The 57,671-nt window shown below is 72.4% G+C and carries 45 protein-coding genes (2 of these 45 only partly in view); 25 read left to right on the forward strand and 20 right to left on the reverse strand.

Annotated features, from left to right (window positions below; all coding sequences use genetic code 11):
- Both FXF52_RS07895 and FXF52_RS07900 read right to left on the reverse strand, forming a co-directional pair.
- Positions 1 to 384, reverse strand: the beginning of a protein-coding gene (locus FXF52_RS07895; protein WP_148794918.1) for an NAD(P)/FAD-dependent oxidoreductase. It extends 1,215 nt beyond the left edge of the window; only the first 384 of its 1,599 coding nucleotides appear in the window; it begins with the start codon at positions 382 to 384; its stop codon lies beyond the left edge, outside the window.
- A 91-nt stretch (positions 385 to 475) separates the two neighbouring features.
- Positions 476 to 1,213: a TetR/AcrR family transcriptional regulator gene (locus FXF52_RS07900; RefSeq protein WP_148794920.1), complete on the reverse strand. Its 738-nt coding sequence runs from the start codon at positions 1,211 to 1,213 to the stop codon at positions 476 to 478.
- A 110-nt stretch (positions 1,214 to 1,323) separates the two neighbouring features.
- Here FXF52_RS07900 and FXF52_RS07905 point away from each other — a divergent pair, with 110 nt between their 5' ends.
- Genes FXF52_RS07905 through ispG form a run of 6 tightly spaced genes read left to right on the forward strand, consistent with a single transcriptional unit; the run spans position 1,324 to position 8,548 of the window.
- Positions 1,324 to 3,504 carry an efflux RND transporter permease subunit gene (locus tag FXF52_RS07905; protein ID WP_148794922.1) on the forward strand — a complete coding sequence of 727 codons (2,181 nt, stop codon included), beginning with the start codon at positions 1,324 to 1,326 and terminating at the stop codon, positions 3,502 to 3,504.
- Positions 3,501 to 4,199, forward strand: coding sequence for a GNAT family N-acetyltransferase (locus FXF52_RS07910; RefSeq protein WP_148794924.1), 699 nt, complete (start codon positions 3,501 to 3,503; stop codon positions 4,197 to 4,199). Before FXF52_RS07905 ends, FXF52_RS07910 begins: the two co-directional genes overlap by 4 nt.
- Before the next feature lie 5 nt (positions 4,200 to 4,204).
- A complete protein-coding gene (locus tag FXF52_RS07915; protein WP_187413379.1) occupies positions 4,205 to 4,870 on the forward strand; it encodes a Uma2 family endonuclease in 666 nt (221 codons plus the stop codon).
- Positions 4,871 to 4,913: 43 nt separating this feature from the next.
- Complete coding sequence (gene dxr, locus FXF52_RS07920; protein ID WP_148794928.1) at positions 4,914 to 6,125, forward strand: 1-deoxy-D-xylulose-5-phosphate reductoisomerase; 1,212 nt, start codon at positions 4,914 to 4,916, stop codon at positions 6,123 to 6,125.
- A complete protein-coding gene (locus tag FXF52_RS07925; RefSeq protein ID WP_148794930.1) occupies positions 6,125 to 7,366 on the forward strand; it encodes an RIP metalloprotease in 1,242 nt (413 codons plus the stop codon). Before dxr ends, FXF52_RS07925 begins: the two co-directional genes overlap by 1 nt.
- Before the next feature lie 9 nt (positions 7,367 to 7,375).
- The gene (gene ispG / locus FXF52_RS07930; RefSeq protein WP_148794932.1) at positions 7,376 to 8,548 is read left to right on the forward strand and encodes a flavodoxin-dependent (E)-4-hydroxy-3-methylbut-2-enyl-diphosphate synthase; all 1,173 of its coding nucleotides are present in this window, start codon (positions 7,376 to 7,378) and stop codon (positions 8,546 to 8,548) included.
- 57 nt (positions 8,549 to 8,605) lie between these two features.
- Here ispG and FXF52_RS07935 read toward each other — a convergent pair whose 3' ends face one another.
- A complete protein-coding gene (locus FXF52_RS07935) occupies positions 8,606 to 9,292 on the reverse strand; it encodes a helix-turn-helix domain-containing protein (protein ID WP_148794934.1) in 687 nt (228 codons plus the stop codon).
- A gap of 129 nt (positions 9,293 to 9,421) precedes the next feature.
- On the opposite strand from FXF52_RS07935, the gene FXF52_RS07940 reads away from it, so the two are divergent.
- On the forward strand, positions 9,422 to 10,243 hold the full coding sequence (locus FXF52_RS07940) for a class I SAM-dependent methyltransferase (RefSeq protein ID WP_148794936.1): 822 nt from the start codon (positions 9,422 to 9,424) through the stop codon (positions 10,241 to 10,243).
- A gap of 60 nt (positions 10,244 to 10,303) precedes the next feature.
- On the opposite strand, the gene FXF52_RS07945 is transcribed toward FXF52_RS07940, so the two are convergent.
- A complete protein-coding gene (locus FXF52_RS07945; protein WP_148794938.1) occupies positions 10,304 to 10,894 on the reverse strand; it encodes a PadR family transcriptional regulator in 591 nt (196 codons plus the stop codon).
- Positions 10,895 to 11,015: 121 nt separating this feature from the next.
- On the opposite strand from FXF52_RS07945, the gene FXF52_RS07950 reads away from it, so the two are divergent.
- From FXF52_RS07950 to FXF52_RS07975, 6 genes are all read left to right on the forward strand, one after another.
- On the forward strand, positions 11,016 to 12,242 hold the full coding sequence (locus tag FXF52_RS07950; RefSeq protein ID WP_148794940.1) for an MFS transporter: 1,227 nt from the start codon (positions 11,016 to 11,018) through the stop codon (positions 12,240 to 12,242).
- A 90-nt stretch (positions 12,243 to 12,332) separates the two neighbouring features.
- Positions 12,333 to 13,172, forward strand: coding sequence for a DUF4081 domain-containing GNAT family N-acetyltransferase (locus FXF52_RS07955; RefSeq protein WP_148794942.1), 840 nt, complete (start codon positions 12,333 to 12,335; stop codon positions 13,170 to 13,172).
- 152 nt (positions 13,173 to 13,324) lie between these two features.
- Positions 13,325 to 14,050: an ATP-binding cassette domain-containing protein gene (locus FXF52_RS07960; protein ID WP_148794943.1), complete on the forward strand. Its 726-nt coding sequence runs from the start codon at positions 13,325 to 13,327 to the stop codon at positions 14,048 to 14,050.
- A complete protein-coding gene (locus tag FXF52_RS07965; RefSeq protein WP_148794945.1) occupies positions 14,047 to 16,197 on the forward strand; it encodes a YhgE/Pip family protein in 2,151 nt (716 codons plus the stop codon). The genes FXF52_RS07960 and FXF52_RS07965 overlap by 4 nt, the downstream gene beginning before the upstream one ends.
- 83 nt (positions 16,198 to 16,280) lie before the next feature.
- Positions 16,281 to 16,874: a TetR/AcrR family transcriptional regulator gene (locus FXF52_RS07970; RefSeq protein WP_148794947.1), complete on the forward strand. Its 594-nt coding sequence runs from the start codon at positions 16,281 to 16,283 to the stop codon at positions 16,872 to 16,874.
- Between the two features lie 89 nt (positions 16,875 to 16,963).
- A complete protein-coding gene (locus tag FXF52_RS07975) occupies positions 16,964 to 20,452 on the forward strand; it encodes an ABC transporter ATP-binding protein/permease (RefSeq protein WP_148794949.1) in 3,489 nt (1,162 codons plus the stop codon).
- Positions 20,453 to 20,524: 72 nt separating this feature from the next.
- Here FXF52_RS07975 and FXF52_RS07980 read toward each other — a convergent pair whose 3' ends face one another.
- From FXF52_RS07980 to FXF52_RS08025, 10 genes are all read right to left on the reverse strand, one after another.
- Complete coding sequence (locus FXF52_RS07980; protein ID WP_148794951.1) at positions 20,525 to 21,592, reverse strand: NADH:flavin oxidoreductase/NADH oxidase; 1,068 nt, start codon at positions 21,590 to 21,592, stop codon at positions 20,525 to 20,527.
- A 62-nt stretch (positions 21,593 to 21,654) separates the two neighbouring features.
- Positions 21,655 to 22,947, reverse strand: coding sequence for a dicarboxylate/amino acid:cation symporter (locus FXF52_RS07985; RefSeq protein WP_187413389.1), 1,293 nt, complete (start codon positions 22,945 to 22,947; stop codon positions 21,655 to 21,657).
- 215 nt (positions 22,948 to 23,162) lie between these two features.
- A complete protein-coding gene (locus FXF52_RS07990; RefSeq protein WP_148794955.1) occupies positions 23,163 to 24,578 on the reverse strand; it encodes an FAD-binding oxidoreductase in 1,416 nt (471 codons plus the stop codon).
- Positions 24,575 to 26,092 carry a malate dehydrogenase (quinone) gene (mqo, locus tag FXF52_RS07995; protein ID WP_148794957.1) on the reverse strand — a complete coding sequence of 506 codons (1,518 nt, stop codon included), beginning with the start codon at positions 26,090 to 26,092 and terminating at the stop codon, positions 24,575 to 24,577. The genes FXF52_RS07990 and mqo overlap by 4 nt, the downstream gene beginning before the upstream one ends.
- 98 nt (positions 26,093 to 26,190) lie before the next feature.
- Complete coding sequence (locus tag FXF52_RS08000) at positions 26,191 to 27,123, reverse strand: AEC family transporter (protein WP_148794959.1); 933 nt, start codon at positions 27,121 to 27,123, stop codon at positions 26,191 to 26,193.
- A 96-nt stretch (positions 27,124 to 27,219) separates the two neighbouring features.
- Positions 27,220 to 28,734: an aldehyde dehydrogenase (NADP(+)) gene (locus tag FXF52_RS08005; RefSeq protein WP_148794961.1), complete on the reverse strand. Its 1,515-nt coding sequence runs from the start codon at positions 28,732 to 28,734 to the stop codon at positions 27,220 to 27,222.
- A gap of 23 nt (positions 28,735 to 28,757) precedes the next feature.
- Positions 28,758 to 29,909, reverse strand: a complete 1,152-nt coding sequence (locus FXF52_RS08010) for a mandelate racemase/muconate lactonizing enzyme family protein (RefSeq protein WP_148794963.1) — start codon at positions 29,907 to 29,909, stop codon at positions 28,758 to 28,760.
- Between the two features lie 31 nt (positions 29,910 to 29,940).
- Positions 29,941 to 31,272 (reverse strand): enolase C-terminal domain-like protein, encoded by a 1,332-nt coding sequence (locus tag FXF52_RS08015; RefSeq protein ID WP_148794965.1) that lies wholly within the window; start codon positions 31,270 to 31,272, stop codon positions 29,941 to 29,943.
- Between the two features lie 28 nt (positions 31,273 to 31,300).
- Entirely contained in the window at positions 31,301 to 32,287 is a 987-nt protein-coding gene (gene kdgD, locus FXF52_RS08020; RefSeq protein WP_222870446.1) for a 5-dehydro-4-deoxyglucarate dehydratase, read from the reverse strand.
- A 63-nt stretch (positions 32,288 to 32,350) separates the two neighbouring features.
- Positions 32,351 to 33,244, reverse strand: a complete 894-nt coding sequence (locus FXF52_RS08025) for a LysR family transcriptional regulator (protein WP_148794967.1) — start codon at positions 33,242 to 33,244, stop codon at positions 32,351 to 32,353.
- A gap of 139 nt (positions 33,245 to 33,383) precedes the next feature.
- On the opposite strand from FXF52_RS08025, the gene FXF52_RS08030 reads away from it, so the two are divergent.
- The 4 genes from FXF52_RS08030 to FXF52_RS08045 are packed head-to-tail and all read left to right on the forward strand — an operon-like array spanning position 33,384 to position 36,902.
- A complete protein-coding gene (locus FXF52_RS08030) occupies positions 33,384 to 34,391 on the forward strand; it encodes a tripartite tricarboxylate transporter substrate binding protein (protein WP_148794969.1) in 1,008 nt (335 codons plus the stop codon).
- Positions 34,388 to 34,978 carry a tripartite tricarboxylate transporter TctB family protein gene (locus FXF52_RS08035; protein ID WP_148794970.1) on the forward strand — a complete coding sequence of 197 codons (591 nt, stop codon included), beginning with the start codon at positions 34,388 to 34,390 and terminating at the stop codon, positions 34,976 to 34,978. The genes FXF52_RS08030 and FXF52_RS08035 overlap by 4 nt, the downstream gene beginning before the upstream one ends.
- Positions 34,979 to 34,986: 8 nt before the next feature.
- Positions 34,987 to 36,516 (forward strand): tripartite tricarboxylate transporter permease, encoded by a 1,530-nt coding sequence (locus tag FXF52_RS08040; protein ID WP_148794972.1) that lies wholly within the window; start codon positions 34,987 to 34,989, stop codon positions 36,514 to 36,516.
- Complete coding sequence (locus FXF52_RS08045; RefSeq protein ID WP_148794975.1) at positions 36,513 to 36,902, forward strand: universal stress protein; 390 nt, start codon at positions 36,513 to 36,515, stop codon at positions 36,900 to 36,902. Before FXF52_RS08040 ends, FXF52_RS08045 begins: the two co-directional genes overlap by 4 nt.
- A gap of 26 nt (positions 36,903 to 36,928) precedes the next feature.
- Here the strand turns inward: FXF52_RS08045 and FXF52_RS08050 are convergent, their stop codons facing one another.
- Together FXF52_RS08050 and FXF52_RS08055 are read right to left on the reverse strand one after the other, a co-directional pair.
- Entirely contained in the window at positions 36,929 to 37,573 is a 645-nt protein-coding gene (locus FXF52_RS08050) for a DUF998 domain-containing protein (protein ID WP_255471805.1), read from the reverse strand.
- The gene (locus FXF52_RS08055; RefSeq protein WP_148794977.1) at positions 37,566 to 38,531 is read right to left on the reverse strand and encodes a glutathione S-transferase family protein; all 966 of its coding nucleotides are present in this window, start codon (positions 38,529 to 38,531) and stop codon (positions 37,566 to 37,568) included. Before FXF52_RS08055 ends, FXF52_RS08050 begins: the two co-directional genes overlap by 8 nt.
- A 106-nt stretch (positions 38,532 to 38,637) precedes the next feature.
- On the opposite strand from FXF52_RS08055, the gene pcaF reads away from it, so the two are divergent.
- The 5 genes from pcaF (at position 38,638) to FXF52_RS08080 (ending at position 45,500) form a co-directional block, all read left to right on the forward strand.
- On the forward strand, positions 38,638 to 39,843 hold the full coding sequence (gene pcaF / locus FXF52_RS08060) for a 3-oxoadipyl-CoA thiolase (RefSeq protein WP_148794979.1): 1,206 nt from the start codon (positions 38,638 to 38,640) through the stop codon (positions 39,841 to 39,843).
- Between the two features lie 177 nt (positions 39,844 to 40,020).
- Positions 40,021 to 40,839 (forward strand): SAM-dependent methyltransferase, encoded by an 819-nt coding sequence (locus tag FXF52_RS08065; protein WP_148794981.1) that lies wholly within the window; start codon positions 40,021 to 40,023, stop codon positions 40,837 to 40,839.
- A 6-nt stretch (positions 40,840 to 40,845) separates the two neighbouring features.
- Positions 40,846 to 43,005 carry a bifunctional diguanylate cyclase/phosphodiesterase gene (locus tag FXF52_RS08070; RefSeq protein ID WP_148794983.1) on the forward strand — a complete coding sequence of 720 codons (2,160 nt, stop codon included), beginning with the start codon at positions 40,846 to 40,848 and terminating at the stop codon, positions 43,003 to 43,005.
- Between the two features lie 46 nt (positions 43,006 to 43,051).
- Positions 43,052 to 43,552: a DUF456 domain-containing protein gene (locus FXF52_RS08075; RefSeq protein WP_148794985.1), complete on the forward strand. Its 501-nt coding sequence runs from the start codon at positions 43,052 to 43,054 to the stop codon at positions 43,550 to 43,552.
- A 382-nt stretch (positions 43,553 to 43,934) separates the two neighbouring features.
- Positions 43,935 to 45,500, forward strand: coding sequence for an amino acid permease (locus FXF52_RS08080; protein ID WP_148794987.1), 1,566 nt, complete (start codon positions 43,935 to 43,937; stop codon positions 45,498 to 45,500).
- 52 nt (positions 45,501 to 45,552) lie between these two features.
- Here FXF52_RS08080 and FXF52_RS08085 read toward each other — a convergent pair whose 3' ends face one another.
- Together FXF52_RS08085 and FXF52_RS08090 are read right to left on the reverse strand one after the other, a co-directional pair.
- Complete coding sequence (locus FXF52_RS08085; protein ID WP_148794989.1) at positions 45,553 to 46,101, reverse strand: winged helix-turn-helix domain-containing protein; 549 nt, start codon at positions 46,099 to 46,101, stop codon at positions 45,553 to 45,555.
- A gap of 336 nt (positions 46,102 to 46,437) precedes the next feature.
- Positions 46,438 to 50,151, reverse strand: a complete 3,714-nt coding sequence (locus FXF52_RS08090; RefSeq protein ID WP_187413380.1) for a S8 family serine peptidase — start codon at positions 50,149 to 50,151, stop codon at positions 46,438 to 46,440.
- Positions 50,152 to 50,393: 242 nt separating this feature from the next.
- Here FXF52_RS08090 and FXF52_RS08095 point away from each other — a divergent pair, with 242 nt between their 5' ends.
- From FXF52_RS08095 to FXF52_RS08105, 3 genes are all read left to right on the forward strand, one after another.
- Positions 50,394 to 51,461 carry a helix-turn-helix transcriptional regulator gene (locus FXF52_RS08095; RefSeq protein WP_148794993.1) on the forward strand — a complete coding sequence of 356 codons (1,068 nt, stop codon included), beginning with the start codon at positions 50,394 to 50,396 and terminating at the stop codon, positions 51,459 to 51,461.
- Between the two features lie 16 nt (positions 51,462 to 51,477).
- A complete protein-coding gene (locus FXF52_RS08100; protein WP_187413381.1) occupies positions 51,478 to 52,488 on the forward strand; it encodes a helix-turn-helix transcriptional regulator in 1,011 nt (336 codons plus the stop codon).
- Between the two features lie 314 nt (positions 52,489 to 52,802).
- Positions 52,803 to 56,780 carry a carboxypeptidase regulatory-like domain-containing protein gene (locus FXF52_RS08105; protein ID WP_148794997.1) on the forward strand — a complete coding sequence of 1,326 codons (3,978 nt, stop codon included), beginning with the start codon at positions 52,803 to 52,805 and terminating at the stop codon, positions 56,778 to 56,780.
- Positions 56,781 to 57,075: 295 nt separating this feature from the next.
- On the opposite strand, the gene FXF52_RS08110 is transcribed toward FXF52_RS08105, so the two are convergent.
- Entirely contained in the window at positions 57,076 to 57,270 is a 195-nt protein-coding gene (locus FXF52_RS08110; protein WP_148794999.1) for a DUF397 domain-containing protein, read from the reverse strand.
- A protein-coding gene (locus FXF52_RS08115) for a DUF5753 domain-containing protein (RefSeq protein ID WP_148795001.1) crosses the window boundary here: on the reverse strand, positions 57,267 to 57,671 show its 3' portion. The gene runs 363 nt beyond the window's last position; only the last 405 of its 768 coding nucleotides appear in the window; the start codon falls outside the window, past its right edge — the gene reads right to left on this strand; its stop codon occupies positions 57,267 to 57,269. Before FXF52_RS08115 ends, FXF52_RS08110 begins: the two co-directional genes overlap by 4 nt.

Consider the following 57,671-nt stretch of genomic DNA (forward strand, 5'->3'; position numbering starts at 1 on the left):
CGCGTCGGCGGGGGAGAACATCTCCGCGAGCTGCCGCCGGCTCGCCGCGGCGTCGCTGCCGAAGAGGAGGTACGGCGCGCCGAGCCCGCCCGGGGTGGGCAGGAAGTAGTGCGGGTCGCGGCGCAGCACCGGGATGCTGACGTCGAGCGTGGCGAGCAGCTCCGGCGGCATCAACCCGAGCAGGTACGAGCCGGTGGAGTGGCGCAGGCCGGGCACCTTGGGGAACGGGCTCTCCGTCCGGGTGGCCCCGCCGATCACCTCGGCCGCCTCCAGGACCAGCACGTCGAGGCCGGCGCGGGCCAGCAGGATGGCCGAGACCAGACCGTTGTGGCCGGAGCCGACCACGACGACGTCGGCGCGGGACGGCAGCTCACTCTCGCTCATGCGGCCGCCTCGCTCCGCTCGGTGGCCGCATGAGGCTCCACGGCACTGCGCCAGATGATTCGCTCGATGCGCTCGCTCATGCTCGGGCAGCCTAGTGGCGCGCGCCTCCCTCGGGGAGGGCGTCGCCGGGTTCGGCCGGGCGGAACTGGCGGAGCTGGCTGATCAACTCGGTCTCGAAGAGCGCCTCCGGCTCGTCGACCGCCCAGCCGAGGTGGCCGAAGACCTCCATGGCGACCAGGCCGTAGAGCCGGGTCCAGGCGGACAGGAAGGCGTACGCGACGTCGATCGGCAGCGGGCCGTGGTTGGCCGCCAGCGGGGCGAGGTGCCCGCCGAGCCGTTCCTGGAGCAGCTCCGCCGGTGGGGTGGGCAGCGGCCGGCCCCGGGTGAGTTCCACGAACGGGGTGAGGAAGACCGCGCCGAGGCGCGCCCCGGGGTGGTCCGGGTCGCCGCACCCGTCGGCGAACTCGATCATCCCGGGGACCGGGTTGCCGAAGATCAGGGTGAACTCGGCGGGGTGCCCCACGGCCCAGCGCCGCAGGGCTCGGCACATCTCGAGGAGCTGCCCGGCCGGGTCGGGACCGGACCTGTCCCGGGCCGCCTCGACCTCCTGGCGCAGCTCGTCGTACAGGTCACCGGCGAGCCCGACGACCAGCGCTTCGAGGCTGGGGAAGTACCGGTAGATCGCCGGGGCGGTCATGCCCATGTCCCGGGCGATCGCCCGCAGCGAGACCGCCTCGATCCCGCCGGTCACCAGCAGTCGCCGTGCCCCGTCCTTGATCTCGGACAGGGTCGCCGTACGCAGGCGTTCCCGCCGGGTGGGTGCGGTCATCCGTCAGCCCCCTTGACCGGAGCGAACGCCGTTGACATAGTAAACGGCGTTCACTCAAATGATGCGTGCTTACCGGATACGACCTTAACGGTTTGGTGAGGGGGAAGGCGATGTTCGCCTGGTGGGGGCGGGTGGTCGTACGCGCTCGGTGGGCGGTGCTGACCGCCGCCGCGGCGCTCGTGGTGGTCGGCGCCACCTGGGGCGCCGGGGTTTTCGGCGAGCTGACCGGGGGCGGTTTCGAGGACCCGGCCAGCGAGACCAGCCGGACCGCCGCGCGGATCACCAGCGAACTGGGCCGGCAGGGCGCCGACGTGATCGTGCTCTGGTCCAGCGACACGGCCACGGTCGACCAGCCGGCCTTCCGCGACCCGGTCAACGCCACGGTGGCCGGGTTGCGCGGGCGGCCCGAGGTGACCAGCGTGACCACCTGGTACGACAGCCCCGCCCCGGCGCTGGTCGCCACCGACCGGCGGGCCACCTACGCCCTCATCCGGCTCACCGGGGCGGACGACGACGCGCGGGCCGGGCAGTTCGAGGCGCTGCGCTCCGCACTGGACGCACCCGGGCTGCGTACCGAGGTCGGCGGCGCGGTCGCCTTCCAGCACTACGCCAACACGCAGACCACCGAGGACATCACCCGCGCCGAGACGCTCTCCATGCCGGTGCTGCTGGTGCTCCTCGTGCTGATCTTCGGCGGACTGGTCGCCGCCACCACCCCGCTGCTCATCGGCGGGCTGGCCATCCTGGGCGCCTTCGTCGCGGTACGCCTGGTCAACCTGTTCACCGACGTGTCGATCTTCGCCATCAACATCATCACGCTGATCGGTCTCGGCATGGCCGTCGACTACGCCCTCTTCGTGGTCAGCCGGTTCCGCGAGGAACTCGCCGCCGGGCACGACACCGGCGAGGCGATCCGCCGCACCATGGCCACCGCCGGCCGGACGGTGCTGGTCTCCGGGCTCACCGTCGCCCTGGCCCTGGCCAGCCTGCTGATCTTCCCGCAGGCCTTCCTCCGCTCGATGGGGCTCGGTGGCGTGGCCGCCGTCCTGGTCGCCATGCTGGCCGCGTTGACCGTGCTGCCGGCCCTGCTCGCGGTGCTCGGGCGCCGGATCGACGCGGTGCGCGTACCCCGGCCGAGGTGGCGTGGGGCGCGGCGCGCCGGGCCGGCGGAGGCCGGCGCGGGCGGCGCCTGGGCCCGGATCGCGCGGAGCGTGATGCGCCGCCCGGTGCGCTACCTGGTCGGGGTCGCGGTGGTGCTCGCCGTGCTGGCCACGCCGTTCCTGCGGATCACCTTCGGCGGCTTCGACGAGCGGGTGCTGCCGGCGGACGCCGCGCCCCGGGTGGTCTCCGAACGGATCGCCGCCGAGTTCCCCGGCGGCCAGGTCGCGCCGATCGACGTGCTGGTCTCCGGGGCGCCGGCCCAGGCGGCGCGCGGCTTCGCCGACCGGATCGCGGCGGTGCCCGGGGTGACCGGGGTGCAGGTCGCCGCCCAGCGGGGGCAGAGCACGCTGCTCTCGGTGAGCTACCCCGGTGAGCCGACCGGCGACACCGCCCAGCGGGTAGTCCGCGACCTGCGCGACCTGCCCGGCCCGGCCGGGGCCGAGGTGCTGGTCGGCGGGCGGCCCGGCGCCGACCGGGACCTGCTGGACAGCCTCGGCGACCGGCTGCCCTGGATGGCGCTGCTGATGGCCGCCGCCACGCTGGTGCTGCTCTTCCTCGCCTTCGGCTCGGTGGTGCTGCCGGTCAAGGCGGTGCTGATGAACCTGCTCTCGATCGGCGCGTCGTTCGGCGTGGTGGTCTGGATCTTCCAGGACGGCCACCTGGCCGACCTGCTCGGCTTCACCCCGACCGGCTTCATCGAGCCGAGCAACCCGATCCTCATGCTCGCGGTGCTCTTCGGGCTGGCCACCGACTACGAGGTGTTCCTGCTCTCCCGCGTGCGGGAGGAGTGGGACCGCACGGGCGACAACACGACCGCGGTGGCCGGCGGCCTCCAGCGCACCGGGCGGATCATCACCGCCGCCGCGCTGCTGCTGATCATCGTGGTGGCCGGCTTCACCACCGGCGGCATGTCGTACATCAAGCTGATCGGGGTCGGCATGATCGTCGCGATCGTGGTCGACGCGACCCTGGTCCGGGCCCTGCTGGTGCCGGCCACCATGCGTCTGCTCGGCCGCTGGAACTGGTGGGCGCCCGGCCCGCTGGCCCGGATCCACCGCCGCTACGGCATCCACGAGGCGGCGGAGCCCGTCCCGGTCCTCGCCGGCGCGCATTACGATGCCTCGGCATGATGATCGCCTCGACCGACCGGCTGGTGGTCCGCGACTGGACCGACGCGCCCGACGACCTGGCCCGGATCTACGACATCTACTCGCGGGACGAGGTGATGCGCTGGCTGGGCGGGGGCAAGGGGCGGATGACCGACCCGGCCGAGGCGGCGGAGCGGGTACGCGGCTGGCGGGAGCGCTACGACGAGTACGCGGGCCGGTGGGGGATTTGGGCGATCGAGCCGCGCGAGGCCGGCCGGGCGGCCGGTAGCGTCCTGTTGAAACCGCTGCCCGGGCGGGACGGGGTCACGCCGACCGACGACATCGAGGTGGGCTGGCACCTGCACCCCGACTCGCAGGGCTACGGCTACGCCACCGAGGCGGCCCGGGTCGTGCTGGACCGGGAGTTCGCCACCGGCACCCGGCAGGTCTACGCGGTGGTGATGGCGGGCAACGAACCGTCGATGGCGGTGGCCCGCCGGCTCGGCATGACCTACCTCGGCGTCCGCACCGACTGGTACGGCGGCGTCGACCTGGAGACCTTCGTCCTCGCCGGCCGGACTGAGCGGCTTCTCGCGCAGGCTGCGTCACATGTCGCGCCAACTTCAGTACGCCCGCCGGTGCCCTGGGAACTGCTGGCGCACAGGCTGTGCGATCCGGCCGGGTGCGGGGCGGCGCGACTAGGGTGGTGGGTAGCACGATGTCCGCTGAGGGGGTGAGTCCGATGGCCCAGGCCGCTTTCGCGTCGGAGCCGGCGCCGCAGCACGGGGAGCCGTCGTTCGACGTGCTGCGCTGGCACGACGAGCCGTGGACCGCCCAACTCGCTCTTGAGCTGTTGCCGGAGACCAACGGCCCCAAGGTCGAGGTCCTGAGCGGAAGCGTGATCGTGACACCACATGCGGGAATCGACCACCAGTCGGTCGAGCGTGAACTGCCCTACCTGCTGCACCGGGCCGCCCGCAGGGCCGGGCTGTGGGTCTATCCGGAGATCAACCTGGTCTCGGGCAAGGACCTCTTCATCCCGGACATCGCGGTGCTCCGGTCCTCCGGCGGTGGCCGGTCCGCCGTCGACATCCGGCAGGCGGTGCTGCTCGGTGAGATCGTGTCGCCGGGCAACCGGTGCAAGGACGTGATCGACCGGCCCCGCGAGTACGCCGCCGCCGGCGTCCCCTTCTTCCTCCGGGTCGACCTGCGTAACCGGGTCCCCGCGATGGCGCTTTATGAGCTGGCGGAGGGGGAGTACCGCCCGCTCGCCGCCGCCGCGGCCGGTAGCACCTTCGTCATGAAGCAGCCGTTCGAGTTCTCGGTCGATCCGGCCGATCTCCTCGACGAGGAGTCCCCGATCGAGGACGAGGAGTCCCCGGTCGAGGGACCGGACGACGCAAACTGAGGCTCCCAGCCGACGCTCAGCGGCGCTGGGGAAGAATGGGCGGGTGAGTTCTCCCCGCGACCTTGTTCTGCTCGGCTCGACCGGCTCGATCGGTACCCAGGCCATCGACATCGTCCGGCGCAACCCGGACCGGTTCCGGGTGGTCGCACTCGGCGCCGGTGGCGGCAACGTGGATCTGCTCGCCGCGCAGGCTCTGGAGTTGGGCGTCGAGGTGGTCGGCGTGGCGAAGGCGTCCGCCGCCCAGGATCTCCAGCTCGCCTTCTACACCGAGGCCAGCCGGCGCGGCTGGGCCACCGGCGACTTCAAGCTGCCCAAGATCGTGGCCGGCCCGGACGCGATGACCGAGCTGGCCGGGTGGCCCTGCGACGTGGTGCTCAACGGGGTGGTCGGCTCGCTCGGGCTCGCGCCGACCCTGGCCGCGCTGCGCGCCGGGCGTACCCTCGCGCTGGCCAACAAGGAGTCGCTGGTGGCCGGCGGCCCGCTGGTGAAGGCCGCGGTGCGACGGCCGGGGCAGATCGTCCCGGTGGACTCGGAGCACTCGGCCCTGGCGCAGTGCCTGCGCGGCGGCACCCGAGGGGAGGTACGCCGGCTCGTGGTGACCGCCAGCGGCGGGCCGTTCCGGGGCCGGCGGCGGGACGAGCTGACCGAGGTCACGCCGGAGCAGGCCCTGGCCCACCCGACCTGGAACATGGGCCCGGTCGTCACGATCAACTCCGCCACCATGGTCAACAAGGCCCTGGAGGTGATCGAGGCGCACGAGCTGTTCGACGTGCCGTACGCCGACATCGAGGTGATGGTGCACCCGCAGTCGGTGATCCACTCGATGGTCGAGTTCACCGACGGTTCCACCCTCGCCCAGGCCAGCCCGCCGGACATGCGGCTGCCCATCGCGCTCGGCCTGGGCTGGCCGGACCGGGTGCCGGGCGCCGCCGCCGCGGTCGACTGGACCAGGGCGCACAGCTGGGAGTTCTTCCCGCTCGACGACGCCGCCTTCCCGGCGGTCGCCCTGGCCAAGGCGGCCGGGCAGGCCGGGCGCTGCCGGCCGGCGATCTACAACGCGGCGAACGAGGAGTGTGTGGCGGCGTTCGTCGCCGGGCGGCTGCCGTTTCTCGGCATCGTCGACACCCTCCAGCGTGTGCTGGAGGACGCTCCCGATTTCGCCGAACCAGGTACCGTCGAGGACGTGCTCGCCGCCGAGTCGTGGGCACGGGGGTACGCCCAGGAGATCATCTTCGGGTCGGTGGAAGGAGCTTGATGGCATACCTGCTCGGGATGGTGCTCTTCGCTCTCGCGATCCTCATCTCGGTGAGCCTGCACGAGGCGGGGCACATGCTCACCGCCAAGGCTTTCGGGATGAAGGTCACCCGATACTTCGTGGGCTTCGGCCCGACGCTGTGGTCGTTCAAGCGGGGCGAGACCGAGTACGGCATCAAGGGCATTCCGCTCGGCGGCTTCTGCAAGATCGTCGGGATGACCCCGCAGGACGACGACGTCGAGCCGGCCGACCAGCCGCGCGCCATGTGGCGGTACCCGGTGTGGAAGCGGACGATCGTCATGTCTGCGGGCTCCATCACCCATTTCGCGCTGGCGCTGGTCGCGATCTGGCTCGCGGCGATCTTCATGGGCCTGCCGAACCCGGCGTTGCAGGGCAAGCCGCTCGCCGCGTATGTCAAGGTCACCGACTGTGTGGTCACCGCGAACGAGCAGCGCGAGTGCAAGCCCGGTGACCCGGCCAGCCCGGCCCGGCAGGCCGGCCTGCGGGACAACGACCGGATCGTCGCGGTGAACGGGACGGCCGTGCCGACCTACGCCGACCTGGTCAAGAAGATCCGTGAGCTGCCGGTCGGCCCGGCCACCATCACGTACGAGCGGGACGGGGTGACCGGCGAGACCAAGGCCGACCTGGCCGCCGTGCAGCGCACCCCGATCGACAAGCCGGACGCCGCCCCGGTGACCGTCTCCGCGCTCGGCGTCGCCGGTCCGGTGCCGCCGCCGGGCGTCCCGCTCATGGTCAAGTACGGCCCGGTCGACGCGATCGGGGAGACCGCCCACTACACGGGCGACCTCGCCGTCGGCACGTTCGAGTCGATGAAGCGGATCCCGGAGAAGGTGCCGGCCCTGTGGACCGCGGTCACCGGCGGCGAGCGGGACGTCGACACCCCGATCAGCGTCGTCGGCGCCACCCGGCTCGGTGGTGAGGCGGTGCAGCACGACGCCTGGGAGCTGTTCGTCAGCCTCTTCATCGGCCTGAACTTCTTCATCGGCGTGTTCAACCTGCTGCCGTTGCTGCCGCTGGACGGCGGCCACATCATCATCGCCTGGTTCGAGCGGGTCCGGTCGTGGATCTTCGCCGGGCTGGGCCGCCCCGACCCGGGTCGCGTCGACTACCTCAAACTCATGCCCATCACGTACGCGGTGATCCTCATCGGTGGCGCGTTCACGCTGCTGACCGTCACCGCGGACATCTTCAACCCGATCACGCTTTTCTCAAGGTGAGTGCCTGAAGTGACCGCTGTCAGTCTCGGTATGCCGCCCGTACCGCCGCCGCCGCTCGCCCCGCGTCGGGCCAGCCGCCAGATCATGGTCGGCCCGGTGCCGGTGGGTGGGGGCGCGCCGGTCTCCGTGCAGTCGATGACCACCACCCTGACCGCCGACGTCAACGCGACGCTGCAGCAGATCGCCGAGCTCACCGCGGCCGGCTGCCAGATCGTCCGGGTCGCCGTGCCGTCCCAGGACGACGTCGAGGCGCTGCCGGCGATCGCGAAGAAGTCGCAGATCCCGGTGATCGCCGACATCCACTTCCAGCCGAAGTACGTCTTCGCCGCAATCGACGCCGGCTGCGCGGCGGTGCGGGTGAACCCGGGCAACATCCGGCAGTTCGACGACAAGGTCAAGGAGATCGCCAAGGCCGCCGGCGACGCGGGCGTGCCGATCCGGATCGGCGTGAACGCCGGCTCGCTGGACAAGCGGCTTCTCGCCAAGTACGGCAAGGCCACCGCCGAGGCGCTGGTCGAGTCGGCGCTCTGGGAGTGCTCGCTCTTCGAGGAGCACGGCTTCCGGGACATCAAGATCTCGGTCAAGCACAACGACCCGGTGGTGATGATCCGGGCCTACCGGCAGCTCGCCGAGAAGTGCGACTACCCGCTGCACCTGGGCGTCACCGAGGCCGGCCCGGCGTTCCAGGGCACCATCAAGTCGGCGGTCGCGTTCGGTGCGCTGCTGGCCGAGGGCATCGGCGACACGATCCGGGTCTCGCTCTCCGCCCCGCCGGTGGAGGAGATCAAGGTCGGCGCCGCGATCCTAGAGTCGCTGGGCCTGCGCGAGCGGGGCCTGGAGATCGTCTCCTGCCCGTCCTGCGGCCGGGCCCAGGTCGACGTCTACAAGCTGGCCGAGGAGGTCACCGCCGGCCTGGAGGGTCTGCCGGTGCCGCTGCGCGTCGCGGTCATGGGCTGCGTGGTGAACGGCCCGGGCGAGGCCCGCGAGGCCGACCTCGGCGTCGCCTCCGGCAACGGCAAGGGCCAGATCTTCGTCAAGGGCCAGGTCATCAAGACCGTCCCCGAGGCGCAGATCGTGGAGACGCTGATCGAGGAGGCGCTGCGGCTCGCCGACGAGATGGGCGCCGAGATCCCCGAGGAGCTGCGGGACCTGGTGCCCGGCGCCACGGTCACCGTGCACTGACCACCGCATCGCCGACGACGTGCGGCCGTCCCCGCCGGGGCGGCCGCACGCGTCGTCTCAGGCCCGCGCCACCGGCCGGGGGACGGCGGCGAACTCGGAGAGGGTGAACCACCGGGGCAGGGCCCGGCGGAGCGCCACCGGCCCGGCCACCTGCACCGCGCCGGTGCGTAGCGCCTCGGGCCAGCCCAGGTCGCCCAGCCAGACCTGCACCAGGGCGCGCAGGCTCGCGGTCACCGTCACGGACACCTCGTGCCCGGGGTCCACGTCGCAGACGTCGGCCTCCCCGGCGGCGATGACCAGCCACCAGGCCCGTAGGTCCGTGGGCATGTCCCGGAAGCGGAAGTGCACGACCGTCCGCCCCGCCGGCACGGCGGCGTGGTCGACGTGCCGGTGCATGTCCCACAGCAGCAGCTTCGGGTCCAGGTCCGCGTCGCCCAGCTCACCGATCCAGCGCACGCCCCAGGCGCCGAGGGCCTCGAGCACCGGCCGCAGTTCGCGTCCGGCCTGGGTCGGGACGTAGCGCACGTCGCCGCCGTCGACGTGCCGCTCCACGACGCCGGCCCGGACGAGCTGGTGCAGCCGCCGGGAGAGCAGGGTGGGCGACATCCGCGGCAGGCCCCGGCGCAGCTCGTTGAAGCGCTCGGACCCGCTCACCAGTTCCCGGATCACGAGCAGCGTCCACCGCTCGTCGAGCAGCTCCATGGCCTTCGCGACGGGGCAGAACTGGTGGTAGGAGGCCCCCATGGCGGGGACGGTACGCCGGGCCCGGCGGCCGGACCAGGAACCTGTCGGGACCGGTACACATCTCGTACTAGGGCACCGGTCTCCCGCTGCCTACCGTCCAGCTCAGAGGGACGAGGCAGAGGAGCAGCCATGATCGAATCGAGGGAGCGGGACCGGGCCGTGAAGGCCGGGCACCGGCAGATGTGGGCGCTCGGCAGCTACGCCACGGTCGCCGCCGAGGTCATCCCCGAGCTGGGGGAGAACCTGGTCCGGGCGGCCGGCGTCGGCCCCGGCGACCGGGTGCTGGACGTGGCGGCCGGGACCGGCAACGCGGCCATTCCGGCGGCCCTGGCCGGGGCCAGCGTGGTGGCCAGTGACCTGACCCCGGAGCTGCTGGAGCTCGGGCGGGCGCTCGCCGCGCGGCGCGGCGTGACGCTGGAATGGCAGCAGGCCGACGCCGAGGCGCTGCCGTACGCCGACGGCGAGTTCGACCGGGTGCTGTCCTGTGTGGGCGTGATGTTCGCGCCCCGGCACCAGGCCGGCGCCGACGAGCTGGTCCGCGTCTGCCGGGCGGGCGGCACGATCGGCCTGGTCAACTGGACACCCGAGGGCTTCATCGGGCAGCTGTTCGCCACCATGAAGCCGTACGCGCCCCCGCCGCCGCCCGGCGCGCAGCCGCCGCCGCTGTGGGGCGACGAGGACCACGTCCGCGGCCTGCTCGGCGACCGGGTCACCGACCTGGTGCTGCGGCGCCAGGCGGTCACCGTGGACCGGTTCGCCGCCCCCGAGGAGTTTCGCGACTACTTCAAGGCCCACTACGGGCCGACGATCGCGGTGTACCGGGCGATCGCCGGGGACCCGGAGCGGGTCGCCGCCCTGGACCACGACCTCGCCGAACTCGCCCGGCGGCACACCGCGGGCGGGGTGATGCGGTGGGAGTACCTGCTGGTCACCGCCCGCCGGGCGGGCTGACGGCGCGCCGGCCGGGGTGGCGGTCCCGCGGCCACCCCGGCCGGCGGGCGCGCATCGGGCTCACTCGGACTCGGCGAGGATGGCGTACAGCTTGCGGCGGGTCTCGTCGAGCACCTGCGCGGCGCGTTCCCGCTGGTCGTCGGTGCCGGTCATCATCACCTGGCGCAGCGCGTGCATGGCCTGCTGGCCGGCGTCGCGGATGTCGTGCCAGCTGTTGACGGTCGTCTCGGCGAACTGTGCCCAGGGCGGGGTCTGGGCCGCCCCGGCCGCCTCCTCCCGCCCCTGCTCGGTGAGGGTGAACCGCTTCCGGCCGCCGTCGGAGTCGGCGGCGGCGGTGATCACGCCCTCGTCCTCGAGCAGTTGCAGGGTGGGGTAGATCGAACCGGGGCTGGGCCGCCACGCGCCGCCGGTCCGGGAGTCGATCTCCTGGATCATCTCGTAGCCGTGCATCGGCCGCTCGGTGAGCAGGGCGAGCACGGCGCCGCGCACGTTCGGCCGGCGCCCGCGCCCGCGGCCCCGTCCGCCCCGGCCGTGCCCGTGGCCGTGCGGCCCGGGCGGGAACGGCGGCGGGCCGGGCGGGACCGGCGGGAAGCCGAAGCCGCGTCGGCGCATCTCGTCGTGCATGGCGTGCATTCGTCGGTGGAAACCCATCGGGCTCTCCTTCTGTCGTCGTATCACCGATGCATCAACGATATATCGGCAACGCATCGGCGACAAGACGTTTCCGAGGGCGAACCGCAAACCGTACGTACGTCTTGTTAAGCTCGTCGGCGTGCCTCTGCTTCCCGAACCGGGCCCGTCCCGGATCCTCGCCCTCTCCACGCTGGTCAACACCGTCGGCCGCGGCACCTGGCTGACCGCCAGCGCTCTCTTCCTGACCCGCTCGGTCGGGCTCACGGTGGCCCAGGTCGGCCTCGGCCTCACCGTCACCGCGCTGGTGAGCCTGGTGGCCAGCACGCCGATGGGCTACCTGGCCGACCGGCTCGGCCCGCGCGGCCTCCAGATCGGCGCGCTGCTCGCCTCCGCCGGATTCACCGCCGCGCTGGTGGCCGTCCGCTCCTTCGCCGGATTCCTGCTGGTCGGGGTGCTGATGGCGGTCGCCGACTCGGCCACCCGGGGCGCCCGAGGCGCGCTGATCGCCGGCGCGGTGCCCCCGGACCAGCGGGTGCGCACCCGGGCCTACCTGCGCGCGGTCACCAACGTCGGGATCTCGGTCGGCACGGTGCTGGCCGGCGTCGCCCTGGCCGCCGACACCCGGACCGCGTACGTGTCGCTGATCCTGCTCGACTGCGCCACGTACCTGGTGGCGGCCGCGGTGCTGCTCCGGCTGCCACCCGTGCCGCCGGTGCCGGCGCCGGCGCACGGGCCGCGGCTGATCGCCCTGCGGGACCGCCCGTTCCTCGCCTTCACCGTGCTCGACGGGTTGATGTCGATGCACTTCGGGCTGATCAACATCGCCCTGCCGCTCTGGATCGCCGGGCACACCACCGCCCCGCGCTGGCTCATCTCGGCGTGCCTGCTGGTCAACACGGTCGTCGTGGTGCTCTTCCAGGTCCGCGCCTCGCGCGGCACCGAGGACCTGACCGGCGCCGGCCGGGCCGCCCGGCGGGCCGGCGCGGTCATCGCGGTCGCCTGCGCGCTCTTCGCGGCCAGTGGCGGCGTACCCACCGCGGTCGCCGTGCCGCTGCTGCTCGGCGGGGCACTGGTGCACGTGGTGGGCGAACTGTGGCACGCCGCGGCCGGCTGGGGCATCTCGTTCGGCCTCGCCCCGGCACACGCGCAGGGCCAGTACCAGGGTGCCTACGGGATGGGCATGCAGCTCGGCTCGATGGTGGCACCGGTGGTGGTGACCACCCTGGCGGTCGGCTGGGGCGCACCCGGGTGGTTGCTGCTCGGTGGGCTGTTCCTGCTGCTCGGGGTGCTGGTGCCGCCGGTGGTGGCCTGGGCCGGGCGGACCCGCCCGGCCGAGCCGGCCCCCGTGCCGGTCCCGGTCGGCTGAGTCGCCGCTCGGCGATCCAGGTCCGGACATCCCGCCACGGTCCGCAGGTCAGCCCGCGCGTGTCGGGGTGCATCTGGCAGGCTGGTACCTGTGCTGACGGTGCCGGTACGCCAACTGGGGGAGTCGGAGCGCCGCGCGGTCGAGCGGTTGCTGGACCTCGATCCGTACGCCGGCGCGCAGGTCGCCGAGCGGGTGGCCGCCCGCGGGCTGGCCTGGTGGCGGGCCGAGGGACGGATCCTGGGCTATGGCAGCCGCCGCAACCTGGAGTCGATCTGTTGGCTGGGCGGCAACCTCACGCCGGTGCTCGCCACGCCGCCGGCGGTGGCGGCCTTCGCCGACCAGTTGAGCACCGAGGAGCGGCTCTGCTCCTCGATCGTCGGGCGGGCCGACGCGGTGCTCGGACTCTGGGATCGCCTCTCCGCCTACTGGGGGCCGGCCCGTGACGTACGCCCCAACCAGCCGCTGCTGGCCGCGGACGCCCTGCCCACCGTGGCGGCCGACCCGGAGGTACGCCGGGTGCGCAGCGGCGAGGTCGACCGGCTCTTCCCGGCGGCCGTGGCGATGTACACCGAGGAGGTCGGCGTCTCGCCGCTGGCCGAGGACGGCGGGCGCGGCTACCGGCGGCGGGTGGCCGACCTGGTCCGCGCGGGCCGCGCCTACGCCCGGTTCGCGGACGGCAAGGTGATCTTCAAGGCCGAGTTGGCCGTGGTCACCCGGCGGACCGCCCAGGTGCAGGGGGTCTGGGTCGCGCCGGAGTGGCGGGGCCGGGGGATCGCCACGGCGGCCATGGCGGCGGTGGTCCGGGACGCGCTGATCCGGGTCGCCCCCACGGTCAGCCTCTACGTCAACGACTTCAACCTGCCCGCCCGGCGAGTCTACGAGCGCTGCGGATTCCGCCCGGTGGGCACGCTCGCCACCGTGCTCTTCTGAGGTGTAACGAAGGGGCCCTTCCATAGCAAGTGGCCCTGCCAACCCGGCATGGCCGGGATCACGCCGCTCCGAATTGCGCCGAACCGGACAGCCAGCGCTATGCTGGGCATGTTTTTGCACTGACCAGTCAGTTTATATTTCGGGACGGGGCGATGAAGATCGTCGAGGCCAGCGGGCTCGGGCTGCGGACCCGCCGCGGCTGGGTGTACCGGGACGTCGACCTCACCGCCGAGGCGGGAGAGCTGCACGCGGTGACCGGTCCGCCGGGCAGCGGGCGTACCTCGCTGCTGCTCACCCTGGCCGGGCGCTTCCCGTACAGCGAGGGGGAGCTGCGCCGCCAAGGGCCTGCCGCGCTCGGGCAGGTCGCCGGGGTGCACGAGCCCGACCCGACGCTGACCGTGGCCGAACACATCCAGGAGCGGCTGCTGCTGCTCGGGCCGGTGCCGCGCCGCCGCCGGCAACTCGTTCCGGTCGCCGCGGTGCGGGCCCGGCGCGCGTACCGCCGGGACGCCTTCGCCGCCGCGATCGCCGGCGCCGGCCTCACCGACGCCCCCCTCGACCCCGACCGGTACGGCCGGGACCTCACCCCCGTCGAGCGGCAGGTGCTCGGCCTGGTGCTGGCCAGCCTGAGCGGCCCGAACCTGATCGTCGCCGACGACGTGGACGCCGGCTCCGACGCCCCCGAGCGGGAGTGGCTCTGGGCCGCGCTGGCCCGGCTCGCCGATCAGGGGTACGCGGTGATCGCCAGCGCCCGGGCCGTCGAGCCGGTCGCCACCGCGATCGTGCACCGGATCGGCGACCCGTCCCTCCCCACCCCCGCCCTGGTCGCGCCGCGCGCCGCCGTCGACCGGGACCAGACCCCCGAGGTGAACGCATGAGCGTCGTTCGACTCGCGCTCTTCGAGCTGCGCCGGATGACCCGGGGCCGGCTGCCGCGCGCCGCGCTCGCCGTCCTCACCGTCATCCCGCTGCTCTACGGCGCCCTCTACCTCTACGCCTTCTGGGACCCGTACGGGAACCTCGACCGGATCCCGGTCGCCCTGGTCAACGCCGACCAGCCGGCCAAGGCCAGCGACGGCAGCGAGGTGCACGCCGGCCGGGACCTCACCGACGAACTGCTGGACCGAAAGGTCTTCGGCTGGACGGTGACCGACCAGGCCGACGCGACCGAAGGGCTGCGCGACGGGCGGTACCACCTGGTCTTCTCGATCCCCGCCGACTTCTCCGCCACCCTCGTCGCCACCCCCGAGCCCGACCGACCCGCCCGGCGAGGCGAACTGAAGGTGGTCAACGACGACGCCACCAACTACCTGTCCGGGCTGCTCGCCCGCTCCGCCTTCAGCGAGATCCGGGCCGCCGCCGCGGAGAGCACCGCCGCGTCGTACTTCGACAAGATGCTGATCGGTTTCACCGACGCGAAGGCCGAGACCGGCCGGGCCGCCGACGGGGCCGGGAAGCTCCACGACGGGCTCGGCACCTCGCAGCAGGGGGCCGGGCAACTCGCCGACGGACTGGGCACCGCCGAGGACGGCGCCGGGCAGCTCGCGGGCGGCCTCAACCGGTCCGTGCAGGGCGCCGACCAGCTCGCGAGCGGCCTCGACCAGCTCTACACCGGCGCGGCGCAGATCGCCGACGGCACCAGCCGGGCGGCCACCGAGACCCGCGCCGCCGCGGCGAAGGTGGACGCCGCCGCCGACCGGTACGAGCCGCTGCTGCGTAAGAACGCCGCCGACATCCAGCGGGCCGCCACCCTGGTCGCGGAGGGCGCGCAGGCGCTCGCCGACGGCCTGGACGCGCTGCCGGCCAGGGCCGACGAGGTGGTGACCCAGGCGGAGCAGGTCCGCGACCGCCTCGACGCGGTGGTCAAGGCACACCCTGAGCTGGCCGACGACCCGAACCTGGTCGCCGCCCGGCAGGCCGCCGGGCGGGCGGTCACCGCGGCCCGCGCCATGACGGCCGCGCTCGACCAGACCGACCTGGCCGCGCTCAAGAAGCAGATGACCGAGGTGGCGCAGACCGCCCAGGAGGTCGCCGCCGCCGCGCCGCACCTGGCCGACGACGTCGCCAGCGCCCGCGCCCAGGTCGACCAGCTCGCCAGCGGGCTCAACACGCTGGCTCAGGGCAGCGCCAAGCTCCGCGACGGGCTGGGCAGCGCCGCGGACGGGGCCGACCAGCTCCGCGGCGGGCTCTACCGGCTCGCCACCGGCGCCCGGCAGCTCGACGGCGGCCTGGCCCAGCTCAGCAGCGGCAGCAACCGGCTCGCCGACGGGTTGACCAAGCTGGAAGGCGGCGCCGGCGAGCTCGCCGACGGGCTGGCGGCCGGCGAGCGGAAGCTGCCCGGATACCACGACGCGGACACCCGCTCCGGCATCCTCGGCGACCCGGTCGGCCTGATCCGCAGCTCGCACCACCCGGCCGGCTCGTACGGGGTGGGCTTCGCCCCCTACTTCCTCGCCCTGGCGCTCTGGGTCGGCGCGATGATCACGTACATGCTGCTGCGGCCGGTCAACCGGCGGCACGTGATGTCCGGCGCGCCCGGCTGGCGGGTCGCCCTCGCCGGCTGGCTGCCCGCCGCGGCGATCGGCCTGGCCCAGTCCGCGGTGCTGTTCACCGTGGTCACCCTGGTGCTCGGCCTCGACCCGCAGCACGGGCCGGCGACGCTGGGCCTGCTCGCGCTGGCCTCGCTGGCGTTCACCGCGATCATGCAGCTGCTCGGCGTGGCGCTCGGCCCGGCCGGCCGGCTCGCCGCGCTCGCACTGCTGATGCTGCAGCTCACCTCCTCCGGCGGCACCTACCCGGTGCAGACCTCGCCCGGCTTCTTCCAGGCGATCCACCCCTGGCTGCCGATGACGTACGTGGTGGCCGGGCTGCGGCACACCATCAACGGCGGCCCGGCCGGGCCGGTGGTAACCGGGGCGCTGGCGCTGGTCGCCTTCGGGGCGGGCGCGCTGGCGCTCACCGTCGGCGCGGCCCGCCGGTCCCGCCGGCTCACCCCGGCCAAGCTGCACCCCGAACTTGCCATGTGAGGATGCTCGTGGGCCGCACGGCAGCCGCGCCCGGCCCCGGCGCGGGTCGCTGCGGCGTACGGACGGGTCGACGGGGAGGGCGAGTGACGGACGGACGGTCGCGCCGGCGGGGGGACACCCGCCAGCGCCTCTTCGTGGCGGCGGTGGAGCTCATCGCCGAGCAGGGCTTCTCCGCCACCACCGTGGACGACATCGCCGCCCGGGCCGGGGTGGCGAAGGGGACCGTCTACTACAACTTCGAGTCCAAGACGGTCCTCTTCGAGGAGTTGCTGCGGCACGGCATCGGCCTGCTCACCGCCGACTTCCGCGCCGCGGTCGACGGGCTGCCGCCCCGCGAGGCGCTCGCCGCGCTGGTCCGCGCCGAGCTGGAGTACATCCGCCGTTACCGGGCCTTCGCCCAGCTCCTGCTCTCCGAGATGTGGCGCACCAACCGGGAGTGGCAGCAGACCCTGCGGCTGCTGCGCGGCGAGGCGATCGAGGTGATCGCGGAGACCGTACGGGCCGGCGTGGCCAGCGGTGACCTGCCCGCCGACCTGGACGTGCGGACGGCCAGCTCGGCGCTGTTCGGGGTGGGTCTGGTGGTGGCCGTGGACTGGCTGGTCTTCCAGCCCGACCGCCCGATCGAGGACGTGCAGGAGGCCCTGCTGGGCATCGTCCGCCGGGTCGCCCAGACGTGACCGGCCGCCCGTAAATGGTTTGAGCCGGCCGGGCCGGACAGGAAGGCTGGAGTCACCGCCCCCACCGACCCGAGTCCGGAGGACTGTCCATGCGCCTGCTCCGTGACCTCTGGGCCACCGCACCACGTCGGATGGCGGTCGTCCTCCTGCTCATCGTGCTCGGCGCCGGCGGTCAGGCGGCCGCGTCCGCCCTGGCCGGGCCGGTGCTGGTGCACCGGTCGGTCGGCTGGTTCACCGCCCTGGCCGTGGCGCTGGTCGCCGTCGTGGTCAGCGACCTGCTCATCGGGCTGCTGATGGCCGGGCTCACCGCGGACTGGTCCGCCGACGTGCGGCGGCGGCTGTGCCGGGTGGCGCTCGGGCAGGACCTGCCCACCCTGGAGACCACCCCCGTCGGCGAGCTGCTCGACCGCATCGACAACGACGTCTACCAGGTGGCCTCCGAGATGCGGAACACCGGCGTACGCCTGGCGCAGGGGCTCGGCGTCTGCCTGCTCGCCACGGTCAGCGCGCTGGTCGTCTGGTGGCCGGCCGGCGTCGGGATGATCGTGCTGACCGTGCTGCTCGGCGTGGTGCTGCGCCGCCCCACCAGCCGGATCGCCCCGGCCCGGATGGCCGAGGAGGAGGCCTGGTCCGACCTCGCCGCCGTGATGGAGGAGGCGGTGCACGGCCAGGACGACGTGCGGACCAGCCTCGCCCGGCCGTACGTGCTGCGCCTCTACGCCCGCCGGGCCGCCGAGGTGATCGCCCGGGGCGGCCGGGTGTTCCGGATGTCCGCCCAGGTCACCGCGCTCGCCGCCGGCGGCATCCGGGCCGGCATCGCCGCCGTGGTGCTCGCCGGGGCGTGGGCGCTCGCCACCGACCGGGTCGACGGCGCCCGGCTCACCGCGATCTGGCTGCTCGCCCTCGCCTTCGGCGCGACCGTCGAGCACATCGCCCGCTGGGTGCCGCACCTGCAGTACGCGCTCGGCGCCTGGGCCCGGGTGCAGCTGCTCTCCACCGCCGCGCAGGAGCCCGCCGGCGGTCTCGCCCCGGTCGACGGGGACCTGACCGTCCGCGGGCTCACCTTCCGTTACCCCGCCGTCGGGGACGAGCGGGGGCCGGCGCTGCGCGACATCCGGCTCACCTTCGCCCGCGGCCGGTCGTACGCCCTGGTCGGGCGGACCGGGTCGGGCAAGTCGACGTTGGCAAAGGTGCTCACCCGGGCCGTGGACGTGCCGCGCGGCAGCGTGTTCCTCGGCGACACCGACCTGGTCGACCTGGACGTCGAGGCGCTGCGCCGGTGGATCGCGGTGGTGCCGCAGCGCACCGAGATCCTGGCCGGCACCCTCGCCGAGAATGTGGCCCTGTTCGACCCGGCCCTGCTCGACGACGCCACCCGGGCACTGGAGGAGCTGGGCCTGGCCGGCTGGATCGCCGAACTCCCCGACGGGGTGCACACCCGGCTGGGTGAGGGTGGGCAGGCGCTCTCCGCCGGGCAGGAGCAGCTCGTGGCGTTCGCCCGGATCCTGGTCCGGGACCCGCAGGTGGTGATCCTCGACGAGGCCACCGCCCGGCTCGACCCGGTCACCGAGACCCGGGTACGCCAGGCCACCGAACGGCTGCTCGCCGGCCGGATCGGCATCGTCATCGCGCACCGGCTCTCCTCGGTGCGCCGCTGCGACGAGGTCGTGGTGATGGGCGACGGTGCCGTGCTGGAGGCCGGCCCGCTGCGCGAGTCCGCCCGCTTCGCCGAGCTGCTCGCCACCAGCCACGCCAGCGCGTACGCGGGGACCGGTGGTCGCCGCGGCGGGGTGGAGCTGCTCGACGGACCGGATGACGGGTGGGTCGCCGAGCCGGCCGACCAGGTCGCCGTGCCGCGGCAGGTCGCCGCGCCGCGTACCGAACCGCCGCCGCTGCCCGCCCCGCCGCCCGCGCGGACGCTGCGGGAGATCCTGCGGCTGGGCACCAACGACCCCCGGTACGGCCTGGTCTCCATCGGACTGTTCGTCGTGCTGACCCTGCTCGGGCTGGACGGCTCGGTGCTGCCCTGGCTCTGGGCCGAGGTGATCGCCGGGGGAGACCCCTGGCTGCCGGCGTTGGGCATCGTGGCCGCGCTGCTGCTCGTCCTGCCGCTGCCGTACCTGACCAACCTCTGGTTCCCGCAGTGGTGGATCCGGCAGATGCTGCGGATCAGCCTGCGCCTGGTGCACGGGCAGACCGGTGCCCGCCGGGTCAGCAAGCACACCCCCGCCGAGGTGGTCGCCCAGGGCGGCGACACCGAGCGGGTGGTGCAGCTCGCCGACAACCTGATGGACCAGTTCATCTCGCTGGCCATCGTGATCACCATGACCCTGGTGACGGGCAGCTTCGTGCCGGGGCTGTTTTTCCTCGGGACGATGGTGGTCTCCGGGCTGGCGGCGACGCTGTTCGCGCCCCGGCTGGAACGCACGGCCGGCGGCACCGTCAAGGCCCGGGCCGCGTTCGCCACCGCGCTGGTCTCCTCGCTCTCCGCCGCCCGTACGGTGAAGCTCGCCGGCGCCACCGGGCCGGTGCTGGACCATCTCGCGGCGCTGGACACCGTCCGCAGCGACCGGCAACGCCGGGAGATCGCCATGCAGGTGTGGGCCCGGTCCACCCCGTCGATGGCCAGCGGGCTGCTGCCGATCGGGGCGTGGGCGCTCTACCTGGCCGGTGGGCTCTCCGCCGGAGCGACCCTGGTGGCGGTCTCCACCCTGGGGGCGGCCCGCTGGTTCGCCTGGACCACCGCGTCGCTGGTCTCGCACTACCCGTCGGCGCGGGTGTGGACCCGGCGGACCGTGGCGATGACCGGGGTCGGCACGTACTCCGCGGCGGTGCCGGGGGTGGACCTGGCCGCCGGGACCGCCCCGGCGCCGGAGCCGCCGCCCCGGCATCCGTTGCGCCGGCTGGAGCTCGCCGGGTTCGGCGCGCTGCACTCCGACGGCGCCCTCGCCGTCCGGGACGTCGACCTCACCGTCGACCGGGGGCAGCTGGTGCTGGTGGTCGGGCCGGTCGGCTCTGGCAAGTCGTCGCTGCTGCGGGCCCTGGCCGGGATCGTCCACCACACCGGCACGCTGCGCTGGAACGGCGAGCCGGTGACCGAGCCGGAGCTGTTCCTCCGTCCCAACCAGGTCGGGTACGTCGGGCAGCTGCCCCGGGTGCTCTCCGGCACCGTGGCCGACAACATCGCGCTCGGGCACCAGGTGGACGCCGCCGAGGCGGTGTCGACCGCCCAGCTCGACCACGACCTGGCCGCCGCCGGGGGCGGGCTCGGGCTGCTCATCGGGCACAAGGGCACCCGGCTCTCCGGCGGGCAGCTCCAGCGGCTGGCGCTGGCCCGGGCGCTGGCGCCGCGTACCGAGCTGCTGGTCGCCGACGACGTGTCGTCCGCCCTGGACGTCACCACCGAGCTGGCGCTCTGGGCGGCGCTGCGGGAGCACGGGGTGACCGTGGTCGGCTCGACCGCCAAACGCGCCGCGCTGGTCCGGGCCGACCACGTCGTGGTGCTGGTCGACGGGGCGGTGGTGGCGCAGGGGTCGTGGCGCGACCTGGAGAACGACTGGGGGCACCTGGCCGGCTGACCGGCACCCGATGCCCGATGTGGCGGTATCCCGGCGCCGGGATACCGCCACATCGGCGAAATAGGAGTGGGGTCAGAAGGCGCGGGTGTACTGGTTCGGCCAGTCGGGGGTGGCGCCGAGCTTGGCGGCGGCGCGGCGCGTCCAGTACGGGTCACGCAGCAGCTCCCGGCCGAGCAGCACCAGGTCGGCCTCGCCGCCGGCGACGATCTGCTCGGCCTGCTCCGGCTCGACGATCAGGCCGACCGCGCCGGTCGGCACGCCCGCGTCGCGGCGGATCCGGGCGGCCAGGGGCACCTGGTAGCCCGGGCCGACCGGGATGCTCGCCCCGGCCGAGGCGCCCCCGGAGGAGGCGTCCACCAGGTCCACGCCGGCGGCGGCCAGCTCGCCGGCGAGCACCACGCTGTCCTCGACGGTCCACCCGCCGTCCACCCAGTCCGTGGCGGAGATCCGGGTGAGCACCGGCACCGCCTCGCCGACGGTGGCGCGGACCGCCCGGGCCACCTCCAGGGTGAGCCGCATCCGGCCCGCCCGGTCGCCGCCGTACGCGTCGTTCCGGTGGTTGGTCAGCGGGGAGAGGAACTCGTGCAGCAGGTAGCCGTGCGCGGCGTGGATCTCCACGGCGCGGAAGCCGGCGTCCAGCGCCCGCCCGGCGGCGACGGCGAACGCCTCGACCACCCGGGCGATGCCGGCCCGGTCGAGCGCGGTCGGCCGCCGGTAGTCGGGCAGGAACGGCTCGTCGCCGGGGCCGACCGGCGTCCAGCCGCCCTCGGCGTCCGGCACGCCGCCCCGGTGGCCGGCCCACGGCCGGTACGTCGACGCCTTGAACCCGGCGTGCGCCAGCTGCACGGCCGGCACCGCCCCCTGCGCGGTGAGGAACGCGGTGACCGGCCGCCACGCGTCGACGTGCGCGCCGGACCAGAGCCCGGTGTCCTGGGGGCTGATCCGACCCTCGGGCACCACGGCGGTGGCCTCGGTGATGATCAGCCCGGCCCCGCCGACGGCGCGGGAACCGAGGTGGACGCGGTGCCAGTCGGTGGGCAGGCCGTCCGGGCCGGCGCTGTACTGGCACATCGGGGCCATGGCGACCCGGTTGGGCAGGGTGACGCCGCGCAGGGCGAGCGGGGTGAACAGGGCACTCATGCGGGTGATCCTCCTCGGATACGACGAAGGAGGGCCCGGGGGCCCTCCTTCGTGCGACGTGCTCAGGCGGGGACGGGGGCGAGCCGTTCGGCGGGCCGGTCCGTCTCGTCCGCGTCCACGAGGTCCCGCTTGCCGGCCGAGTCGTACGCCGTCCGGTCGAGGGTGCCCTCGCGGGCGGCCACGATGGTCGGCACGAGCGCCTGGCCGGCCACGTTGGTGGCGGTGCGGATCATGTCCAGGATCGGGTCGATGGCCAGCAGCAGGCCGGCGCCGGCCAGCGGCAGGCCCAGCGTGCTCAGGGTCAGGGTGAGCATGACGATCGCACCGGTCAGACCCGCCGTGGCGGCCGAGCCGACCACCGAGACGAAGGCGATCAGCAGGTAGTCGGTGACGCCCAGGTGCACCCCGAACACCTGCGCCACGAAGATCGCGGCCAGGGCCGGGTAGATGGCCGCGCAGCCGTCCATCTTCGTGGTGGCGCCGAACGGCACCGCGAAGGAGGCGTACTCGCGGGGGACGCCGAGCCGCTCGACCGAGCGCTGGGTCACCGGCATGGTGCCCACCGAGGAGCGGGAGACGAAGGCCAGCTCGATGGCGGGCCAGGCGCCGGCGAAGAAGCGCAGCGGGTTGAGCCGGCCGGCGGCCACCAGCAGCAGCGGGTAGACCACGAAGAGCACGATCGCGCAGCCGACGTAGACGGCGGTGGTGAACTTGGCGAGCGGGGCCAGCAGGTCCCAGCCGTACGAGGCGACGGCGTTGCCGATCAGGCCGAGCGTGCCGATCGGGGCGAGCCGGATGACCCACCAGAGCGCCTTCTGCACGATGGCGAGCACCGAGCGGTTGAGCGCCACGAACGGCTCGGCGGCCTCACCGATCAGCAGGGCGGCGGCGCCGACCACCAGGGCGAGGAAGACGATCTGGAGGACGTTGCCCTCGACGAACGCGCCGACCGGGTTGGTCGGGACGATGCCGGTGAGGAAGTCGGTCCAGGAGCCGGTCTTCTTCGGCGCGGCGGCGCCGGCCAGGTCGAGGGTGACCCCCTTGCCCGGGTCGGTGAGCAGGCCGAGGCCGATGCCGAGGCTCACCGCGATCAGTGCGGTGATGCCGAACCAGAGCAGGGTCTTCAGCGCCAGCCGGGCGGCGTTGGCCACGCCGCGCAGGCTGACCACGCTGACCACGATGGCGGTGAAGACCAGCGGGGGCACGGCCAGCTTGAGGAGCTGGACGAAGAGGTGGCCGACGGTGTCGAGGGTGCTGGTCAGCCAGGCGAGGTCGTTGGCGCGGGCGAGGAAGCCGAGCGCCACGCCGAGCACGAGGCCGAGCAGGATCTGCACGGAGAAAGGGAACTTGCGCAGGGCGGAGGCCATGAGGATGCGTCCAAGGTCTGGGAGAGGGCGGTCGGGGGCAGCGTCAGGAACGAGGCTGCGCCGGACAGATGCCGCTGGCCTGCCGTCGGAGGTCGACGTACAGGCGCACGGTCAGGTGCCAGACGTTGGTCATCGCCCGCCGACGCTACTCCCCGCCCAGCCAACGGCGGAAGGATCGACGAGAGTGATGCTCCTTACAGCCGTCAGCCCGGCAGCACCTTCCCGGGATTCATCAGCCCGCGCGGGTCGAACAGCCGCTTGAGCCCCCGCATCAGCTCCAGCTCGTGGCCGTCCTTGTAGTCGGCGATGATCTCCCGCTTCGCCTGCCCGAGCCCGTGCTCGGCGCTGATGCTCCCGTCGAACGCGCCGGCCGAGTCGTAGATGACGCGGGCGAGGGTCGCGGCGCGCGCCCGGAACTCGGCGTCGTCGCTGCCCTCGGGTTTGCTGAGGTTGTAGTGCAGGTTGCCGTCGCCGATGTGGCCGTACGTCACGATCCGGATGCCCGGGACGGCCTCCTCGAGTGCCCGGTCGGTGCGGGCCACGAACGCCGGGATGCGGCTGACCGGCACGCTGACGTCGTGCTTGAGGCTGGGGCCCTCGTGGTTCTGCGCCTCCGAGATGCCCTCGCGCAGCGCCCACAGGGCGGCGGCCTGCGCCGGGCCGGCGGCGACGACGCCGTCCACCACCACACCCTTCTCGAACGCCTCGCCCAGCGCCGACTCGATCACCTCGTCGAGGCCGGCGGCGGGCAGCGTGTCGCTGAGCTCCACCAGCGCGTACCAGGGCTGGCGGTCGCCGAGCGGGTCACGCGCGCCCGTCACGTGGCGCAGCACGAACTCCACACTCTGCCGGGACATGATCTCAAAGCCGGTCAGCCGGTCGCCGGCCAATTCCCGGAGCACCCCGATCAGCTCGACCGCCGCCTGCGGGTTCGGCAGGGCCACCCAGGCCGTCGCGCGGCTGCGGACCGCGGGAAAGAGCTTCAGCACGGCTGCGGTGATCACGCCGAGCGTGCCCTCCGAGCCGATGAACAGCTGCTTGAGGTCGTAGCCGGTGTTGTCCTTCCGCAGTCCGCGCAGCCCGTTCCAGATCCGCCCGTCCGGGAGCACGACCTCCAGCCCGAGGGTCAGGTCGCGCATCGTCCCGTAGCGGAGCACGCCGGTCCCGCCGGCGTTGGTCGCGAGGTTGCCGCCGATCGTGCAGCTTCCCTCCGCGCCCAGCGAGAGCGGGAAGAGTTGGCCGGCGGCGGCAGCGGCCTCCTGCACCGACCGCAGGACCGCGCCGGCCTCCACCGTGATGGTCTGGTTGGCAACGTCGAGGTCGCGGACGCGCCGCATCCGGGTCAGGGAGAGCACCACCTGACGGCCGGAGCGGTCCGGGACCGCCCCGCCGCACAGCCCCGTGTTGCCGCCCTGCGGGACCACCGCGACGCCCGCCTCGGCGCACCGCGCGACGACCGCGGCCACCTCCTCCGTCCGGCCCGGCCGCACGACCGCCGCGGCGGTGCCCGCGTACGCGGCCCGCCAGTCGCTGACGTAGCCGGCCAGGTCGGCCGGGTCGGTGAGCACGGCGGCGGGCCCGACCACCTGCCGCAGCCGGCCGATGAGGTCCGCGGTCACGAGTGCTTCGCCCCCGTCGTGGTCACCGGCACCGGGCCGAGCACCCGGCGGGCGCGGGCCAGGGTGTCGCCGAGCCGGTCGGGGTCGAGCTGCCGCACCGTCTCGGTGGACGGGGCGAGCCGCTCCAGCCGTGGTCCCCACTCCGGCATCCGTTCGGGAAAGCTCGCGGCGAGCACGTCGAGCATGGTCGACGCGGCGGTCGAGGCGCCGGGCGAGGCGCCGAGCAGGGCTGCCAGGGAGCCACCTGCCGAGGTGACGATCTCGGTGCCGAAGCCCACCATCGTGCCGCGACCGCCGGTCTTCTTGAGAATCTGCACCCGCTGACCGGCGGTCAGCAGCGTCCAGTCGTCGGCCCGCGCGGACGGCACGAACTGGCGTAGCGCGGCGGTCCGGGCGGCCGCCGACTGGGTGACCTGGCGGACGAGGTAGGCCACCAGCGAGCGGTTGTCCCGGGCGGCGGCCAGCAGCACCGCGAGGTTGCCAGGCCGGACCGAGCGCGGCAGGTCGGTCCACCGGCCGCGGGTGAGGAAGCGGGGGGAGAAGGCCGCGAACGGTCCGAAGAGCAGGCTCTCCCGCCCGTCCACGACGCGCAGGTCCAGGTGCGGCACCGAGATCGGCGGGGCGCCCGGCGCGGCGTGCCCGTACGCCTTGCCCCGGTGGGCGGCCACGAGCTCGGGCCGGTCGGTACGCAGGAACCGGCCACTGATCGGGAAGGCGCCGTACCGCCGGATCTCCGGGATCCGGGCCGACTGCAGCAGCGGCAGGGTCCCGCCCCCGGCCCCGACGAAGACGTACGGCGTCCGCAGCCGCCGGCGGTGCCCCGTCCGGCGGTCGCGGACCTGCACCAGCCAGGTGTTCCCGTGCCCGCGTAGGGACCTGACCTCCTGGCCGGTGCGTACGGTGCCGCCGCGTTCCCGCAGGGCCGACAGGAGTTGCCGGGTGAGGACGCCGAAGTCGACATCCGTGCCCTGTGTCGAGCGGGTGGCCGCCACGGGTTCGTCCCCGGTCCGGCCCCGGCATATCAGCGGCAGCCAGGCGGCGAGAGCGTCGGGGTCCTCGGTGAACTCGAGGTCGGCGAAGAGCGGATGGTCCCGCAGGGCCTCCCACCGGGCCCGCAGGTACGCCACGCCGGCCGCGCCGCGGCCGAAGCCCAGGTGCGGGACCGAGCGGACGAACGCCGCGGGCGGTCCGAGCACCCCCCGCTCCACCAGACGCGACCAGAACACCAGGGAGGAGACGAACTGCTCGCCGATCCGTACCGCGCTCGACGCGTCCACCGTGCCGTCGGGACGGCGGGGCGTGTAGTTGAACTCGCAGAGCCCTGCGTGGCCCGTGCCGGCGTTGTGCCAGGCGCTCGAACTCTCGAGGCCGGCCTCGTCGAGCCGCTCGACGACCGCGATCCGCCAGTCCGGCTGCACCTCGCTCAGCAGCACGCCCAGGGTGGCGCTCATGATCCCGCCGCCAACGAGGACGGCGTCCCAGTCCTCGTCCGAGCCGCTCCTCGACACGATCATGCCGCCACGCTAGAAGCCCGCGACGATGCCTGTCCAAGTCCACCCGGGCATGGGTGAATACCTTCGCGGAATCGCGCTCCGAACCCGCGGGATGGCGATCAGGTGCCGCCCAGCAGCACGGCGAGCCCGACGAGCACGGGCACGGACAGGACGGTGGTGAGCAGCACGGTGTCCCGGGCCAGCAGGGTGTCCCGGTCGTAGGACGAGGCGTAGACGAAGACGTTCTGCGCGGTCGGCAGGGCCGAGGTGACCGTGACCGCCAGCAACGCCACCCCCGAGAGGCCGGCGGCCCACCGACCGAGGGCGTAGGCCAGCGCCGGCTGGGCGAGGGTCTTCAGCGCCACGGCCAGCCACACCCGCGATGCCCCGTCGCCGGACGCGGGACGTGGTGCCCCGTGCAGGCTCATCCCGTACGCCAGCAACGCGGCGGGCACTGCGAGGGCGGCGGTGAGCTCGATCGGCTGGAGCACCAGCGGCGGCAGCTTCAGGCCGGTGGCCGCGACGAGCACACCCAGGCCGCAACCCACCACGACCGGCGTACGGAGCGGCTGGGTGAGCAGCCGCCAGCGGGCTGGGGCGTCGCCTGCCGGCTGGGAGCCGGCCAGGACGGCCAGCCCGATGGGTGCCATGACCAGCACCTGGAACAGCAGCACCGGGGCCACGAACGACGCGTCCCCGAGGACGTAGGCCGCGATGGGTACGCCCAGGTTGCCCGCGTTGACGTAGCCCGAGGCGAGGCCGCCGACCGCCAGCGCGGCCGGCGCCGACCGCCAGCGCCACCGGGCCAGCGCCGCGTACAGCAGCGCGCTGAGCAGCGCGCTGCCGGCGGTGGCGACGAGGGCGGCCGACACGAGCTCCGCCGGATCGGCCTTCGCCAGCGTGAGCAGCAGCAGTGCGGGCGTCGCCACGAAGTAGGACAACCGCGACAGCACGCCGCCGGCGCCGGGGCCCAGGATGCCGGCTCGGCCGACGATCCAGCCGACGGCGATCACCGCGACCAGGGCGGCGAAGCCGCCGATGACGGCGTTCACCCGGCGGTGTGCGCGGCCGTGCCGCTCATGCCGCGGCGGATCCGGCGTCCGCCGGCCGCCCCGCGGCGGCCGGCGGTGCGACGGCGGTCCGGATGGTCATCGGGGCAGCTCGAGAACGCCGTCGACCCGCCGCGGGATGGCGCGGTAGTCGTCGGCGAGCTCGGGCGGGAGCAGGTCGGCGGGGGCCCCCTGCCAGGTGACCGGGCGCAGGAACCGCCGGATCGCCGTGGTGCCCACGGAGGTGTGCTGGGTGTTGGTCGACGGCCACGGCCCACCGTGGTGCTGGGCCCAGGAAACGGCCACGCCGGTCGGGTAGGCGTCGTAGATCAGCCGACCGGCCCGCGGGCGCACCTGCTCGGAGACCGCCAGGGGCAGCTCCGTCTCGCCCTGGCCGCGCAGCACGGTCGCGGTCAGCGACGAGGGCATCCCGTCCAGCGCGGCGAACAGCTCGGCCGGACCGTCGTAGCGGGCCACCACCGACACCGGCCCGAAGCACTCCTCGGTGACCTGCGGCGGCAGCCCCCGCGCCGACGTCGCCAGCAGCAGGGGCGCCGCCTCGAAGCCGGCACCCTCCGGCTCCGCACCGCGGGCCAGCACCGTGACGCCGGGCGCCGCGGCGAGGCCGCCGGCGATCCGGTCGTACGCGGCGGCGATGCCCTCGTTGAGCAACACCGGAGCGCCGCTCGCCCGGACCGCCTCCGCCATGGCGTCGACCACCGCGTCGCCGTCCGGGCCGGCCGGCACGAACACCAGGCCGGGCTTGGTGCAGAACTGGCCGCCGCCGAGGGTGAAGGAGCCGACGAGTTCGCCGCCGATCGCCGACCCCCGCTCCGCGGCCGCCTGCGGCGTCACGACGACGGGGTTGAGGCTGCTGAGCTCACCGAAGAACGGCACCGGGTCGGGCCGCCGCTCGATGATCTGCAGCAGCGCCCGCCCGCCGGTGACCGAACCGGTGAAGCCCACGGCCCGGATCGCCGGGTGCGCGACGAGGTCCGCACCGGCCTGCACGCCGTGGACCAGGCCCAGCGTGCCGTCGGGTGCGCCGGCCTTGCCGGCGGCGGTCGCCAGGATGTCGAACACCAGCTGCGACGTGGCGGGGTGGGAACCATGCGCCTTGACGACCACCGGGCAGCCGGCCGCGAGCGCCGAGGCGGTGTCGCCGCCGGGCACGGAGAAGGCCAGCGGGAAGTTGCTGGCGCCGAAGACCGCGACCGGGCCGATCGGGACGAGCATCCGGCGCAGGTCGGGGCGGGGACCCATCGGGGTGTCGCCGGCGTGGTCGATCGTCGCCTCGAGGTAGCTGCCCTCGTCCAGCACCTCGGCGAACAGGCGCAGCTGGTAGCAGGTGCGGGTGAGCTCGCCGGTCAGCCGGGTCGGGCCGAGCGCCGTCTCCCGGTCGGCGACGGCGACGACGTCCTCGCGCCGGGCCTCGAGCGCGTCGGCGAGGGTACGCAGCAGCGCCGCCCGCCCGCTGCGGCCGAGCGCCTCCAGGCCGGGGGCGGCGGCGAGGGCGGCCGCGCAGAGCCGGTCCACCTCGGCGGTGGTCGTCTCCTGGGCGACGACCTCGACCGCCTGGCCGGTCCGGGGGTCGATGCTGACGACGTCGGACATGCGGATTACCTCCAAGGTGTGGTTCAGCGGGCGGCGGTGACGTGGACCCGGTCCACGGTCCAGGCGCGGGCCTGCTCGCTCAGCGTGACGCCCAGGCCCGGCCGGTCGGAAAGGTACATGCGCCCGCCGCGCGTCTCCAGGCGCTCGTTGAACAGCGGGTACAGCCAGTCGAAGTGCTCCACCCACGGCTCGTGCGGGTAGGCGGCCGCCAGGTGCACGTGGATCTCCATGGCGAAGTGCGGCGCCAGTTGCAGGTTGCTGTGGTCGGCCAGCGTGGCGAGCTTGAGGAACTGGGTGATGCCGCCGATGCGGGGGGCGTCGGGCTGGAGGATGTCCACCGCGCCGGCGCGGATCAGCTCGTAGTGCTCCGCGACGCTGGTCAGCATCTCGCCGGTGGCCACCGCGGTGTCCAGCGACCGGGCGAGCTGGGCGTGCCCCTCGGCGTCGTACGCGTCCAGCGGCTCCTCGATCCACACCAGCCCGAACTCCTCCAGCGCCCGGCCGACCCGCATGGCGGTTGGCCGGTCCCACTGCTGGTTGGCGTCGACCATGAACGGCACGGCCTCGCCGAGGTGTTCCCGGACGGCGCGGACCCGGCGCAGGTCCTCCGCCGAGTCGGGCTGGCCCACCTTGATCTTGATGCCGCCGACGCCCGACTCCAGGGTCCGCGTCGCATTCTCCAGCACCTGCTCGATCGGCTCGTGCAGGAAGCCCCCGGAGGTGTTGTAGCAGCGGACCGAGTCGCGGTGGGCGCCCAGCAGCTTGGCCAGCGGCAGCCCGGCCCGCTTCGCCTTGAGGTCCCAGAGCGCGACGTCGATCGCGGCCAGCGCCTGGGTGGCCGCGCCGCTGCGCCCGACCGAGGCGCCGGCCCAGACGAGCTTGGTCCAGAGCCGGCCGATGTCGCTGGGGTCCTCACCGATCAGGTCGGGGGCGACCTCCCGGGCGTGCGCGAACTGGGCCGGCCCGCCGGCCCGCTTGGAGTAGCTGAAGCCGACGCCCTCGAAGCCGGCCTCGGTGCGGATCTCGGCGAAGAGGAACGCCACCTCCGTCATCGGCCGCTGCCGGCCGGTGAGCACCTTCGCGTCGCTGATTCCGGTGGGCAGCGGCAGGGTGACCGACGAGAGGGTCACCGACTCGATCCGGTCGAGCACGGCGGAAGGGTTGGCGCTGGTCATGTCTCTCCTTGCTCGGGCGTCAGGGCGGTCGTCAGCGGACCAGGCAGGGGCGCTTGGGGTCGAACGCCCAGCCGGGGACGAGGTACTTCATCGCGACCGCGTCGTCGCGGGCGCCGAGGCCGTGCGCCAGGTACAGCTCGTGCGCGGCCGCCAGGGCGTCGCGGTCCAGCTCGATCCCCAGTCCGGGCGCGGTGGGCACGGCGATCCGCCCGTCCCGGATGCGCAGCGGCGCCCGGGTGAGCGACTGCCCGTCCTGCCAGATCCAGTGCGTGTCGAGGGCGGTGATGTCGCCGGGGGCGGCCGCGCCCACGTGGGTGAACATCGCCAGCGAGATGTCGAAGTGGTTGTTGGAGTGCGAGCCCCAGGTGAGGCCGAACTCGTGGCACAGCTGGGCGACCCGGACCGAGCCGCGCATCGTCCAGAAGTGCGGATCGGCCAGGGGAATGTCGACCGCGTTCGACCGGACCGCGTGGGCCAGCTGGCGCCAGTCGGTGGCGATCATGTTGGTGGCCGTCGGCAGGCCGGTGCGCCGCCGGAACTCCGCCATCACCTCGCGACCGGAGAATCCGCCCTCGGCGCCGACCGGATCCTCCGCGTACGCCAGCACACCGTGCAGGTCGCGGCAGAGCTCGACGGCCTCGGCCAGCAGCCAGCCGCCGTTCGGATCGAGCGTGATGCGGGCGTCCGGGAACCGCGCGGCGAGGGCGCGGACCGCGGCGACTTCCTGCTCGCCGGCCAGCACGCCGCCCTTGAGCTTGAAGTCGGTGAACCCGTAGCGGGCGCGCGCCGCCTCGGCCAGCGCCACGATCGCGTCGGGGGTCAGCGCCGGTTCCCGGCGTAGCCGTTCCCAGTCGTCGGCGGGGTCGGGTTCGGCGAGGTAGGGCAGGTCGGTGCAGCGGCGGTCACCGACGTAGAAGAGGTAGCCGAGCATCGGCACGGCGTCGCGTTGCTGCCCGTCGCCGAGCAGCTCCGCGACGGGCACGCCGAGGTGCTGGCCGAGCAGGTCCAGCAGCGCGGACTCCAGCGCGGTCACCGCGTGGACCGTGGTCCGCAGGTCGAAGGTCTGCAGCCCGCGCCCGCCGGCGTCGCGGTCGGCGAACGCGTCGCCGACCGCGCGCAGCAGCCGGGCGTACCGGGAGATCGGCTGCCCGACCAGCAACGGGCCGGCCTCCTCGATGGTGCGGCGGATCGCCTCGCCGCCGGGCACCTCGCCGACACCGATCCGGCCCTCGCTGTCCGTGACGATGGCGATGTTGCGGGTGAAGAAGGGCCCGTGCGCGCCGCTGAGGTTGAGCAGCATGCTGTCGTGCCCCGCGACGGGCACCGCCTCGACACGGGCCACGGTCGGGGTGCGGCCGGTCATCGCCATCCTCTCGGTGTCGGTGAGCTGGTCAGGAGATCTTCTCGATCAGGGTGGTCAGCTCGGCGAGCTCGGTCTCGGTCAGGTCGGCCAGCGGGGGCCGGACCGGGCCGCCGTCGCGGCCGACCGCGGTCAGGCCGGCCTTGATGATGGAGACGGCGTACCCCTTGGCCCGGTCCCGGATGTCCAGATAGGGGATCACGAAGTCGGTGAGCATCCGGTAGACCGCCGGCCGGTCCTGGGCGCGGACGGCCGCGTAGAACCGGAGCGCGAACTCGGGCAGGAAGTTGTACAGCGCCGAGGAGTAGGTGCTCACCCCGAGTTGCAGCAGCGGCAGGGCGAACGTCTCGGCCGTCGGCAGCCCGCCGATGTAGATGAGCCGGTCGCCGACCCGGGCGTACGTGCGGGTCATCCGCTCGATGTCGCCGATGCCGTCCTTGAGCCCGATCAGGTTCGGGTTGCGGTCGGCGATCTCGGCGACGGTGGCGTCGGTGAGCACCGCGTTCGCCCGGCTGTAGACGATGACGCCCAGGTCGGTCGCGCGGCACACGGCGCTGATGTGCTCGACCAAGCCGTGCTGGCTGGCCTCGGTGAGGTACGGCGGGAACAGCAGCACGCCGTCGGCGCCGGCGGCCTGGGCGGCCTGTGCCTGGGCGACGGAGAGGGCGGTGCCGCCGGTCGCTGGCGCGATGACCGGGACCTTGCCCGCCACCTCGTCGACGGCGGCCCGGACGACCCGGTCCAGCTCGGCGGAGGTGAGCGAGAAGCCCTCGCCGGTGCCGCCCGCGGCGAACAGGCCGGCGACGTCGAAGCTCGCCTGCCAGGCCAGGTGCTCGCGGTACCGGGCCTCGTCGAACTGCAGGTCGGCGTCGAAGTGGGTGACGGGGAAGGAGAGCAGGCCCGACTTCAGGCGGTCAGCGAGAGCGTCCGGGGATAGCAGCGTCACGGTGATCGTGTCCTTGGGTCCAGCGGGTCCGCGCCGCAGCCGATCAAGGGCGCGGACGGTGGTCGGGGTCACCGTAGGAACCGTTGACGATGCATGTCCAAGAGTACTTCCGCATCGAGCGATGCCCGGGAGGTATCAAGAGTCGCCGGCCCGCCGCTCCAGCACCTCGAGCGCCCGCCACAGGGCGGGGTTCTTCGATTCCCTGGCCCACAGCAGGTGGAGCTCCGCCGGCTTGGGCGTGGGTGTCTCCAGCCGGACGAACGCCACCCCGTCGATGGGCAGCCGCGCGGCGGACTCGGGGACGAAGGCGACGCCACGACCGGCCGCCACGAGCCAGAGCATGGTCAGCACCTGACTCACCGTGTGCACGGTGTTCTCCGCGGCGATGGGTACCACGCCTGCGACCAGGTCGTAGAAGTACTTCGCCCTGGTCGGCGAATGCATGACCACCGGCTCGCCCGCCAGGTCCGCGGCCGTCGCCGGCCGGCCCAGCTCCAGCAGCCGATGGCCCACCGGAGCGGCGACGAGCAGCGCCTCCCGGTGCAGCAGCCGCGAGCCGAAGGCCTCCTCGTCGAAGGGTGGGCGGGCCAGTCCGAGGTCGACCTCCTCCTTGAGCAGGCCGGCGACCTGCTCGCGGGTCACCATCTCGGCCAGCTCGACGGCGACGTCGGGCAGCTCGCGGCTCAGCTCGTTGAGCAGTTCGCCGAGGACCCCGTACGCCGAGGCGGCGGTGAACCCGATCCGGATCATCCCGCTGGCCCCGGACGACACCCGTCTGGCCAGCTCGGGAGCGGTGTCGGCGAGAATGAGCAGTCGGCGGGCCTCGACCAGGAACGCCGCGCCGGCCGCGGTGAGGGTGACCCGCCGGTTGTCCCGCTCCAGCAGCTGGGCGCCCACGATCCGCTCCAGCTTCTGGATCTGCCGACTCAAGGGGGGCTGCGTCATCTGCAGCCGGGCGGCCGCGCGACCGAAGTGCAGCTCCTCGGCCACCGTTACGAAGCCGCGAAGTTGCTCCAACGTAAAGGCCATGTCAAGAAGGTATCAATTGATGCTCCATTGGATTTGGACAGGCATGAGCCCACGTTCCTAGGCTCCGGTCATTCAGGCGTCCGTGACCCCACTCACAGCGCCCACCGATGAAACATGGCTGTGCTAAGAGGAGAACCACATGACGATCAAGCGCGTGCGCCGGTGGGCGACGGCGGGTGCCGGGTTCGCCCTGGCCCTCTCGCTCGCCGCCTGCGGCGGCAATGTCGGCGGCGGCGGCTCCGACGACGCAAAGTTCCCGGGGAAGTCCCCGATCACCATCCTGGTCGGGCAGGACCCGGGCGGCAGCACCGACCTCATCGCGCGGGCGCTCGCCGACAAGGTCTCCAACGACCTCGGCGTCCCGGTGACCGTCGAGAACAAGCCCGGCGCCAACGGCGGCCTGGCCGCCAAGGAGTTGGCCGGCAAGAAGGCCGACGGGCACACCCTGATGGTCTACAACGGCAGCCTCGCCTACATCACGCCGCTGGCCGTCGCCGCGGGCCAGGCACCCGACATGGCCGACTACGACATCGTCACCGGCATCAGCCAGGACGACTACGTGATGGTCACGGCCGCCAAGTCCGGCTTCAAGACCGTCGACGACCTGGCCAAGGCCGGCCGCCCGATCACCTTCGGCACCACCGGCGTCGGCACCGGCAGCCAGCTGTCGCAGGAGCTGCTGTTCCGCCAGGCGAACATTCCGGCCAAGGCCGTTCCCTTCAAGGGCGGGTCGCCCACCCTCACCGCGGTGCTCGGCGGCCAGGTGGACGTCGGCTCGGTCCAGCTGGGCGAGGCCATCGAGCAGGTCAAGGCCGGCAAGCTCACCCCGATCGTGACGTTCGCCGAGAAGCGCCCGACGTACCTGCCCGACACCCCGACCGCGGTGGAGGCCGGCCACGACGTGCCCGTGCAGCAGTCGCGGGCGATCTTCGCCCCGAAGGGCACGCCGAAGGAGGTCATCGATGCCCTGCGCGCCTCGTTCCAGAAGGCGTTCCAGGCCGATGCCTACAAGAAGTTCAACGAGGACAACCTGCTCACCCCCAACGAGGTGGACGGCGAGGAACTGCGCAAGCAGTGGACCGCGAACCTGGACAAGTACCGCGCTGTCGTCCAGAAGTACAACATCCAGCTCGGCGAGGCGAAGTGAGTTCGGTCCACCACGGAACACCGGGCAGCCCCGGCGGCGACACCGCCGCCGGGGCCACCCCCCGGGGCGGTGATTCCGCCGGCGAGGAGCTCAGCCTCGAGGAGGCGATCCACCGCGTCGAGGAAGCCGAGCACGAGGGCCGTCCGCCCGCGGCCGGGACGCTCAGCAACACCCTGACCGCCGCGGCGGTCGTGGCGCTCGGCATCGCCGCGCTCATCGGCTCCAGCAGACTCGGCCTCGGGACCGCTCGCAGCCCCGAGGCCGGCACCTGGCCGCTACTGGTCAGCGGCGCGCTCGTCCTGCTGGGCCTGGGCCTGCTCGCCACGGCCCGGCGCACCACTGACGCCGAGCGGTTCTCCCGGGCCAGCCTGCTGGTCCTCGGCGGCCTGGCCACCATGGTCGTCTTCGTCGCGGTCATCAGCGTGATCGGCTTCGAGATCCCGGCCGCCCTGCTCGCCTTCGTCTGGCTGCGGGTCCTGGGCCGGGAGGGCTGGCGCACCTCGATCCTCACGAGCCTGGGTGTGGTGGTCGCCTTCTATCTCCTGTTCGTGGCGGCCTTCTCGGTCCCCATCCCGCACCTGTTCTAGGAGGGTCCGTGGATTTCGCCCCGGTGCTCCACGGCTTCGGCGTCGTACTGGAGCCGACCAACCTGCTCTACTGCCTGATCGGCGTCGTCATCGGCATGCTGATCGGCGTCCTGCCCGGCCTCGGCCCAGCAGCGACCATCGCGATCCTGCTGCCGGTCACCTTCGGCATCGAGCCGGTGACCGCGGTGATCATGCTCGCCGGCATCTTCTACGGCGCCCAGTACGGCGGCACCATCACCTCCGTCCTTCTGCGGCTCCCCGGCGAGGCGTCCTCCGTGGTGACCGTCTTTGACGGCCACGCGATGGCCCGCCAGGGCCGGGCCGGCACCGCACTCGGCATCGCCGCCATCGGCTCCTTCGTCGGCGGCACCGTCTCGATCATCGCCCTGACCCTCGTCGCCCCCCTGGTGGCGGGCTTCGCCCTGGACTTCGGCCCGCCCGAGTACACGGCCCTGGCCCTGCTCGGCATTCTGCTGGTCGCCACGATCAGCAGCGGCGGACGCCTCAAGGCGGTCATCGCCGCGTGCGTCGGCCTGCTGCTCGCCACCGTCGGCCAGGACGGCTTCACGGGCGCCGAGCGGTTCACCTTCGACAACCTGTCGCTGGCCGACGGCCTGGATTTCGTCCCGATCGCCATGGGACTCTTCGGCCTCGGCGAGATCCTCTACAACCTCGAGGAACGCCATCGGGCCGCGCAGGCCCCGGTCGCCGTGGCAAACGTGTGGCCGTCGCGGGCCGACCTGCGTCAGTCGTCCGGGGCGATCGGCCGTGGCTCCCTGGTGGGCTTCGTGCTGGGCATCCTGCCCGGCGGCGGCGCCACCCTCTCCTCGCTGGCCGCCTACGCGCTTGAGAAGCGCCGCGCCAAGCACCCCGAGCGGTTTGGCAAGGGCGCCGTCGAAGGCGTTGCCGCGCCGGAGACGGCCAACAACGCTGCCGCCACGTCGTCGTTCATCCCACTGCTTACCCTCGGCATCCCGGCCAACGCGACCATGGCGGTGATCTTCGGCGCGCTGCTGATCCAGGGCGTGACCCCCGGCCCGCAGTTGGTCGAGCAGGACCCCGACCTGTTCTGGGGCGTGGTCAACTCGATGTACATCGGCAACATCCTGCTGCTGATCATGAGCATCCCGCTGGTCGGCCTGTTCGTGAAGATCCTCAAGGTGCGGGCCACGATCCTCGCCCCCGTCACGGTATTGATCACGCTGATCGGCGTCTACACGGTGCGAAACAGCGTCTTCGACATTGGTCTGGTGATCGTCTTCGGCGCCCTCGGCTACCTGATGAAGAAGCTCGGCTTCGATCCGGGCCCGCTGGTGCTGGCCTTCGTGCTGGGCTCGCTGCTGGAGGAATCCCTGCGCCGCTCGCTGCTGATCTTCGACGGCGACGCGACCGGCTTCTTCACCCGGCCGATCTCCGGGACCCTGTTCGTCGCGTTCCTGCTCGTGGCCCTGCTGCCGCCGCTGCGCACCGCCCTTCGCCGGCGCCGGCCGGCGGCCGTCCCGTCGGAGACCGCAACTCAGGACAAGGAGCTCGTGTGACCGTCCTCGCCGCCTACCTCCCCACCCCCGAGGGCAACGCCGCCTTCACCGCCGCGCTCGCCGAGGCCGGCCGGCGCCAGGAACGGCTGGTGGTGCTCAACACCCCGCGGGAGGGCGCCCTGGTCAGCGCCGACCTGGCCGACGAGGACACCGTGGCGGCGCTCGTCGAGCGCGCGACTGCCGCCGGGGTCGACGTCGAGTTCCGCCAGGAAGCGCACGCCGGGGACCTCGCCGACGAGGTGGTCCGCGTCGCCGAGGCGGTTGACGCCTCGGTGATCGTGATCGGCCTGCGCCGCCGCTCGCCGGTGGGCAAGCTGATCATGGGCAGCGCGGCGCAGCGCATCCTGCTCGACGCCGACCGGCCCGTGCTCGCCGTCAAGCCCTGACCGCCGACGACCGGACCGGCCTCGAATCAGGCCGGATCCGATCGCGCCGGCACCCCGCCTCGGGCCAGGCCGAGCCGGGCGGCGGTGGCCAGGCCCCAGAGGGCGGCCACCGCCAGCAGCAGCCGCTCCAGCACACCCACCAGGCCGCCCCGCCCCACGGTCAGCATGGCCAGCCCGATCGCCGCGGAGAGCGGCAGGGCCAGCGTCACCCCAACCCCGGCGATCCGGCGCAGCGGCGGGTCCACGACCGGGGCGACGACCAGGGCCAGCATCGCGAAGACCACCGCGGCGGTGGCGGCGATGCTCGCGCCGCCGTGCACCAGGTCCGCCACGGTGGCGGCCTCGAACGGCGGAAGCGGGCAGCCGGCGCTGCACGTCACCGCGCCGGAGAGCACCGTGCCGGCCCCGCCGACGGCGAGCAGCACCGCCGCCGGGCGCAGCGCCGGAGGCAGCGCCGCCGCGAGCAGCAGCAGCGCCGCCGCCAGGGCGAAGACCCCGATCCGGTACGCCCCGGCGTACCCGCTGTCGGTGACGCCGGCCTCGCTGACGTACCCGGTCAGGCCCGGACCGGGACCGGCGACCACGGCGACCGTCACGGCGACCGTGCCGGCCACGATGCAGCCGGCGGCGGCGGACGCGGCGGCGGCCCGGATTACGCCGGGATCAGCCACGCCCGTGCGGCGTGGTCCAGCCGGACAGGTCCGGACCTAGCGGCACGATCCGGGTCGGGTTGATCATTTCGTGGGTGGCGTAGTAGTGCCGCTTGATGTGGTCGAAGTCCACCGTCTCGCCGAAGCCCGGGGTCTGGAACAGGTCTCGCGCGTACGCCCAGAGCACCGGCATCTCGGTGAGCTTCTGCCGGTTGCACTTGAAGTGCCCGTGGTACGCCACGTCGAACCGGACCAGCGTGGTGAACAGCCGCACGTCCGCCTCGGTGATCTGGTCGCCCATCAGGTAGCGACGCCCGGACAGCCGCTCCGACAGCGCGTCCAGCCGGGCGAAGAGCGCCGTGTACGCCTCGTCGTACGCCTGCTGCGAGGTGGCGAAGCCGCACCGGTAGACCCCGTTGTTGACGTCCCGGTGGATCTCCGCCATCAGCGCGTCCATCTCCGGGCGCAGTTCGACCGGGTAGAGGTCCGGCGCGCCCGGCTTGTGGAACCGCCGCCACTCGGTGGAGAAGTCCAGGGTGAGCTGCGGATAGTCGTTGGTGACCACCCGCCCGGTCAGCGTGTCCACCAGCGCCGGCACGGTCACCCGGCCGGTGTAGTCCGGGTCGGTCGCCAGGTACGCGTCGGAGAGGAAGCTGATCCCCAGCACCGGGTCGAAGCCGTCCGGATCGAGCGCGAACCGCCAGCCCCGCTCGTCCCGGATCGGGTCGACCGTGCCCAGCGAGATCACGTCCTCCAGCCCGAGCAGGCTGCGGACGATCCGGGCCCGGTGCGCCCACGGGCAGGCCCGGCACCAGATCAACCGATACCGGCCGGCCTCCAGCGGCCAGCGGTCCTGGTCGTCGGGGCCACCGCCCTCCGGGGAGGTCGAGTGCGGGGTGACCCGACCGGTGAACCGGTTGGGCTGGCGGACGAACTCCCCGCTGCGGGTGCTCTCTGCGCTGAACTGGGCCCGGGCCATGCCGTCAACCTATCCGTTCCGGGCGCGGATATCCTGGCGCCGGGCGTCCCCGGGACCCGGGGGACGCCGCCGCCAGCCCCTTCCCACCCCCGAAGGACGCAGCACCATGACCGTGGCATACCTCGTGACCGGAGTCCGCACCCCGATCGGCCGGTACGCCGGCGCCCTCGCCGGGGTACGCCCCGACGACCTGGCCGCGCACGTGATCCGCGAGTTGGTCGCCCGGCACCCGTCCGTGGACTGGGCCCGCACCGACGACGTGATCCTCGGCTGCGCCAACCAGGCCGGCGAGGACAACCGCAACGTGGCCCGGATGGCGGCGCTGCTCGGCGGGCTGCCCGAGGAGATCCCGGGCAGCACGGTCAACCGGCTCTGCGGCTCCGGCCTGGACGCCCTCGCCACCGCCGCCCGCGCGATCGTCGCCGGGGAGGCCGACCTGGTGGTCGCCGGCGGGGTGGAGAGCATGAGCCGGGCGCCCTTCGTCATGCCGAAGGCGGCCACCCCATTCTCCCGCACCGCCGAGGTGTACGACACCACCATCGGCTGGCGGCTGGTCAACCCGCTGATGAAGCAGGGCTGGGGGATCGACTCGATGCCGGAGACGGCGGAGAACGTGGCCGCCGAGTTCGGCATCGACCGCGCGGCGCAGGACGAGTTCGCCCTGCGCTCCCAGCAGCGCGCCGCCAAGGCGCAGGCCGACGGCCGGCTGGCCGAGGAGATCGTGCCGGTGACCGTTCCGGCCGGCCGGCGCGAGACGAAGCTGGTCGAGGTCGACGAGCACCCCCGGGAGACCTCGCTGGAGAAGCTCGCCGCGCTGCCCACCCCGTTCCGCGAGGGCGGCACGGTCACCGCCGGCAACTCGTCCGGCGTCAACGACGGCGCGGTGGCCCTGCTGGTCGCCTCCGAGGCCGCCGTCTCCCGCTACGGTCTCACCCCGCTGGCCCGGGTGACCGGCGCGGCGGCGGCCGGCGTGCCGCCCCGGATCATGGGCATCGGTCCGGTCCCGGCCACCCGCAAGCTGCTCGACCGGCAGGGCCTGCGCCTGGCCGACGTCGACGTGATCGAGCTGAACGAGGCGTTCGCCGCCCAGTCCGTGGCGGTGCTGCGCGAACTGGGGCTGCCGGAGGACGCCGAGCACGTCAACCCGAACGGCGGCGCCATCGCCCTCGGCCACCCGCTGGGCGCCAGCGGCGCCCGGCTGGCGCTCACCGCCGCGCTGGAACTGCGCCGCCGGGGCGGCCGGCGAGCCCTCGCCACCATGTGCATCGGCGTCGGGCAGGGCATCTCGCTGCTGCTGGAGTCGGCGGCCTGACCGGGCCTCGCGGGCCGGGCGGCACACCGTCGTACGGCCCGCGGGCGTCGACAGTGGATCTCCCGTACCTGGTGGGCCGCGCCTAGAGTGGTCAGGACAACACGTTCCGCGGGTCGGCCGGTGTCCCTTCCGCACCGGGCGGCCCCGCCTACGCGGCGACGACCTGGGGGCCGAGCGATGCAGACACCGGACGGACTTCCCGCCGAGATCGACCTGACCCGGCCCAGCGCGGCCCGGGTCTACGACTACTTCCTCGGCGGCGCGCACAACTTCGAGATCGACCGGCAACTCGCCGAGCAGATCGCCAGCCTGACGCCGCACCTGCCGGCCACCATGCGCGCGGGCCGGGAGTTCCTGCGCCGGGCGGTCCGGGTGCTGCTCGACGCCGGCATCGACCAGTTCCTCGACATCGGCTCGGGCATCCCCACCGTCGGCAACGTGCACGAGGTCGCCCAGGCGGCCAACCCCGAGGCCCGGATCGTCTACGTCGACATCGACCCGGTCGCCGTGGCGCACAGCCAGGAGTTGCTGGCCGGCAACGACCGGGCGGTCGCCATCCTGGCCGACCTGCGCGACCCGAAGCTGATCCTGGACGAGGCCCGGTCCAGTGGGCTGATCGACCTCGACCGTCCGCTCGGCATCCTGCTCGCCGGGGTGGTCCACTTCATCCCCGACGCCGACCGGCCCGCCGACATCCTGGCCACCCTCCGGGCCGCCGCCGCGCCCGGCAGCTACCTGGTCATCTCGCACTCCACCTACGAGGACCAGCCGCAGGAGATGCTCGACGCGCAGCGGCTGTCGGCGCGTACCGCCACCGAGATCACGCTCCGCTCCCGGGCCGAGGTGACCGGCTTCTTCGGCGACTGGACCGTGCTGGAGCCGGGCGTGGTGCACATGCCGCTGTGGCGGCCCGACTCGCCGTCCGACGTGGACGAGCGCCCCGAGCGGTTCGGGGCGTTCGGTGGCGTCGCCCGGTACGACCGGCCAGCCGGCTGAGCCGACATGCGCGCCCCCGACGGGGACGACCTCAGCCGGCCGGGTGCCGCCGCGTACGCCGCGGAATGGGCCCGGGCGGTGCGGCGGCTCGGGTTCGTACCGATGAGCGTGGCCGAGACCGAGCGGCTGCTGCTGGCGCACGCCGTACGCCTGGGCCAGGCGCTGCGCGCCCCGACCTTCGCCGCCGAGGCCGGAGAGGACGTGGGGCGGGCCCTGGTGGCGGCGCACCTCACCGAGCCGGGGGTGCTGGACTGGTCGGTGCGGGCGCTCGGCGACCGCTTCCTGGCCTCGGTGCTGCCGAGCCACGCGGAGCTGCCCGAAACGCGGGACCGGGTCGCCGCCCTGCAGGGCGCGCTCGCCGCCGGCTTCGCCCGGGCGCTGCGCGACCGTACCTTCCAGCAGCAGGAGCGGATCGCCCGCTCGGCCTGGCAGGCCCGGGACGCGGTGGAGCAGGCTCTCCGGGACAGCGAGGCGCGCTTCCGGGCCGTCTTCGTGGGCGCGGCGATCGGGATCGGCATCGCCGGCGTGGACGGGCGGATCATCGACGTCAACCAGTCGTTCGCGGACATGCTCGGCTACTCGGTCGCCGAGCTGCGCCAGACCAACGTGGCCACGCTGTTCTACACCGACGACGCGGCCGGCATGTGGGAGCTCTACCAGGAGCTGATCGAGGGGAAGCGGGACAGCGCCCGGGTGGAGAAGCGCTACCACCGCAAGGACGGCAGGGTCGTCTGGACCGACCTGGCCGTCTCCCTCATTCGGTACGACGACGGGCGCCCTCGGTTCACCGTCGCCATGATCGAGGACATCACCGAGCGGCACGAGCTCCAGCAGCGGCTGCGCTTCCAGGCGTTGCACGACCCGCTCACCGGCCTGCCCAACCGGACGCTCTTCTTCGAGCGGCTGGGCGAGGTCTTCGACCGGGCCGGTCCGGAGCAGCGGGTCGGGCTCTGCTTCCTCGATCTGGACGGCTTCAAGGCGATCAACGACAGCCTCGGCCACGACCTCGGTGACCGGCTGCTCAAGGTGATCGCCCGGCGGCTGTCCGACTGCGTGGCCGGCCGCGGCCACCTGGTGGCCCGGATGGGCGGCGACGAGTTCGTCATCCTGGTCGACTCCGACGGTGGCCTCGACGACGCGGTGGAGGTGGCCGAGCTGGCTCTGGCCGCGGTGTCCGCCCCGGTCCACGTCGGGACCCAGCAGCTCGCCGTCTCGGCCAGCATCGGCATCGTCGAGTGCCCGGTGGCGGAGACCAGCGTGGCCGAGCTGATGAAGGCGGCCGACACCACGCTCTACTGGGCCAAGGCCGAGGGGCGGGGCCGCTGGGCGGTCTACGACCCGGAGCGCAGCGCGGCGGACATCGCCCGCTCGGCGCTGGCCGCGCGGCTGCCCGCCGCGCTGGACCTGGGCGAGTTCGTGCTGCACTACCAGCCCATCGTGTCGCTGCTCGACGGGTCCATGGTGGCGGTGGAGGCGCTGGTCCGCTGGCAGCACCCGGAGCTGGGCCTGATCGGCCCGGACCGGTTCATCGGGCTGGCCGAGGAGACCGGCCTGATCGTGCGCCTGGGCGCCTGGGTGCTGAAGCAGGCGTGCCGGGACGCGGAGGGCTGGCGGCGGGCGTACCCGGAGGCCCGGCTGGTGGTCAGCGTCAACCTGGCCGCCCGGCAGGCCGACGACCCGGCGATCGTGGAGACCGTCGCCGAGGCGTTGCAGCACACCGGGCTCCCCGCCGGCCTGCTGCAACTGGAGCTGACCGAGAGCGCCGTGATGGGTAGCGGCGGCGAGCCGCTGCGCGCTCTGCACCAGCTCGCGGACCTCGGCGTACGGCTGGCCATCGACGACTTCGGCACCGGGTACTCGAACCTGGCGTACCTGCGGCGGCTGCCGATCCACTGCCTGAAGCTGGCCGGCCCGTTCGTCGAGGGGATCCGGGCCGACGGGGCGGACGCCGTCGCCGACCACCGGGACGAGCGGATCGTCGACGCGCTGGTCCGGCTGGCCCACGCGGTCGAGCTGTGGGTGACCGCCGAGGCGGTGGAGACGGCGGCGCAGGCGGAGCGGCTGCGGGCGCTGCGCTGCGACACCGGGCAGGGCCGCTTCTTCGGCGCCCCGGCCCCGGCCGACCAGATCCGCCGTCGGCTGGCTGGTGAGGAGGCGGCGGCGTGAGCGGCTCGGCACCGGTCGCGCCCACCGCCGGATCAAGGGAGGCGGCGTGGACCTGACCGACACGCAGGCGCTGGTCTCGGTGGTGGCCGGGCTGGCGATCCTGGCCGGGCTGGCCGGGGTGGTGGTGCCCGGGCTGCCGGCGCTGCCGTTGTGCTGGGCCGGGGTGCTGGTGTGGGCGCTCTTCGGCGGCGCCGGCGCGGGCCGCTGGGCGGTGCTCGCCGCGGCCACCGTGGTCGCCGTCGGCGGCGGGGTCGTCAAGTATCTCTGGCCGGGGCGGAACCTCAAGCGGACCGGGGTGCCCACCTCGTCGCTGCTGGCCGGGGGCGTGCTCGGGCTGGTCGGGTTCTTCGTCATCCCGGTGGTGGGTCTGCCGATCGGCTTCGTCGGCGGGATCTGGGGCGCCGAGCGGCTGCGCCTGGGCAGCAACCAGCTCGCCTGGCCGGCGACCGTGCAGGCGCTCAAGGCGGCCGGGCTGTCCATGCTGGTCGAGTTCCTGGCCGGCCTGGTCATCGCCGCGCTCTGGGTCGGCGGGCTGCTGTTCGCCTGATCGGCCGGGCCGGTCGACATCGCCGAGCCGGGCCTGTTCACGGCCGGCGGACCGGGGTGCGACGGCGCGGGCGTCCGGGGTACGGCGAACCGCCGTACATCAGTGAGAGAGAGGTGGACGCCCCGCGCCGTCGCGGACCGGGCGTTGCCGAGCGCCCGGCGGTGGCCCGTCGCGATCGGGCCTGGTCACTGGCTCAAGGATGCCGTCGGCGCCCCGGTGCGGCAACGCATTTCGCGCCGGCGCGAGGGACGCGGGCGGCCAATGGTCTGATCCTGGCCGAATTTTCGGTCGATCTCCATTGACCTGGCTGAGGGTCCGGGCCCATTATCCCGTCAGACGGTGGCGCAGGTCACAGTCTTCGCCCTCCTCAAGGGAGACACCGATGAGCTCAACGATTGAGGACGGAGTAACCCCACCTTCGCCGGTCTCGGACGAGGAACGGCTCGCGCAGCTGGGATACAAGCAGGAGCTGCGTCGAAAGCTGTCCGGCTTCTCCAACTTCGCGGTCTCGTTCTCCATCATCTCGATCCTGGCCGGCGCGATCACGTCGTACGGCATCGCGATGACGGCGGGCGGCCCGCTGGCGATCACCCTGGGCTGGCTCTTCGTCGGCGTCATGGTGATCTTCGTGGCGCTGGCCATGGCCGAGATCTGCTCGGTCTATCCCACCGCCGGTGCCCTCTACTGGTGGGCCGCCGCGCTCGCCAAACGGAACAAGGCGGTCTGGGCCTGGTTCGTCGGCTGGTTCAACTTCCTGGGCGAGGTGGCGGTCACCGCCGCGATCGACTTCGGCGCGGCCATCACCACCTCGGCCTTCCTGAGCCTCGCCTTCGACATGGAGGTGACCGCGGGACGCACCTTCCTGATCTTCCTGGTGATCATCATCGCGCACGGCCTGCTCAACACCTTCGGTGTCAGCCTCGTGCGGCTGCTCTCGGACGTCAGCGCCTGGTGGCACCTCGCCGGCGTCGCGGTCATCGTCATCGCCCTCGCGTTCGTGCCGGACCAGCACAAGCCCATCTCCGAGGTCTTCCTGGAGGTGCGCAACGAGACCGGCTTCACCTTCGCCGGCGCGGCCGGATACGCGGTGCTCATCGGCCTCCTGATGGCGCAATACACCTACACCGGCTACGACGCCAGCGCCCACGTGGCGGAGGAGACCCACGACGCGGCCCGCTCCGCGCCCCGCGGCATCGTGATGTCGGTCGTGGTCTCGGTCATCGCCGGCTTCGTGCTGCTGTTCGCCATCACCTGGTCCATCCAGGACTACGAGGCCGAGCGGACCACCGCGCTCGGTCTGCCCCCGGCGCAGATCTTCATCGACGCGGTGGGGCACGACCTCGGCACGTTCCTGCTCTTCATCTGCGTGGTCGCCCAGTTCTTCTGCGGCATGGCATCGGTCACCGCCAACTCCCGGATGGCGTACGCGTTCAGCCGGGACGGCGCGCTGCCCGGCTCCGGGATCTGGAAGCGGGTCAACCCCCGCACGGGCACCCCGACCAACTCGATCTGGCTCTGCGTCGCCTGCTCGACCCTGCTCGTCCTGCCGTCGCTCTGGAACACCACCGCCTACCTGGCGGCCACGTCGATCGCGGTGATCGGTCTCTACATCGCGTACGTGGCGCCGGTCTTCCTGCGCCGGCGCACGCCGGAATTCCGGGTCGGCCCGTGGAACCTGGGCCGGTGGAGCGCGCCGGTCGGGTGGATCGCCATCGTCTGGGTCGCGGTCATCTGCGTCCTGTTCGTGCTGCCGACCAGCAGCCCGGTCACCGCCAGCACGTTCAACTACACCATCGTCGCGGTCGGCGTCGTGCTCGGCGGTGCCTGGCTCTGGTGGGTGCTCAGTGCCCGGCGCTGGTTCACCGGCCCGCGCCACAACGTGCCGGATCCGGCGATCCCCAGGCCGGCGACGGTCACCGAGCCGGTCACGGAGCCGACCACAGAGTAGGGATCTGCCGCGCGGACCCGAACACATCGATCTGGAGGGCCCGGAAGGCCCATCACTCCCAGATCTGGTTTCGGCTCTCTCGCGCTTCTTCGGCGTTCGTTGACAGCACCGCGCCGGGGTCGACGAGACGCAGGCCGACGCCGCGCACCGCCTGAATCCGCAGCGGGCAGTCCAATTCGTCGAGCTTGCGGCGGAGTCGCTTCACCACCGACCACACGTCGCCCCGGCCGCCGAGGTGGTCGTTGCCCCAGACCGCGCGGTGCAGCGACTCAAAGGTGCAGGTGTGGCCGAGTTGTGCCAGCAGAAGGTACCGAAGCAGGTCGTGCTCGAGGGGTGACAGGGGCACGGTGCGCCCGGACCAGGTTGCCACCCGCCTGTCCGAGTCGACCTCCAGGACGGCATCAGCCGTTCCTGCGGGGGCTCGCGGAAGCGGCTCGACGACGCGTGGACGGACTGACGGGGCTTCGGTGGGCGGGGCGCTGCTGACAAGTAGCGACAGGAGTTCCTCCGGCGACGAGACCAGCAGCACCGGAGCATGGCCGATCACCAGCGATGCCAGGCGCACTCTCTCCTCCCTCGAGGAGGCGATCGCGATGATCACGGTCGCGCCGTCGTCCCCCGGTGCACCTTCCACCCGGACGTCCTTGATGGACGTCTCCCCGTGAGCGAGAGTCATTTTCCTCCTTTACTGGCCCCGCGCTTGGGTAGCTGTCCCAGGACCACCGATGTCTGATCTTGGTGCGGTTCCGTATGGTCGAGCGCTCGGACGACTGGTCCCGCACTCAGGGCCGCGCATGAAGATGAACCATTTGGCCCCTGGTGACGCAGGTTTTACCAACACCCCTGGCGGGACTTATCGACGGGGATAAGGGGAAGTGGCAGCGGGGATGAATGGCGGTGGGCGGGCGCCGGCGTGTCCACCCACCGCCACGAACGGTCAGTCGACCGACGTGAGCCCGTACGCCCGGATCAGCGTCTGGTCGATGCTGTTGCCGGCCACGTCGGTGGCCTTGACCCGCAGCGACACCGCGCCGGATGTGTTCGCCACGGCCGGGTGATGCACGATGGCGCGCACCGTGCCGTTGTTGAGACTGACCAGGTCGACCTTCGTCCAGGTGCCGCCGTCGTCGTACGACGCCCAGGCCGCCACGCTCCCGATGGCCGGGCCGGTCGCCCCCGGCAGGTGCCCGACGTTGAGGGTGAAGGTGTAGGCCCTGCGGTCATTGGCCCGGTTGTACTGGTCCAGCGCCAGGTGGTAGTCCACCTGTAGCAGCGGCGGGCGCTCCTGCTTCCCCTCGGCTGGCCGGCGCGAGGCGAACGTCCATGTGGTGTTGGCCTCGGTGGCATACCTCGACCATGCGGTGGCGCGCTTTCCGGTGAACTCCAACCGGTACGTCGCCGGGTCGGCCAGGGCCGGGAAGGTGCCGATGGGGGCGGCGTCGATCTCCTTCAGCAGTTGACTGCCCGCGTAGAGCTTGGTACTGAGTTCGTCTCCGGCGGTTTCCCAACCGTGGTGCCCGCCGGAGTCGGAGAACGGGAAGATCGCCATGGAGAACTCGTCCTCGGAGCGCGTGACCTGGGTGTCCACCAGTGCCGTGGCTCCCGGACGGGACGGCCGGCCGAACCAGTTCTCCGACCGCTTCGTCTTGGGCGAGTACCGGGTGTAGGCATCGTGGAACTCGCCGTCGAACGGGGCGTTCGACCAGCCGACGTGCCACCAGTCGGTGTCATTCGCCGATACGTAGTAGGTCCGCTGGAGCGGTCGCGGCACTTCGCGGAGGACGCCGACCGAGAACGTTGGCCATGGGCGGGAGATCTGCCGCACGTCGGCACCGAGCAGTCCGGCGCTGTCCGCCGTGTACCGGGTGTCGATCTCCGCGGTGTTGTTCTCGTTGATCTGGTAGCTCAACGATTGCGGGATGCGCTGCTTTTCCGGCAGCAGCAGGTCGTAGAAGTACGGGCTGACCTGGGTGCCGGACACCCGTACGGTGACCGGGCCCGCGCGGAGAAGGTCGACCAGTTCCAGACCCGGCGCCTGTTCGATGGTGAACGCGGGGATCCGGACGGTGCCGGGGTCACCGGCTCCGGCGAGCAGGAGGCCCGGCTTGTTGTTGAAGATCACCGCACCCCAGGCCCCGGCGTTCTGGGCGTTGGCGACCTTCGACGCGAAGGTCGTCTCCCCACGCGAGATCAACGCGATCTTGCCACGGAGGTCGAGCCCGGCGTAGTCCTCCGGTTTGCCGAGCCCGACGTAGACCAGCGGCAGGGTGCGCTCGCCGTCAACCGGCAATGCGTTACTCATCGGCTGCGGATCGAGCGGGATGCTCTTCGGCTCGATCACCTCTGCCTGCAGACGCGGGGCGACCAGGTCCCACCGGCTGTAGAACTCGAAGTTTCCCTTGTTCACGGTGGTGGTCGGTGAGGCGTAGCCGCGGCTGATCGGTGGGCTCAGCGTGAACGAGCTGTGGAAGTTCCGCTCTCCCATATCCCGGTGGTAGGACAGCGTAAAGGTGGACGGGGCCGTCGGTTCCTCGGTGTTGACCACGATCTGCTTCGTGCTTCTGGCGTCCAGGGTGATGCTTCGGTCCCCGGTGATCTCCAGTTGCGGCTCGGCGACGGTGGCGACCTCCGTCGCGTAAAGGTTGGCCGCATCAGCGGTGGCCAGGTAACCGGCCAGGTTGTAGGTGCCCGGTCGTACCCGGAAGGTGACGGTCGAGGTGTCCTGGGAGAAGTACTTCTGCGTGAACACCCCGGTCTCCAGGCTCCACAGCTCGGCCCAGCTGATCACCGCGGCCGGCCGGCCGTCGCGGGCGATCCCGGAGACAGTCAGGTTGTACATCTCCGGCTCGAGGTACGCGCCGACCGAGGTGTGCACCACGACGTCACCCGCGGTGCCGACCATGTAGCCGCCGTAGAGGTCGAGCGCGCCGGCGGAGGGGTTCATGGTCAGGTCGACCGTGGCGGTGCCACCGGCCGGCACCGTGACGCTCGGCCGGCTGAGGGTGAACATCCCGTCCGGCGCCGGCCCGCCCGCCTTACCCGCTACCTTCAGGGACAGCGCGAGCGTCATGTCGGTCGCGGTGTCGTTGTGGTAGGTGACGGTCTTGGTGACCGGTTGCTGGTCGGTGTGCGGGTAGGGGAAGAAGCCGAGGTCGAGCGTGCCGGGGCTGGCATAGACCTGCTGGGTGTACGCCCGAGCCACGTCCAGCCGGCCGCCGCCCTGCTGGTACACGTTCTGCCCGGACTGGGTCTTGGCGGTCGAGATCAGCACATCCTTCAGCTGCCGGTTGGTGTGGTTCGGGAACCGTTGCGCGAGGATCGCGGCCGCCCCGGCCACGTGCGGCGTGGCCATCGAGGTGCCGTCGAGCTGCTGGTAGTTGCCGTCCACGATGGGGCCGAGCGTGGTGCCCTGTGCGCGGGCGGCGACGATGCCGACGCCGGGAGCGCTGATGTCCGGCTTGATGCCATAGTCACCCAGGCGCGGTCCGCGGCCGGAGAAGCCGGCGAGGCGGTCCTGCTTGTCGACCGCACTGACGGTCAGCGCCTCATTCGCCCACCCCGGGCTCGCAATGGTCGACTCGCCACTGCCCAGGTTGCCGGCGGCGACCACGATCAGCATGCCGCTGGTCTGGCTGATCGAGTCGACCGCCTGCACCAGCGGGTCGTTGCCGTCCGACGGGGCGCTGGTGCCCAGGCTCATGTTGGCGACGTCGGCGCCTTGGGCGGCGGCCCACTCCAGGCCCTCGATGATCTGGTCGAAGGTGCCCGAACCGCCGCTGTTGAGCACCTTGGCGTTGAGCAGGTGCGCGCCGGGGGCAACGCCCTTGCGTACGGTGGGTGCGCCCTCACCGGTGCCGGCCACGATCGACGCCACGTGTGTGCCATGTCCGAAGTGGTCGGCGGTGTCGGCGTCGTCGGAGAAGTTGGCGGCCGCGGTCACCTTGCCGCCATCCAGGTCCGGGTGGCTGTTGTCGATGCCGGTGTCCAGCACCGCTACGGTGACGCCGGTGCCGTCGTAGCCGGCGGCCCAGGCCTGCGGGGCACCGACCTGCGGGACGCTGTCGGCGAGGGTGACCTTCGCCCGGCGGTTGAGCCAGACCTTACGCACCGAGTTGGCGGTCGCGGTCGTGGTCACGCCCGGCTCGGTTCCTGCCAGTGCGGTCCAGAACTGCTTGGCCTGATTCTTGTGCTCCTGCACGGAGCGGGCGTTGATGCTCTCCAGGGTCAGCCGTTTGGTGGTGCCGGGCGGAACGGCGGCGACCGCTGCCTTCGCCCGGGTGGGTGTGTACTGCACGATCAGTGGGAGGGTGGCGGCACGCGTGTCGTCGTAGCCGCTGTCGACCAGGGCCCGGACGTTGAACAGCTCCTCGTCGAGTTTGCCGGCGGCGAGCAGCGACATCGCGTCGCTCGGTATGACGTAGAGCGCCTCGCCGACCTTTCTGGTGGCGTAGCTGACGTTGTGCCGGTCTGATGCCGGCCGTACGGTGGCGGTCGCGTCTCCATTGGACAGAGTGGTCAGGTCGACCACGTCACCGGTCACCAGCGTGACGGTGTTCTTGGCGAGTACGGCGGCCGCTGGCGGCGCGGCCGGTGGGACTTCCGGTTGCGCGGCGGCCGGGGCGGCGGCCGCGAGCATCGTGGCGACGGTCACGGCCGCTACCGCGGCGACAACCGTCCTGGGGCCGGGTCTGCACATTTGTTGCCGTCGATTCATCTGCTCCTCCTCGATGGCGCGGGGGTGGCCGAGAAAGGCCCGCAGGGCGGCTACGATGCCGGTGCGGCTGACATGGACGGAGAACGATGGCTTGATTGACCTTGGCACGGAGGTGACGTATTCCGGAAGGCGTCAAACTTTCCTATTGACGACAATGGCGGGAAAAGGAGACGGTGGACATGGCATCATCGGCCGTGCTCGGCGTACTCGGCCTGAATCAGACCGAACAGGACTTCTACGAGCGACTGATCGGTTGCCCGCCGATGACAGTCGGTCAGCTCGACGAGCTTGCCGACGAATGCGGCTATACCGGTCAGGCCGGCCGCGTCCTGTCGCGACTCGTCCAGCTCGGACTGGTCGCGGCCGTGCCCAGCGATCCCGAGCGCTGGTCGGCCACTCCGCCGAACACCGCCCTGCAGATGCTGCTCAGCGCCCGTGACCGCGCGCTGGCCGAGGCGCGCGGGCAGGTCGCCGACCTGGTCAGCCGGTTCGTTCGGACCGAGATCAATCACGACCACGCGGCCATGGTCGAGGTGATCCGCGGGCGCGAGAAGCACATCCGGCGGTTCTCGGAGCTGCAGCGCGGCGCGCGCCACCAAGTGCGCGCGTGCGACGGGCCGCCATATCCGGCCAACGACGCGGTCCAGCTCAACACCACGGAGGTCGACCAACTGCGAGCCGGGCTCCAGGTCCGGGTCATCTACGACCGCCGGGCACTGGACATCCCTGGCCGGCTGGCCGACCTAGAGGCCGGTATCGCCGCGGGTGAGCAGGCCAGGGTGGCGGACATCCCGCTGAAGATGACGCTGTTCGACGACACGGCGGCGGTCCTGCCGCTGTCCCAGCCACCGGATGTGGAGACGCGACTGGTGGTCCACCACCCGGTACTGCTGGACGCGCTGTCCGCCTTGTTCGAGATCCATTGGCAACACGCGCTGCCGCTGCACGTCAGCGGAGGACGGGCCGAGCTGGACGGGAGCGGAACGACGCCCTCACCCATGGACCGGCACCTGCTCGTGCTGCTGGTCGCCGGTCAAACCGACCAGGAGATCGCCGCCCAGCTCGGCGTTAGCGACCGCACGGTCCGCGCCCGGGTACGTGCCATGATGGCCCGGCTGGATGCAACCACGCGGTTCCAAGCCGGCTACCAGGCGGTGGTACGTGGCTGGCTGACGACCGGCAGCCAGGACTCCCCCGATGCCGTCCCGACCACCACGGCCCCAGCCGATGCCGCCAGACTTCGGTAACCAGGACAACTGTTCGGTGATCGGGCTCGCCCCAGCCGAGCAAACCGCCTACGAGCTGCTGATCGAACGGCCGTCGGCCACACTCGCCGACCTCGACGCGGCGTGGTCCCGGCCCGAGCCGCTGGCCGAGGTGCTGGCCGGCCTCGAAGAACGGTCCCTGATCAGCCGGGAGGCCGGCCCCCCGGTCCGGTTCCAGGCGGCCTCTCCCGCAGCGGCCTTCGGCGCGCTGTTCGCTGACTACGAAGAGCAGCTCGAGCGGGCCCGCCGGCACGTCGCCGTGCTCGACGCCGCCTATCAGGCCCAGCCCGCGGTATCGGACAGCGCCAGCATGGTCGAGGTGATCACCGGACCGCGCGCAGTTCGCCAGCGATGGCTGCAGATCGAGCGAAGCGCCCGCCAACACATCAGCTGCCTGGCCAAGCCGCCCTACCTGTCGACGGCGGGGGGGATGGCGGTCGGGGTGCTCGACAGCACCAACCCTCGCGAACCCGACCGCGATGCGGTGCGCCGCGACCTGATCTGGCGCACCATCTACGACCGCTCGGCCATCAAGCATCCCGGTTCACTGGCCGCCGTGGAGCGCTCGATCCAGGCCGGACAGCTCGCCCGGGTGCTGCCCGACCTGCCGATCAGCCTCTGGTTGGCCGACGCGAAGGTCGCGTTCTTGCCCCTGCAACGCCATACGGCGGCTCAGGACGCAATCATCGTGGTCCACCCCTCGGCGCTCCTGGACGCCCTGGTCTCGCTGTTCGAAGGGCTGTGGCAGCGCGCGCTGCCGCTGCACCGGCCCGCGCCCGGCCAAGCGGAGCCCGATGACACGGGACGCCTCGGGGACGATGGGGACCGACTCATCACCTTGCTCCTGTCGGGGCTCACCGACGAGGCGATCGCGCGTCAACTCGGCCTGTCGCACCGCACGGTGCAGCGACGGGTCGCCGCCCTGATGGCCAATCTCGGCGCACACAGCCGGTTCCAGGCCGGGGTGCGTGCCGCGCTGCAACAGGCACCCCGCTGGTCGGCTGAGTGACTCAGCTCCCCGGCGATGGGCCGAGTGCCATCTGCACCACGTTGGGACGAGGACCCGGCGACGCCGCACGGTGACGACGCACTGACTATCAGTTGGCCGCAAGTTGACCGGATTGCTGCCGAGTTGCCCATGCCGCCGGGTAGCCCCAGCCGTGCCGAGTGATTCATGTTGTTCTATAACCCACGACCGTGGGGTGTCATGCGCGTCCTGTCTCTGCGGGCGCGCTAGTCCATGGAGGTTCCGTGCATACACGAACCAGGCATGCGAGACGCGCGTCAGTCGTGACAGCGGCTCTCGCGGTTCTCGCGACAGCGATGGCGAGCGCAGGACCCGCCGCGTTCGCCGCGCCATCGACCACAGCACCGTCAGCCAACCCGGCCGACAAGCTAACCTCGGCCGTCGAGAAGACGCTCACCACGCACGACTCGGCGGACTTCTGGGTGAAGCTGTCGGCGAAGGCCAACCTGGACGCGGCACCGGACATCGCCGACTGGGGCAAGCGCGGCCAGTACGTCTACGACAGGCTCACCAGCACGGCCAAGACGTCCCAGGCCGACGTGATCCAGCAGCTCGAGGCGAACGGCGTCGACTACGAGAGCTTCTGGATCAGCAACCGCATCCTCGTCGAGGACGGCACGCTGGAGCTCGCCAAGGAGCTCGCCGCCCAGCCCGAGGTCAGCCAGATCGCCGAGACCACGAAGTTCGACCTGGTCGAGCCGGTCAAGCGCGAGAAGGCGTCGGCGAACGCCCCGGCCACGGTCGAGTGGGGCCTCGACTTCATCAACGCCCCTGAGGTCTGGGCCCAGGGCTTCACGGGCGAGGGCATCGTCGTGTCGAGCGTCGACACCGGCGTCCAGTTCGACCACCCGGCGCTCGCCGACGGTTACCGCGGTCGGCAGCCCGACGGGACGATCGACAACAACTACAACTTCTTCGACTCCTCCGGACGGTGCGGCTCGTCCGGCAATCCGTGCGACGTGAACGGGCACGGCACCCACACCATGGGCACCATGATGGGCGACGACGGTCACGGCAACCAGATCGGTGTCGCGCCCGACGCGCAGTGGATCGAGGCCAACGGCTGCGACACCTGCTCGGACGCCGACCTGCTCGAGTCCGGTCAGTGGATCACCGCCCCGACCCGCACGGACGGCACCGCTCCCGACCCGACGAAGCGCCCGCACGTCGTCAACAACTCGTGGGGCTACACCGCCGCCGGGACCATCACCGACTGGTACCAGGACATCACCGACGCGTGGGCTGCCGCCGGCATCTTCGGCGCCTGGTCGGCGGGCAACAGCGGTCCCGGTTGCCAAACGACCTCCTCGCCGGGCGCGAACACTACGAACTACTCGGCGGGCGCGGTCGACTCCACGGGCCACATCGCGTCCTTCTCCTCGCGCGGTCCGGGTGAGGGCGGCGGGATCAAGCCGAACATCTCGGCCCCGGGCGTGAACGTCCGCTCCTCGGTCCCCGGTGGTGGGTACGCGAACTACAACGGCACCTCGATGGCCGCCCCGCACCTCGCGGGCGCCGTCGCCGTACTGTGGAGCGCCGCACCAGCACTGATCGGCGACATCCCGGGCACCTGGGAACTGCTGAACCGGACCGCCCACAACGTCGACGACACCTCGTGCGGCGGCACCGCCGAGAACAACAACGTCTACGGCGAGGGCACGCTCGACCTGGCCGCGCTGATCGACGCTGCGCCGATCGGTGACATGGGCACCGTTGCCGGCACTGTCACCGAGGCCGACGGCGACCCGATCAGCGGGGCGCGCGTGACGGTCGACGGCGAGCACGACCGTACCGTCACCACCGGCACGGACGGCACGTACTCCGTCCGCGTCGCCGTGGGCAACTACCAGGTCTCGGCCTCGGCGTTCGGCTACCTGCCGTCTGCCCCGACCGGCGCCACGGTGACCGTCGACGCGACCACCACGGTGAACATCAACCTCGAGGCCGCGCCACGCCACACCGTGTCGGGCACCGTCACGGACATCGCCACGGGCAACCCGTTCGTCGGCACCACGGTGAGCATCTCCGCACCGATCGACCCGGTCACCACCGACGCCAACGGCACGTTCGCGTTCACCGACGTGCCCGAGGGCACCTACACGATCTCGGTCGAGGGCGGCTCCTGCACGAGCGAGTTCTCGGAGGAGGTCGTCGTCGACGGCGACGAGACGGTCACCGCCGAAATCGCCCGGAGGTACGACGGCTTCGGGTACTTCTGCACGGTCGGCAGCGACGGGCTCGCCACGGGTGACACCCGGGTGAACCTGACCGGTGACGACGCGGCGACCACGGTCCCGCTGCCGTTCTCGTTCCCGTACTACGACGGCGACTTCACGACGGCGTACGTGAGCACCAACGGCCACGTGAACTTCGCCGGGCTCTCGACGGCATACAGCAACGTCGCGATCCCGAGCAGTGCCCTGCCCAACGCGGCGATCTACCCGCTGTGGGACGACCTGTACTTCGACGCCTCGGCGGGTCTGTACACCGCGACCACCCAGGTCGATGGGGTCGACGCGTTCGTGCTCGAGTGGCGTAATGTCACGACCTACGGCAACCGCAACCTGCGGACGAACTTCTCCGTGACCCTCCTGGCGAACGGTGAGATCGAGCTCGGCTACGGGGCGAACTCGGGCGGAGCGGCGGCCGGCAGCTCGGCCACGGTGGGTATCGAGAACGAGAACGGCACCATCGCCCACCAGTTCTCCTACAACACCCCGGCGATCAACGCCGGAATGTCGATCCATTACGACTCCGCGCCGCGGGGCACGGTGGCCGGCACGGTGACCGACCGGAACACGGGTGCGCCGATCTCCGGCGCGACCGTGGCAGTCTCCTCCGAGGCCCAGAGCAAGACCGTGACCACTGGAGCGGACGGCAAGTACTCGACGTCGGTCATCACCGGTGGCTACTCGGTCAAGATCACGGCGCCGAATTACAAGGATGCCACCGGCTCGGTCATGGTCACCGAGGACGCCACCACGGCGTTCGACGCCGCGCTGGCCGCGGGCAAGGTGACCATCGTTTCTGATGGCGACACCCATGCCAATCTGCCGATGGGCGGCTCCCACACCGAGAAGCTCACGATCACCAACGAGGGCACCGCCCCGGCGTCGGTCGATCTGGAAGCCGGCGGCGGCGAGTTCCAGCCGCTCGCCACGCGTGCTCTCACGGCGGTGAAGGGTAAGGCGACCGTCCCGGCGTCGGTGGCCCCGAAGGGGAAGCTGTCGGCGGGCGGCTCGTCGATGTCGCCTTCGAACGTCAAGGGCGAGACGGTGACACCTCAGGCGGCGCAGACCCCGGCCGACGAGATCACCATCACGCACTCCGCGTCGCAGGCGATCACGGCCGGCAACTCGGCGTCGTGCAACAACGGCGCCACCACCCGGAACAACTCGTACCTGCGGACGTTCACGCTGGCCGACTTCGGGCTCAACGGCCTGGACGTGTCGAGCGTGTCGTTCGGCGTGGAGACGAACCGGGGGAACCAACCGCTCACGGTCAACCTCTACACGCTCAATGGCGACCTGCGGTACGCCAACATGACGCTCATCGGCTCGGCCGACGCCACGGTTCCGGCCGGTACCGGCACTTTGGTGACGGTCCCGGTCGAGGGCGCGGTCCCGTCCGGCGGCACCCTGGTGGTCGAGGTGAAGGTCCCTGCCGATGGCTTCTTCTTCATCGGCTCGAACAACGCCGGCCAGACTGCGCCGTCGTACATCGCCTCGGTGGACTGCGGCATCTCCGAGCCGGCCGACACGGCGTCGATCGGTTTCCCGGGCATGCACATCGTGATGAACGTGACGGGTAGCTCGGGCGCTCCGGCGGACTGGGTGTCCTTCGACAACCCGTCCTTCACGCTCAACCCGGGCGAGTCGCGCACGGTGACGGCGACCATGTCGGCCGACGTCGACCAGCCGGGTGCGTACTCCGCCGTGATCGGTGCCAGCACCAACACGCCGTACAACGTGGGTGAGGTGCCGGTGTCGATGAACGTCACAGCCCCGAAGTCGTGGGGCAAGGTCACCGGCACCGTCACCTCGGCAAACGGCCAGCCGCTCGGTGGGGCCATCGTCCAGGTGAACGGCGGCAAGGGATACCGCAAGACGCTGGTCACCGAGAGTGACGGTACGTACGCGTACTGGATCGACTCGACGGTGAGCCCGCTCACGCTGGTCGTCGCGGCCGAGGGCCACGCGCCTGCGACGAAGAAGGTCACGCTCAAGGCGGGCCAGACGGTCAGGGCGGACTTCTCGCTCGACCCGCTCCGGTAGCGCATACACGGGGCGCGCCGTAGCGCGTCCCGTAGCGCGCCTCCTGTACGACGACGGCCCGGTCACCATCCAGGTGGCCGGGCCGCCGTCGTGCATCGAACGGACCTGAGCGGCCTGCTCCGCCGGCATCAGGATCAGGGAGACTCCCGGCTCGCTGGCCCCACGACGACCATCGATGTGTCCGATGGTCCCGCCAGGCACGGCGGTTGGTGAGCAGCGGAGACAGTTCCTGGGCAGACGACCGAGAAGGTCCCCCAGCACGGAGGCGGGAGGACCTTCTGGAGTGCTGCCCAAATCAGCCCACGGGGCCGATCTGCTTTGCCAGGTTGACGAAGGACTGCCACGACGAGGGGGCGACGTGGAGGGTGCCGCCCTCCCGGTCCTTGGTGTCGCGCACCAGCACGACGCCTGGCAGGTTGTCGGCCACCTCTACGCATGACCCGCCGTTGTTGCCGCTCTTCGTGCTCTTGCGCCACTGCGCGCCGGTCATGTCCATGATCCTGCCGCTTTCCTGATCAGGTCTAGGGACTGGGTTCGGGACAGGGCCTCACCCCTGATGCGCTCCCATCTCCGACTCAGCGTAGCAACGTCCGCAGCATCATTTACGATCTGCGCTCGCGCTTGGCTGTCGGCGTGAGCGACGTGCTCCCCGGCGGGCAACTCAGCGATGATGAAGCCTCCGCCGAGGCCCGGATACATTCCGACGTCCTTCGGCACCACGTGCACTTGCACTGAAGGCAGCGCCGCGCACGCGGCCAGGTGCTCGACCTGCTTGCGCATCAGGTCGCGGTCACCGTAGGCCGACTGGTAGAGCACCCCCTCGAAGACGACGGCGATGAGCAACGGAGGACGGTCGCGTCGCAGGATGACCTGCCGACCTATCCGCGACGC

The sequence above is a fragment of the Micromonospora sp. MP36 genome (genome assembly GCF_008119785.1).
In the GTDB taxonomy this organism is placed as follows: domain Bacteria; phylum Actinomycetota; class Actinomycetes; order Mycobacteriales; family Micromonosporaceae; genus Micromonospora.

Bases quoted from the DNA above. Each gene is read 5' to 3' on its own strand.
- FXF52_RS07900 (WP_148794920.1), bottom strand. From the start codon at position 1,213: ATGACCGCACCCACCCGGCGGGAACGCCTGCGTACGGCGACCCTGTCC.
- FXF52_RS07905 (WP_148794922.1), top strand. From the start codon at position 1,324: ATGTTCGCCTGGTGGGGGCGGGTGGTCGTACGCGCTCGGTGGGCGGTG.
- FXF52_RS07910 (WP_148794924.1), top strand. From the start codon at position 3,501: ATGATGATCGCCTCGACCGACCGGCTGGTGGTCCGCGACTGGACCGAC.
- FXF52_RS07915 (WP_187413379.1), top strand. From the start codon at position 4,205: ATGGCCCAGGCCGCTTTCGCGTCGGAGCCGGCGCCGCAGCACGGGGAG.
- FXF52_RS07925 (WP_148794930.1), top strand. From the start codon at position 6,125: ATGGCATACCTGCTCGGGATGGTGCTCTTCGCTCTCGCGATCCTCATC.
- FXF52_RS07935 (WP_148794934.1), bottom strand. From the start codon at position 9,292: ATGGGGGCCTCCTACCACCAGTTCTGCCCCGTCGCGAAGGCCATGGAG.
- FXF52_RS07940 (WP_148794936.1), top strand. From the start codon at position 9,422: ATGATCGAATCGAGGGAGCGGGACCGGGCCGTGAAGGCCGGGCACCGG.
- FXF52_RS07945 (WP_148794938.1), bottom strand. From the start codon at position 10,894: ATGGGTTTCCACCGACGAATGCACGCCATGCACGACGAGATGCGCCGA.
- FXF52_RS07960 (WP_148794943.1), top strand. From the start codon at position 13,325: ATGAAGATCGTCGAGGCCAGCGGGCTCGGGCTGCGGACCCGCCGCGGC.
- FXF52_RS07965 (WP_148794945.1), top strand. From the start codon at position 14,047: ATGAGCGTCGTTCGACTCGCGCTCTTCGAGCTGCGCCGGATGACCCGG.
- FXF52_RS07975 (WP_148794949.1), top strand. From the start codon at position 16,964: ATGCGCCTGCTCCGTGACCTCTGGGCCACCGCACCACGTCGGATGGCG.
- FXF52_RS07980 (WP_148794951.1), bottom strand. From the start codon at position 21,592: ATGAGTGCCCTGTTCACCCCGCTCGCCCTGCGCGGCGTCACCCTGCCC.
- mqo (WP_148794957.1), bottom strand. From the start codon at position 26,092: ATGATCGTGTCGAGGAGCGGCTCGGACGAGGACTGGGACGCCGTCCTC.
- FXF52_RS08005 (WP_148794961.1), bottom strand. From the start codon at position 28,734: ATGTCCGACGTCGTCAGCATCGACCCCCGGACCGGCCAGGCGGTCGAG.
- FXF52_RS08010 (WP_148794963.1), bottom strand. From the start codon at position 29,909: ATGACCAGCGCCAACCCTTCCGCCGTGCTCGACCGGATCGAGTCGGTG.
- FXF52_RS08015 (WP_148794965.1), bottom strand. From the start codon at position 31,272: ATGACCGGCCGCACCCCGACCGTGGCCCGTGTCGAGGCGGTGCCCGTC.
- FXF52_RS08025 (WP_148794967.1), bottom strand. From the start codon at position 33,244: ATGGCCTTTACGTTGGAGCAACTTCGCGGCTTCGTAACGGTGGCCGAG.
- FXF52_RS08030 (WP_148794969.1), top strand. From the start codon at position 33,384: ATGACGATCAAGCGCGTGCGCCGGTGGGCGACGGCGGGTGCCGGGTTC.
- FXF52_RS08055 (WP_148794977.1), bottom strand. From the start codon at position 38,531: ATGGCCCGGGCCCAGTTCAGCGCAGAGAGCACCCGCAGCGGGGAGTTC.
- pcaF (WP_148794979.1), top strand. From the start codon at position 38,638: ATGACCGTGGCATACCTCGTGACCGGAGTCCGCACCCCGATCGGCCGG.
- FXF52_RS08065 (WP_148794981.1), top strand. From the start codon at position 40,021: ATGCAGACACCGGACGGACTTCCCGCCGAGATCGACCTGACCCGGCCC.
- FXF52_RS08070 (WP_148794983.1), top strand. From the start codon at position 40,846: ATGCGCGCCCCCGACGGGGACGACCTCAGCCGGCCGGGTGCCGCCGCG.
- FXF52_RS08080 (WP_148794987.1), top strand. From the start codon at position 43,935: ATGAGCTCAACGATTGAGGACGGAGTAACCCCACCTTCGCCGGTCTCG.
- FXF52_RS08095 (WP_148794993.1), top strand. From the start codon at position 50,394: ATGGCATCATCGGCCGTGCTCGGCGTACTCGGCCTGAATCAGACCGAA.
- FXF52_RS08105 (WP_148794997.1), top strand. From the start codon at position 52,803: ATGGCGAGCGCAGGACCCGCCGCGTTCGCCGCGCCATCGACCACAGCA.
- FXF52_RS08110 (WP_148794999.1), bottom strand. From the start codon at position 57,270: ATGACCGGCGCGCAGTGGCGCAAGAGCACGAAGAGCGGCAACAACGGC.